General features: G+C 70.8%; 50 protein-coding genes (2 of these 50 only partly in view). 21 read left to right on the top strand and 29 right to left on the bottom strand.

What is annotated here, in order from left to right; all coding sequences use genetic code 11:
• The 3 genes from ACYCO6_RS31690 to ACYCO6_RS31680 form a co-directional block, all read right to left on the bottom strand.
• Positions 1–1,477, bottom strand: partial view of a formate--tetrahydrofolate ligase gene (locus tag ACYCO6_RS31690; protein WP_459766816.1) — the 5' portion only. It extends 197 nt beyond the left edge of the window; only the first 1,477 of its 1,674 coding nucleotides appear in the window; its start codon is at positions 1,475–1,477; its stop codon lies off the left edge, out of view.
• A 402-nt stretch (positions 1,478–1,879) separates the two neighbouring features.
• Positions 1,880–3,748, bottom strand: a complete 1,869-nt coding sequence (locus ACYCO6_RS31685) for a tetratricopeptide repeat protein (RefSeq protein WP_459766815.1) — start codon at positions 3,746–3,748, stop codon at positions 1,880–1,882.
• A 154-nt stretch (positions 3,749–3,902) separates the two neighbouring features.
• Positions 3,903–5,576 (bottom strand): electron transfer flavoprotein-ubiquinone oxidoreductase, encoded by a 1,674-nt coding sequence (locus ACYCO6_RS31680; RefSeq protein WP_459766813.1) that lies wholly within the window; start codon positions 5,574–5,576, stop codon positions 3,903–3,905.
• A 258-nt stretch (positions 5,577–5,834) separates the two neighbouring features.
• On the opposite strand from ACYCO6_RS31680, the gene ACYCO6_RS31675 reads away from it, so the two are divergent.
• Together ACYCO6_RS31675 and ypfJ are read left to right on the top strand one after the other, a co-directional pair.
• Complete coding sequence (locus ACYCO6_RS31675) at positions 5,835–6,725, top strand: uracil-DNA glycosylase (protein WP_459766811.1); 891 nt, start codon at positions 5,835–5,837, stop codon at positions 6,723–6,725.
• Positions 6,726–6,868: 143 nt separating this feature from the next.
• Entirely contained in the window at positions 6,869–7,771 is a 903-nt protein-coding gene (gene ypfJ, locus ACYCO6_RS31670) for a KPN_02809 family neutral zinc metallopeptidase (protein WP_459766809.1), read from the top strand.
• 322 nt (positions 7,772–8,093) lie between these two features.
• Here ypfJ and ACYCO6_RS31665 read toward each other — a convergent pair whose 3' ends face one another.
• Positions 8,094–8,354, bottom strand: a complete 261-nt coding sequence (locus tag ACYCO6_RS31665; protein ID WP_459766807.1) for a hypothetical protein — start codon at positions 8,352–8,354, stop codon at positions 8,094–8,096.
• 255 nt (positions 8,355–8,609) lie between these two features.
• Between ACYCO6_RS31665 and ACYCO6_RS31660 the strand changes: the two genes are divergently transcribed.
• Together ACYCO6_RS31660 and ACYCO6_RS31655 are read left to right on the top strand one after the other, a co-directional pair.
• Positions 8,610–10,232: an ABC-F family ATP-binding cassette domain-containing protein gene (locus ACYCO6_RS31660; RefSeq protein ID WP_459766805.1), complete on the top strand. Its 1,623-nt coding sequence runs from the start codon at positions 8,610–8,612 to the stop codon at positions 10,230–10,232.
• Between the two features lie 225 nt (positions 10,233–10,457).
• The gene (locus tag ACYCO6_RS31655) at positions 10,458–10,946 is read left to right on the top strand and encodes a hypothetical protein (protein ID WP_459773806.1); all 489 of its coding nucleotides are present in this window, start codon (positions 10,458–10,460) and stop codon (positions 10,944–10,946) included.
• 206 nt (positions 10,947–11,152) lie between these two features.
• Here ACYCO6_RS31655 and mnmE read toward each other — a convergent pair whose 3' ends face one another.
• The gene (gene mnmE, locus ACYCO6_RS31650; protein ID WP_459766803.1) at positions 11,153–12,472 is read right to left on the bottom strand and encodes a tRNA uridine-5-carboxymethylaminomethyl(34) synthesis GTPase MnmE; all 1,320 of its coding nucleotides are present in this window, start codon (positions 12,470–12,472) and stop codon (positions 11,153–11,155) included.
• Between the two features lie 148 nt (positions 12,473–12,620).
• Between mnmE and bla the strand changes: the two genes are divergently transcribed.
• The 4 genes from bla to panC all read left to right on the top strand — a co-directional run bounded on the left by bla (position 12,621) and on the right by panC (position 15,376).
• Positions 12,621–13,496, top strand: a complete 876-nt coding sequence (gene bla, locus ACYCO6_RS31645; protein WP_459773805.1) for a class A beta-lactamase — start codon at positions 12,621–12,623, stop codon at positions 13,494–13,496.
• Between the two features lie 26 nt (positions 13,497–13,522).
• The gene (locus ACYCO6_RS31640) at positions 13,523–14,029 is read left to right on the top strand and encodes a YbaK/EbsC family protein (RefSeq protein ID WP_459766801.1); all 507 of its coding nucleotides are present in this window, start codon (positions 13,523–13,525) and stop codon (positions 14,027–14,029) included.
• Between the two features lie 56 nt (positions 14,030–14,085).
• A complete protein-coding gene (locus ACYCO6_RS31635; protein WP_459766799.1) occupies positions 14,086–14,442 on the top strand; it encodes a hypothetical protein in 357 nt (118 codons plus the stop codon).
• Positions 14,443–14,527: 85 nt separating this feature from the next.
• Positions 14,528–15,376: a pantoate--beta-alanine ligase gene (panC, locus tag ACYCO6_RS31630; RefSeq protein ID WP_459766797.1), complete on the top strand. Its 849-nt coding sequence runs from the start codon at positions 14,528–14,530 to the stop codon at positions 15,374–15,376.
• A gap of 31 nt (positions 15,377–15,407) precedes the next feature.
• Here the strand turns inward: panC and ACYCO6_RS31625 are convergent, their stop codons facing one another.
• Positions 15,408–15,785, bottom strand: a complete 378-nt coding sequence (locus ACYCO6_RS31625; RefSeq protein ID WP_459766795.1) for a response regulator — start codon at positions 15,783–15,785, stop codon at positions 15,408–15,410.
• The gene (locus ACYCO6_RS31620; RefSeq protein WP_459766793.1) at positions 15,778–17,754 is read right to left on the bottom strand and encodes a PAS domain-containing protein; all 1,977 of its coding nucleotides are present in this window, start codon (positions 17,752–17,754) and stop codon (positions 15,778–15,780) included. Before ACYCO6_RS31620 ends, ACYCO6_RS31625 begins: the two co-directional genes overlap by 8 nt.
• Positions 17,755–17,926: 172 nt before the next feature.
• On the opposite strand from ACYCO6_RS31620, the gene ACYCO6_RS31615 reads away from it, so the two are divergent.
• Positions 17,927–19,213: an OprO/OprP family phosphate-selective porin gene (locus tag ACYCO6_RS31615; protein ID WP_459766791.1), complete on the top strand. Its 1,287-nt coding sequence runs from the start codon at positions 17,927–17,929 to the stop codon at positions 19,211–19,213.
• A gap of 16 nt (positions 19,214–19,229) precedes the next feature.
• Here the strand turns inward: ACYCO6_RS31615 and ACYCO6_RS31610 are convergent, their stop codons facing one another.
• Positions 19,230–20,657 carry an EAL domain-containing protein gene (locus tag ACYCO6_RS31610; protein WP_459766789.1) on the bottom strand — a complete coding sequence of 476 codons (1,428 nt, stop codon included), beginning with the start codon at positions 20,655–20,657 and terminating at the stop codon, positions 19,230–19,232.
• Positions 20,658–20,936: 279 nt separating this feature from the next.
• Here ACYCO6_RS31610 and ACYCO6_RS31605 point away from each other — a divergent pair, with 279 nt between their 5' ends.
• Together ACYCO6_RS31605 and ACYCO6_RS31600 are read left to right on the top strand one after the other, a co-directional pair.
• Complete coding sequence (locus tag ACYCO6_RS31605) at positions 20,937–21,812, top strand: MipA/OmpV family protein (protein WP_459766787.1); 876 nt, start codon at positions 20,937–20,939, stop codon at positions 21,810–21,812.
• Between the two features lie 70 nt (positions 21,813–21,882).
• Positions 21,883–22,104 (top strand): heavy-metal-associated domain-containing protein, encoded by a 222-nt coding sequence (locus ACYCO6_RS31600; protein WP_459766785.1) that lies wholly within the window; start codon positions 21,883–21,885, stop codon positions 22,102–22,104.
• A gap of 32 nt (positions 22,105–22,136) precedes the next feature.
• On the opposite strand, the gene ACYCO6_RS31595 is transcribed toward ACYCO6_RS31600, so the two are convergent.
• Positions 22,137–22,286: a hypothetical protein gene (locus ACYCO6_RS31595; protein ID WP_459766783.1), complete on the bottom strand. Its 150-nt coding sequence runs from the start codon at positions 22,284–22,286 to the stop codon at positions 22,137–22,139.
• Positions 22,287–22,704: 418 nt separating this feature from the next.
• On the opposite strand from ACYCO6_RS31595, the gene mnmG reads away from it, so the two are divergent.
• The 4 genes from mnmG (at position 22,705) to ACYCO6_RS31575 (ending at position 27,100) form a co-directional block, all read left to right on the top strand.
• Positions 22,705–24,612 carry a tRNA uridine-5-carboxymethylaminomethyl(34) synthesis enzyme MnmG gene (gene mnmG, locus ACYCO6_RS31590; protein ID WP_459766781.1) on the top strand — a complete coding sequence of 636 codons (1,908 nt, stop codon included), beginning with the start codon at positions 22,705–22,707 and terminating at the stop codon, positions 24,610–24,612.
• A complete protein-coding gene (gene rsmG / locus ACYCO6_RS31585) occupies positions 24,609–25,244 on the top strand; it encodes a 16S rRNA (guanine(527)-N(7))-methyltransferase RsmG (protein WP_459766779.1) in 636 nt (211 codons plus the stop codon). Before mnmG ends, rsmG begins: the two co-directional genes overlap by 4 nt.
• A complete protein-coding gene (locus ACYCO6_RS31580; RefSeq protein WP_459766777.1) occupies positions 25,241–26,098 on the top strand; it encodes a ParA family protein in 858 nt (285 codons plus the stop codon). The genes rsmG and ACYCO6_RS31580 overlap by 4 nt, the downstream gene beginning before the upstream one ends.
• Positions 26,099–26,206: 108 nt before the next feature.
• Complete coding sequence (locus ACYCO6_RS31575) at positions 26,207–27,100, top strand: ParB/RepB/Spo0J family partition protein (RefSeq protein ID WP_459766775.1); 894 nt, start codon at positions 26,207–26,209, stop codon at positions 27,098–27,100.
• Between the two features lie 281 nt (positions 27,101–27,381).
• Here ACYCO6_RS31575 and holA read toward each other — a convergent pair whose 3' ends face one another.
• The 10 genes from holA to ACYCO6_RS31525 all read right to left on the bottom strand — a co-directional run bounded on the left by holA (position 27,382) and on the right by ACYCO6_RS31525 (position 38,996).
• On the bottom strand, positions 27,382–28,413 hold the full coding sequence (holA, locus tag ACYCO6_RS31570) for a DNA polymerase III subunit delta (RefSeq protein ID WP_459766773.1): 1,032 nt from the start codon (positions 28,411–28,413) through the stop codon (positions 27,382–27,384).
• 6 nt (positions 28,414–28,419) lie between these two features.
• The gene (lptE, locus tag ACYCO6_RS31565; RefSeq protein ID WP_459766771.1) at positions 28,420–28,965 is read right to left on the bottom strand and encodes an LPS assembly lipoprotein LptE; all 546 of its coding nucleotides are present in this window, start codon (positions 28,963–28,965) and stop codon (positions 28,420–28,422) included.
• 119 nt (positions 28,966–29,084) lie between these two features.
• On the bottom strand, positions 29,085–30,038 hold the full coding sequence (locus ACYCO6_RS31560; protein ID WP_459766769.1) for an AEC family transporter: 954 nt from the start codon (positions 30,036–30,038) through the stop codon (positions 29,085–29,087).
• 108 nt (positions 30,039–30,146) lie between these two features.
• Positions 30,147–32,363 carry a TonB-dependent siderophore receptor gene (locus ACYCO6_RS31555; RefSeq protein ID WP_459766767.1) on the bottom strand — a complete coding sequence of 739 codons (2,217 nt, stop codon included), beginning with the start codon at positions 32,361–32,363 and terminating at the stop codon, positions 30,147–30,149.
• Positions 32,364–32,596: 233 nt separating this feature from the next.
• Positions 32,597–34,831 carry a TonB-dependent siderophore receptor gene (locus ACYCO6_RS31550; protein ID WP_459766765.1) on the bottom strand — a complete coding sequence of 745 codons (2,235 nt, stop codon included), beginning with the start codon at positions 34,829–34,831 and terminating at the stop codon, positions 32,597–32,599.
• Between the two features lie 131 nt (positions 34,832–34,962).
• The gene (locus tag ACYCO6_RS31545) at positions 34,963–35,829 is read right to left on the bottom strand and encodes an acid phosphatase (protein WP_459766763.1); all 867 of its coding nucleotides are present in this window, start codon (positions 35,827–35,829) and stop codon (positions 34,963–34,965) included.
• 136 nt (positions 35,830–35,965) lie between these two features.
• Positions 35,966–36,832 carry an alpha/beta fold hydrolase gene (locus ACYCO6_RS31540; protein WP_459766761.1) on the bottom strand — a complete coding sequence of 289 codons (867 nt, stop codon included), beginning with the start codon at positions 36,830–36,832 and terminating at the stop codon, positions 35,966–35,968.
• A 24-nt stretch (positions 36,833–36,856) separates the two neighbouring features.
• Positions 36,857–37,702: a 2,3,4,5-tetrahydropyridine-2,6-dicarboxylate N-succinyltransferase gene (gene dapD / locus ACYCO6_RS31535; RefSeq protein ID WP_459773804.1), complete on the bottom strand. Its 846-nt coding sequence runs from the start codon at positions 37,700–37,702 to the stop codon at positions 36,857–36,859.
• Positions 37,703–37,752: 50 nt separating this feature from the next.
• Positions 37,753–38,244, bottom strand: a complete 492-nt coding sequence (locus tag ACYCO6_RS31530) for a cyclic nucleotide-binding domain-containing protein (protein WP_459766759.1) — start codon at positions 38,242–38,244, stop codon at positions 37,753–37,755.
• A gap of 65 nt (positions 38,245–38,309) precedes the next feature.
• Complete coding sequence (locus tag ACYCO6_RS31525; RefSeq protein ID WP_459766757.1) at positions 38,310–38,996, bottom strand: response regulator transcription factor; 687 nt, start codon at positions 38,994–38,996, stop codon at positions 38,310–38,312.
• A gap of 405 nt (positions 38,997–39,401) precedes the next feature.
• On the opposite strand from ACYCO6_RS31525, the gene ACYCO6_RS31520 reads away from it, so the two are divergent.
• A complete protein-coding gene (locus ACYCO6_RS31520; RefSeq protein WP_459766755.1) occupies positions 39,402–39,971 on the top strand; it encodes a L,D-transpeptidase family protein in 570 nt (189 codons plus the stop codon).
• A gap of 3 nt (positions 39,972–39,974) precedes the next feature.
• Here ACYCO6_RS31520 and ACYCO6_RS31515 read toward each other — a convergent pair whose 3' ends face one another.
• Positions 39,975–40,730, bottom strand: coding sequence for a YggS family pyridoxal phosphate-dependent enzyme (locus ACYCO6_RS31515; protein WP_459766753.1), 756 nt, complete (start codon positions 40,728–40,730; stop codon positions 39,975–39,977).
• A gap of 182 nt (positions 40,731–40,912) precedes the next feature.
• Here ACYCO6_RS31515 and leuS point away from each other — a divergent pair, with 182 nt between their 5' ends.
• Entirely contained in the window at positions 40,913–43,495 is a 2,583-nt protein-coding gene (leuS, locus tag ACYCO6_RS31510; protein ID WP_459766751.1) for a leucine--tRNA ligase, read from the top strand.
• Between the two features lie 189 nt (positions 43,496–43,684).
• Here leuS and ACYCO6_RS31505 read toward each other — a convergent pair whose 3' ends face one another.
• From ACYCO6_RS31505 to ACYCO6_RS31495, 3 genes are read right to left on the bottom strand one after another with little or no spacing between them, the layout of a single operon-like run.
• Positions 43,685–44,470 (bottom strand): ABC transporter substrate-binding protein, encoded by a 786-nt coding sequence (locus ACYCO6_RS31505; protein ID WP_459766749.1) that lies wholly within the window; start codon positions 44,468–44,470, stop codon positions 43,685–43,687.
• Positions 44,471–44,486: 16 nt separating this feature from the next.
• Entirely contained in the window at positions 44,487–45,254 is a 768-nt protein-coding gene (locus tag ACYCO6_RS31500) for a TerC family protein (RefSeq protein WP_459766747.1), read from the bottom strand.
• A complete protein-coding gene (locus ACYCO6_RS31495) occupies positions 45,251–46,204 on the bottom strand; it encodes a lipid kinase (protein ID WP_459766745.1) in 954 nt (317 codons plus the stop codon). Before ACYCO6_RS31495 ends, ACYCO6_RS31500 begins: the two co-directional genes overlap by 4 nt.
• 328 nt (positions 46,205–46,532) lie before the next feature.
• On the opposite strand from ACYCO6_RS31495, the gene ACYCO6_RS31490 reads away from it, so the two are divergent.
• From ACYCO6_RS31490 to ACYCO6_RS31480, 3 genes are all read left to right on the top strand, one after another.
• Positions 46,533–47,429, top strand: coding sequence for a hypothetical protein (locus ACYCO6_RS31490; RefSeq protein ID WP_459766743.1), 897 nt, complete (start codon positions 46,533–46,535; stop codon positions 47,427–47,429).
• Between the two features lie 121 nt (positions 47,430–47,550).
• Positions 47,551–48,810, top strand: a complete 1,260-nt coding sequence (locus ACYCO6_RS31485; RefSeq protein WP_459766741.1) for a thermonuclease family protein — start codon at positions 47,551–47,553, stop codon at positions 48,808–48,810.
• 29 nt (positions 48,811–48,839) lie between these two features.
• On the top strand, positions 48,840–49,880 hold the full coding sequence (locus ACYCO6_RS31480; protein WP_459766739.1) for an aldose epimerase family protein: 1,041 nt from the start codon (positions 48,840–48,842) through the stop codon (positions 49,878–49,880).
• Positions 49,881–49,894: 14 nt separating this feature from the next.
• Here ACYCO6_RS31480 and ACYCO6_RS31475 read toward each other — a convergent pair whose 3' ends face one another.
• The 6 genes from ACYCO6_RS31475 to ACYCO6_RS31450 form a co-directional block, all read right to left on the bottom strand.
• The gene (locus tag ACYCO6_RS31475; RefSeq protein WP_459766737.1) at positions 49,895–50,647 is read right to left on the bottom strand and encodes an NADH dehydrogenase ubiquinone Fe-S protein 4; all 753 of its coding nucleotides are present in this window, start codon (positions 50,645–50,647) and stop codon (positions 49,895–49,897) included.
• Between the two features lie 24 nt (positions 50,648–50,671).
• Positions 50,672–51,016 (bottom strand): hypothetical protein, encoded by a 345-nt coding sequence (locus ACYCO6_RS31470; RefSeq protein WP_459766735.1) that lies wholly within the window; start codon positions 51,014–51,016, stop codon positions 50,672–50,674.
• 16 nt (positions 51,017–51,032) lie between these two features.
• Positions 51,033–51,443, bottom strand: a complete 411-nt coding sequence (locus tag ACYCO6_RS31465) for a hypothetical protein (protein WP_459766733.1) — start codon at positions 51,441–51,443, stop codon at positions 51,033–51,035.
• A gap of 107 nt (positions 51,444–51,550) precedes the next feature.
• On the bottom strand, positions 51,551–52,072 hold the full coding sequence (locus tag ACYCO6_RS31460; protein ID WP_459766731.1) for an Hsp20/alpha crystallin family protein: 522 nt from the start codon (positions 52,070–52,072) through the stop codon (positions 51,551–51,553).
• Positions 52,073–52,207: 135 nt separating this feature from the next.
• On the bottom strand, positions 52,208–52,690 hold the full coding sequence (locus tag ACYCO6_RS31455) for an Hsp20 family protein (protein WP_459766729.1): 483 nt from the start codon (positions 52,688–52,690) through the stop codon (positions 52,208–52,210).
• 284 nt (positions 52,691–52,974) lie between these two features.
• A complete protein-coding gene (locus tag ACYCO6_RS31450) occupies positions 52,975–55,626 on the bottom strand; it encodes a DNA translocase FtsK (RefSeq protein ID WP_459766727.1) in 2,652 nt (883 codons plus the stop codon).
• 168 nt (positions 55,627–55,794) lie between these two features.
• On the opposite strand from ACYCO6_RS31450, the gene mtnA reads away from it, so the two are divergent.
• Positions 55,795–55,962, top strand: partial view of an S-methyl-5-thioribose-1-phosphate isomerase gene (gene mtnA, locus ACYCO6_RS31445; protein WP_459766725.1) — the beginning only. Its footprint extends 933 nt past the window's final position; only the first 168 of its 1,101 coding nucleotides appear in the window; it begins with the start codon at positions 55,795–55,797; the stop codon falls past the right edge of the window.

The raw sequence follows: 55,962 nt of genomic DNA, 5'->3' as shown, positions 1-55,962 counted from the left end.
AGTACTGGGTCTTGGCCATGCAGATCGGCAGGTGGCCGTAGCCGTCCTTCTCGAAGGTGGCGAGCTTGCCGGCCGCCTTCGTCTCGATCTGGATGTCGGCGGCGCCGTAGAGCTTGGTGGCGATCGCCCGGATCTTGTCGGTGAGCGGCGCCTCCGTCTCGTAGGCGTGGCGGATCGGCGCCGGCTCGGCGGCGGCGAGCTTCACCACGGCGCGGGCCAGATCCTCGGCCCCGGCCCCGCCTTCCGCCCAATGGCGGCAGGTGATCGCCTCGACGTCGAGCCGCTCGCGGCACAGCTCCTTGAGCTTGGCGTGCTCGGCGTCGGTGTCGGCGTGGAAATGGTTGACGCCGACCACCACCGGCATGCCGAAGCCGCGCAGGTTGGTCACGTGCCGGGCGAGATTGGCGAAGCCCTTCTCCAGGGCATCGATGTTCTCGGCCCCGAGGTTCTTCTTGTCGACACCGCCATGCATCTTGAGCGCGCGGATGGTCGCCACCACGACGACCGCCGACGGGGTCAGGCCCGCCTGCCGGCACTTGATGTCCAGGAATTTTTCCGCGCCCAGATCGGCGCCGAACCCGGCCTCCGTCACCGTGTAGTCGGCGAGCCGCAGGCCCGCCCTTGTGGCGATCACCGAGTTGCAGCCATGGGCGATGTTGGCGAAGGGGCCGCCGTGGATCAGCGCCGGGTTGCCCTCGAGCGTCTGGACGAGGTTCGGCTGCAGCGCGTCCTTGAGCAGGACCGTCATGGCGCCGGTGGCCTTCACGTCCTTGAGCGTGACGAGCTTGCGGTCGCGGGTCTCGGCGATGACGATCCGGCCGAGGCGCTCCTCCAGGTCGGCCAGATCCTTGGCGAGGCAGAACACCGCCATCACCTCGGAGGCCACCGTGATGTCGAACCCGTCCTCGCGGGGGAAGCCGTTGGCGACGCCGCCCAGCGACTGGTTGATCTGGCGCAAGGCCCGGTCGTTCATGTCGACGACCCGGCGCCAGTGGATGCGGCGCACGTCGATGTTGAGCTCGTTCGCCCAGTAGACGTGGTTGTCGATCAGCGCGGCCGCGAGGCTGTGGGCCGACGTGATGGCGTGGAAGTCGCCGGTGAAGTGCAGGTTGATCTGCTCCATCGGCACGACCTGCGCCTTGCCGCCGCCGGCCGCGCCACCCTTCATGCCGAAGCACGGCCCGAGCGAGGGCTCGCGCAGGCAGATCATGGTCTTCTCGCCGATGCGGTTCAGGGCGTCGCCCAGGCCCACCGTGGTGGTGGTCTTGCCCTCGCCGGCCGGGGTCGGGGAGATCGCCGTCACCAGCACGAGCTTGCCGGGCTTCCGGCTCTCCAGCCCGGCGATGTAGCCGTGGTCGATCTTGGCGATGTGCTTGCCGTAATTGTGGAGCGCGTCATCCGGGATGCCGAGCTTCTCGGCGACCTGCGCGATCGGCTTCAGGGTCGCGGCGCGGGCGATCTCGATGTCTGACGGCATGGGCCTTCCTCCCTGACTCGCGGGCACCCTGCCCGCCCGCCGGCTCTTGCCGTGCGAATATCCTGCCGTGCGGGCTGCCGGCGCGGCCGGGCCACGGCGCGTCTGCCCCCAAACGGCTGCGCACTGTGCGTCAAACCGACGGGAAATGCGCGTCGATTTTTATGAGGGGGCCGACAAAAACAAGTTTTCGGTTTGCTGACCGCGACGGGGAGCGCGGGATCGCGTGGCAATGTGAGGCGACGCCCACTCATCCTCTCATCCTGAGGTGCCGGAGCGCAGCGGAGACCTCGAACGAGAGCTCCAGGGATCACTGCGTGTTCTGGCGGGCTCCTTCGAGGCGGCTTCGCCGCACCTCAGGATGAGGAGAATGGATGGGACCGATCGTCTTCCGAGCGGTCCGGTTCAGCCCCCCGACTTCTTGGCCTTGTCGGCGGCGCCCGGCGCCTCGTGCGGCTGGGGTGCGCCCTTGGGCAGCTCCGGGTTGTCGGCGTTGTGCGGGGCGGCCACCGGGGCCGGGGTGGTCTCGGCGGTGGCGGTGGGCTTCTCGGTCTCCGGCAGGCCGTCCTTAAGCTTCGCGTTGATCTGCGCGAGGTCGTCCGGCTCGGGGTTCAGGTCCTTGGCGTGCTGCCACTGGAACTTGCCCTCCAGGCGCCGGCCCGACCGCCAGTAGGCGTCGCCCAGGTGGTCGTTGATGGTCGGGTCGCCGGGCTTCAGCTCGACCGCCTTCTCCAGCTCGCGCACCGCGTCGTCCCAGCGGCCGAGGCGGTAATAGGCCCAGCCGAGGCTGTCGACGATCATGCCGTCCCGGGGGCTGGCGTCGGCCGCCTGCTGCAGCAGCTTGAACGCCTCGTCGATGTTGATCTTCTGGTCGACCCAGGAATAGCCGAGGTAGTTCATCACCTGGGCCTTGGCGGCCGGCTGGTTGTCCGGCACCAGGGACAGCGCCTTCTTCAGGTCGGCCTCGGCCTTCGGCCATTGCTTGGCGCGCTCGTAGGCAGTGCCGCGGAAGTAGAAGGTCGTCCAGTAGTTCGACAACGGCCGGTCGCCGATGAGGTCGATGGCGCGGGTGTAGGTGGCCGCCGCTTCCTCGTACTTCTTGCGCGCGCGCTGGACGTTGCCGAGCGCGGTGATCACGTCGATGTCGTCCGGATGGGCCTTCATGGTCGCGTCGAGATGCTCGAGCGCCTCGTCGCCCTTGCCCATCTGCTCTAGGTTCAGGCCGATCTGGATATCGGCGTTGAGCTTGAGCGGGGAATTGGCCGGGATCTGCGCGTAGGCCTCGTTGGCCCGCTCGGGCTGCTTCATCCGGTCCAGCGTGTCGGCAAGCGTCAGCCGGGCGAGCGCGTGGTCGGGGGCGAGATAGAGCGCCAGCCGCAGGTAGATCACGGCGGGCAGCTCGTCGCCCTGCGTCGAGCCCGCGGAGCCGAGCCCGTACAGCACCTCGGCGGCGCCCTCCTGGGCGTTGCCGACCAGCCGCGCGAGCGGCTTGCCCGCCTTGAGCTTGTCGAGAGCGTCGCGCACCAGCGGATGGCGGGGCGAGAGCTGGTCGAAATCGGAATAGGCCTGGATCGCCAGATCGGTACGGCCGAGGCTGGCCTCCATCCGGGCATAGGCATCGACGATGCGCAGGGTGTTGTGGTCGGCCTCGTAGGCGGCCTTGAGGCGGCGCTCGGCCTCGGCGTTGTCGCCGGTGACCGCGGCGATCAGGCCGGCATGGTAGTCGCGGAACGTGTTGTAGTAGCGCTCGCCCCGAAGCTTGTTGACGGTCTCCAGCGCCTTCCTGCCGTCACCCGCGCCCGCGTAGGACCAGGCGGTGAGCAGTGTCGCGGTCAGGTCCGTGGCGGCGCCGCGGCCGCTGCGGGAAAAGTTCTGGCGGGCAGCGGCCCATTGGCCGGCCTTGATCTGGCGAACCCCGAGGGAGAGGTTGGCGAGCCCGTTGGTGGGATCGCGGGCGATCAGCTTCTCCGCCGTGCGGAACGCGTCCGGCAGGGCGCCGTCGGCGAGCAGCGAGATGAAGGCGCGCTCGACCAGCTCGGCGTTGCGCGGATCCGCCTTCACCGCCTCGCGGTAGAAGGTCGCCGCCGCGGCCGTATCCCGGGAGGCGCCCGCGATGTAGGCGGAGAGGAAGTTGCCCTCGAGCGAGTCCGCGGGCTCGTAGTCGAGCACTGGGGTCGATTCCTTCGGCTGGGCGGCGAGCACGCTCTGCGGCAGCCCGGCGGCGAGCAGAAGGGCGAGCGCCGAGACGCTCCGGCGGGCGCGTGTTGTCATCATGAACCGATCGCGGCTCCTGGGCGCCGGCCCGTCAGGGGCCGGGCGCGAGAATGGCGGGGCGTCCCCGAAAAAACGCTGGGGACACTGAACCCATCCCGCCAGCCCTGCAAGGCGAAAGGATGGCGCCGCGCCATTCCTGCCCGGCCCGGGCGCCTCACATGTTCGGGTAGTTCGGCCCGCCCGGTCCCTCCGGGGTGACCCAGTCGATGTTCTGGTTCGGGTCCTTGATGTCACACGTCTTGCAGTGGACGCAGTTCTGCGCGTTGATTTGGTAGCGCACCCCGTCGCTCGCGGAGGCGTCCTCCACCCATTCGTAGACGCCCGCCGGGCAGTAGCGGGCCGAGGGACCGCCGTAGACGTCGTGCTCGGAGCGCTTCTGCAAATCCAGGTCGCGGACCTTCAGGTGGGGCGGCTGGTCCTCCTCGTGGTTGGTGTTCGACAGGTAGACCGAGGAGAGCCGGTCGAAGGTCAGCTTGCCGTCGGGCTTCGGGTAGACGATCGGCGTCACCTCGGAGAGCGGCTTGAGGCAGGCATGATCCGGCTTGCCGTGCTTGAGCGTGCCGAACGGCGAGGCGCCGAAGATGCTCGTCGCCCACATGTCGATCCCGCCGAGGCCCACGCCGACCAGCGTGCCGTATTTGGACCAGAGCGGCTTGACGTTGCGCACGGCCTTCAGGTCCCGCCCGATCGGGCTGTCGCGCCAGCCGGCCTCGTAGGCGGTGAGCTCGTCGCCGGCGCGGCCCGCCTTCAGGGCGTCCGCGATGGCGTCGGCCGCCTGCATCCCGGACAGGATCGCGTTGTGCGAGCCCTTGATCCGCGGCACGTTGACGAAACCCGCCGAGCAGCCGACCAGGCAGCCGCCCGGGAAGACCAGCTTCGGCACCGATTGCCAGCCGCCCTCCATGATGGCGCGCGCGCCGTAGCCGATGCGCTTGGCGCCCTCGAAGGTCTCGGCGATCAGCGGGTGGGTCTTGAAGCGCTGGAACTCCTCGAACGGCGACAGGGTCGGGTTCTCGTAGTTCAGGTGCGTGACGAAGCCGACCGAGAGCAGGTTGTCGTCGAAATGGTAGAGCCAGGAGCCGCCGCCGGCCTTGTTGGGCAGCGGCCAGCCCATCGTGTGGCGCACGAGCCCCGGCTCGAACTTGCCGGGCGCGAGCTGCCAGAGCTCCTTCACGCCGAGCCCGTACTTGAAATGGTCGCTGTGCCGGTTGAGTTCGAAGCGCTGGATCAGGCCCTTGGTCAGGCTGCCCCGGGCGCCCTCGCCGAACACCGTGTACTTGGCGCGCAGCTCCATGCCGCGGGTGTAGTCGTCGCGCGGCTCACCCGACTTGCCGATGCCGAGATCGCCCGTGGCGATGCCCACCACCGCGCCGTTCGCGTCGTAGAGAACCTCGGAGGCCGGGAAGCCCGGGTAGATCTCGACGCCGAGCGCCTCGGCCTGGACGCCCAGGTACTTGCACACGTTCGACAGCGAACCGACGAAGTTGCCGTGGTTCGACATGAGCTTGGGGAAGAACAGGTTCGGCAGGGTGATGCCGCTGTTCTTGGTGAGCATCATGAACTCGTCGCGCTGAACTTCGGTCTTGAGCGGCCGCTCCGGATCGGTGCGCCACTCGGGCAGGAGCCGGTCGAGGCCTACGGGATCGATCACCGCGCCCGACAGGATGTGGGCGCCGACCTCGGAGCCCTTCTCGACGACGACGACGGAGATCTCCTCGCCGATCTCGGCGGCGCGCTGCTTCAGGCGGATCGCGGCGGCGAGTCCCGCCGGGCCGGCGCCGACCACGACCACGTCGAAATCCATGCTCTCGCGTTCGGGCAGCGCCATCCTCGCCTCTCCTTTTCTTGTCCGAGTTCTTGTTTGAGTGCCCGATCTGCCGACCGGCCGGCCTTCCTGCTGCCGTCTCAAGCGATTCCAAGCTAGAAAGGCAAGTTGCCGAAGCCAGCCTTAAGGCAAAGCTGCCTTTGCCGCACGGGTGCTCTTCAGAGCGCGGCCGCGCGGCAGCCGGCACCGCGCTGTTCGGTCACGCAAGTCCTTGCCGACCGGCGCGTTTCGAGAGTTGTCCACAGGCTTCGGCGATCCCACATGCTTGTCCCCATGCCGAGCCCCGACGACGCGCAAGCCGACCTGATCGCCTATCTCGACTTCCACGTGGAGGCCGGGGCCGACGCGGCGCTCGACGAGCAGCCGCATGACCGCTTCGGCGAAACCGAGACGCCCGCGCCGACCCTGCGCTCGCCCCGCCGCGCCGCCCCCCGGGCAGCCGAGCAGCCCGTCAGCTCGGTCGCCAACAGCCTCGTGCCGCCCCCCGGCTCGCCGCCGCCCGCCGCGGCGCCGCGCACCTTCGGCCGCGCCGCCAGCGCCCAGCCGGACGAGGCCGCGAGCGACGCCCGGGCCCGGGCGCGGCAGGCCAAGACGCTGGACGAGCTGGAGCGGATCCTGGCGGACTTCGACGCCTGCCCGCTGCGCTTCACCGCCAAGAATCTCGTCTTCGCCGACGGTAATCCGGAGGCGCGGGTGATGTTTCTCGGCGAGGCGCCGGGCGCCGACGAGGACCGGATCGGCAAGCCGTTCATGGGCCGCTCGGGCCAGCTCCTCGACAAGATGATGAAGGCGATCGGCCTGGACCGGACCAGCGCCTATATCGGCAACATCGTGCCCTGGCGGCCCCCGGGCAACCGCAACCCGACCCCCCAGGAGGTCGCGGTGTGCCGGCCCTTCGTGGAGCGCCAGATCGAGCTGGTGGATCCGGACATCATCGTCTGCCTCGGCGCGCCCGCGACCCAGACCCTCACCGGCACGAAGGACGGGATCCTCCGGACCCGCGGCCGCCTGTTCCCGTACAAATTGCCGAGCCGCGAGGTGAAGGTGCTGGCGACCCTCCACCCGGCCTTCCTGCTGCGCCAGCCGGTGCAGAAGCGCCTCGCCTGGCGGGACTTCCGGGCGTTGCGCGCGCTCCTCGACGGGACAGCTTGACCGCGGCAGCGGAACCGGGTCTCCCCTCCCGCCATTAGAGCTTCGTTCCCGCCGCGGGTGTGCCGACGGCCGGACACAACGACGCACAGCAAATCGTAGGCCGCCTGAGGCGGCCGGCGCAGCATCGATAGCGGGACCCAACCATGCGCTGGGAAGATCTACGCAGCTCCGACAACGTCGAGGACCGTCGGGGTGAAGGCGGTGGCGGCATGGGCTTTCCCGGCGGCGGCGCCGGTGGGCTCGGGATCGGCACCATCGTGGTGCTGCTGATCATCAGCTACTTCACGGGGATCAACCCGGCGATTCTAATCGGGGGCGCGGAGCGGATCGGCGGGCGGAGCGGCCAGCAGGAGCAGGTCGATCCGCAGACCCAGGCCCGGCGGCGCCAGGCGCCCGCCGACGAGAGCGGGCGGTTCGCGTCGAAGATTCTCGGCAATACCGAGGACGTGTGGAGCCAGATCCTGCCGCAGCAGACCGGCAAGGCCTACACGCCGACGACGCTGGTGCTCTACACCGGCGGCACACGCTCGGGTTGCGGCTCGGCGCAAGCTGCGATGGGACCGTTCTACTGCCCGCTCGACAAGAAGGTCTATCTCGACACGAGCTTCTTCAAGGAGATGGCGACGAAGTTCGGCGTGAAGGGTGACTTTGCCTACGCCTACGTCATCGCCCACGAGGTCGGCCACCACGTCCAAGACGTGCTCGGCATCCTCGGCAAGGTCCAGGCCCGCCAGCAGCAGGCTTCGAGCAAGGGCGAGGCGAACGCCCTCTCGGTGCGGATCGAGCTGATGGCCGATTGTCTCGCCGGCGTCTGGGCCAAGAATTCCAACGACAAGTACGCCGAGCTGGAGCAGGGCGACATCGACGAGGCGCTGAACGCCGCCGCGCAGATCGGCGACGACGCCCTGCAGCAGCGCTCGCGGGGCTACGTGGTGCCGGATTCCTTCACCCACGGCTCCTCGGCCCAGCGCCAGCGGTGGTTTGCCGCCGGCTACAAGAGTGGCCAGACCAAGGCCTGCGACACGTTCCGGACGGCCAATAACTGAGGCGTGCGGCGGGCCGGGGAGCCTGAACATCCCGACCTGACACGCGCGTCTCCCCTGCGGGCTGCCGGACACGGATCGGGTCCGGCACGTCCGTCTCACGACGGAGCGCAGGTCCCCTCTCCTGGAGGGAGAGGGACGCGACCTCTACGGAGGAAGCTCGACCGGAACGCGCGTCGATGGCGCGCAATCCTGCGGCTTCCCGACCCTCACCCCAGCCCCCGCCCGCGCGGGAGAGGGCGTTCCTTGCGCCGCGCATAGACCGCTCTGTCAACAGAGCAGCCTCCCCAAGGAGAGCGCGCCGTCACACCTCGGTCCGGGCTCTTCACCGCCGGCTTAACCGGAGTGCGTTGGCTTGGACCTTCCGCCGGTAGCTGCGGATCACCTTGCCGTTCGAGGCCCCCGCGGCGAGCATCAGGACGGCCTCGCCGGCCGCCAGGACCTTCTCGGTCACCATGAGCTGCGCCTCGACCTGCGCGGCCGGGCCCCCGAGGGCGAACATCGCCATCCGCTGGGCGATCACGCCCTGGGCCTCCAGGCCGAGCATGGCCATGTCCAGGCTCGTCGTCCACAAACCGCAAAGCATCGTGTTCCTCGAAGGTGTCGGCAACGGCCAAGCTACCGCACCATAGGCCGGGGCGTCCGACGGCGCGGCAGGAAAAGACCGATGGCGCAGGATTGGGCCGAAAAGCCGCAGGTCAACGGAGCCGCGACGGCCACGGTTGCGCAGGACGCAGGCCCGCCCCGCGCCGGTCCTCCGCGGTCCCGCCCGTCTTTGCGCCGCCACGATCCATGCCGTAAGCGCCCCTGAGCTTTCCCCGACACGGCTGCGCGCTTCCGCATGATACGCCTGGACAAGATCACCAAGCAGAACGGGCGGCAGCTCGTCTTCATCGAAGCCTCGGCCGCCCTGCAGCGGGGCGAGAAGGTCGGGCTGGTCGGCCCGAACGGGGCCGGCAAGACCACCCTGTTCCGGATGATCATCGGCCAGGAGCAGCCCGACGAGGGACAGGTCGCCGCCGACCGGGGCATTACCATCGGCTATTTCAGCCAGGATGTCGGCGAGATGTCCGGGCGCAGCGTCGTCACCGAGGTGATGGACGGCGCCGGCCCGGTGAGCGCGGTGGCGGCCGAGCTCGCGGAACTCGGCGCCGCGCTCGCCGACCCGGAGCGCGCCGACGAGATGGACGCCCTGGTCGAGCGCTACGGCGAGGTCCAGGCGCGCTTCGAGGAGCTCGACGGCTACGCCCTGGAGGGACGGGCCCGCGAGGTGCTCGACGGCTTGAGCTTCAGCCAGGAGATGATGGACGGCGATGTCGGCGCCCTCTCGGGCGGCTGGAAGATGCGCGTGGCGCTGGCCCGCATCCTGCTGATGCGCCCCGACGTGATGCTCCTCGACGAACCGTCCAACCACCTCGACATCGAGAGCCTGATCTGGCTCGAATCCTTCCTGAAGGCCTATGACGGCGCGCTGCTGATGACTTCGCACGACCGCGAGTTCATGAACCGCATCGTCACCAAGATCATCGAGATCGACGCCGGTGCGCTCACCACCTATTCGGGCGACTACGCCTTCTACGAGGGCCAGCGGGCGCTGAACGAGGCGCAGGCCCAGGCGCAGTATGAGCGTCAGCAGGCGATGCTCGCCAAGGAGATCGCCTTCATCGAACGGTTCAAGGCCCGGGCCTCCCACGCCGCCCAGGTGCAGAGCCGGGTGAAGAAGCTCGACAAGATCGAGCGCGTGGAGCCGCCCCGGCGGCGGCAATCGGTGGCCTTCGAGTTCCAGCCGGCGCCCCGTTCGGGCGACGACGTCGTGATGCTCAAGGGCGTGAACAAGCGCTACGGCAGCCGCACGATCTATGAGGGGCTCGACTTCTCGGTGCGGCGCAAGGAGCGCTGGTGCGTGATGGGCATCAACGGCGCCGGCAAGTCGACGCTCCTCAAGCTCGTGACGGGCACCACCGAGCCGGATGACGGCACCGTCACGGTGGGCGGCAGCGTCAAGCTCGGCTACTTCGCCCAGCACGCCATGGACCTGCTCGACGGCGACCGCACGGTCTTCCAGACCCTGGAGGACGCCTTCCCACAGGCCGGCCAGGGGTCGCTGCGGGCGCTGGCCGGCTGTTTCGGCTTCTCGGGCGACGATGTCGAGAAGCGCTGCCGGGTGCTCTCGGGCGGCGAGAAGGCGCGGCTGGTCATGGCGCTGATGCTCTACGACCCGCCGAACTTCCTGGTGCTCGATGAGCCGACAAACCATCTCGACATGGGCACCAAGGAGATGCTGATCAGCGCGCTCGCCGACTACGAGGGCACGATGCTGTTCGTGTCCCACGACCGGCACTTCCTGGCGGCCCTGTCGAACCGGGTGCTGGAGGTGACTCCCGAGGGCGTGCACCAGTACGGTGGCGGTTATACCGAGTACGTGGCCCGCACGGGCCAGGAGGCACCGGGCCTGCGAAGCTGACGCGCGACGGTCGGTGACGCCCGGACCGCCTGGGCCGATCCGCCCCGTCAGCACGCGGGCAGCGAAGCGGCCCAAGGCTGTGTGATGCCGGGGAGCGTGTGGCGCTCCTGGCCTGCTTCGCTCCGCTCGCGGAGACGGTCACAGGAAACCCTGCGACGGGCGCGCCGCTATCGTGCCGGGGCAACCCACGTTAGGCTGCGCCGAAACGGCCGGGTGCCAGACGCCGTGCGACGCCTGCTGAAATTCCTCCACACGATGGGATCCGCCGGAATGCTGGGGGCGATGGCGGCCCTGGTCGTGATCCTGGGCGTCACTCCGGTCCCATCCGCCCTGCCCGGCTACGCCGCCGCCCGCGGGGCGATGGGGGCCATCGCCACCTGGGTGTTCCTGCCGGCGCTCGCCCTGACGTTGATGTCCGGCCTGCTCGCGATGGCGTTGAACCGCGCCTACCTCAACGCGGGCTGGGCGTGGCTGAAGCTCGCCACCGGCGTCCTGATGTTCGAGGGTGGGCTGGTCTACGTGCAGGGACCGATGAAGCAGGAGGCCGAGCTGAGCGCCCGGGCGCTGGCCGGCCTCGGCGATCCCGCGGGCCTCGCCGTCTCGCTTCCGGGCGAGCGCGGCACGCTCTGGGTGCTGCTGGCGGTCGCCACCGCTAACGTGGTGCTCGGGATCTGGCGGCCGCGCCTGCTCAGGATCCCCGATTCGGGACGATGACGGACACCCGGGGCGGCGGCCATCCAACCCATCTCCGCATCCTGGTGCGGCGAAGCCGCCTCAGAGCAGGCCTCAGCCAGGCGCGCGATCCCTGGAGGCCTGCTTCGGAGTCTCCGCTGTGCTCCGGCAGCTCAGGATGCGGGAGGGGTATCATCCGTGAGCCTGAACGGCCGCACCGCTCTCGCGAAAGGGTCCGGCCACGGCCGTCATTTGCCGATACAGAAGCCGGCAAACAATCTATCCAGCACATCCTCGACCCCGACACGGCCAGCGACCTCGCCGAGCGCACGGACGGCCAGCCGCAGGTCCTCGGCAGCCAATTCCGGCAACCCGCCCGTACCTGTGAGCAGGCGGTCGAGATGCCCGACACAGGCTTCGAGTGCCGCGCGGTGGCGAGTGCGGGTTATCAGGGCGTCGCCTTGGCCGAGGCCGGCTTCCGCCGCGACCTGAATGGCATCGATCAGGGCCTCCAGACCGAGGCCCGTCCGCGCCGAGACCGCGAGCGCGCCTGCTCCGCGACCGGATGGTAAGCCGGCAAATAGATCGGCCTTGGTGTAGACCGTCAGGGTCTGGATTCTCTCGTCTCCGAGTTCCGGAGCCGAGCCTTCCGGAGGAACCAGCACCAGAACCAGATCGGCCGCGTCGATGCGCGCGCGGGTTCGCAGGATCCCCTCCGCCTCCACCGGCTCGGCGGTCTCGCGCAGGCCCGCGGTATCGACCAGAAGGATCGGCAGGCCTCCGAGATCGAGGCGCACCTCGATGGCGTCCCGGGTCGTGCCCGGCACGTCCGACACGATGGCCACGTCCCGCCGGCTGAGCGCATTCAGCAGGGTCGACTTTCCGGCGTTGGGCGCGCCGGCCAGCACGACCGTGAACCCGTCGCGCAGACGCTCCCCGCGGCGCCCGTCCCGCAGGGCCGCGGCGATTGCGTCGCGCAGGGCGGCGGTCCGTTGCAGCAGGGCGGCGTCGAGCCCGGCATCGTCCACGTCGCTCTCGTCGGCAAAATCCAGGGCCGCTTCGGCGGAGGCGAGGCAATCGATCGCCTCCATGCGCCAAGCGGCCACTTGTCGACTCAGCGCACCGTCGAGCTGGCGAAGGGCCTGCCGGCGCTGCCCCTCGGTCTCGGCATCGATCAGATCGGCCACCGCCTCGGCTTCGGCGAGATCCATCCGACCGTTCAGCACTGCCCGTCGGGTGAAGGCGCCGGGGCCAGCGGCGCGGCAGCCCGGCATCCGCGCCAGGGCCGCGAGCACGCCCATCCGGACCGCCGATCCGCCATGGAGGTGCAGTTCGGCCATGTCCTCGCCGCTATAGGTGTTCGGACCTGGAAACCATGCCACCAGGGCCCGATCGAGCTCGGTTCCGTCGGCCGGATCGCGCAGGGTTCGGAGCGACAGGCGCCGGGGTTCCGGAAGCGCGCCGCCCAGGGTGACGAGGACGTCCCGGGCGGCCGGCCCGCTGATGCGGACCACCGCGACGGCAGCGCGGCCGAAGCCGCTGGCGGGCGCGAAGAGGGTTTCGGTCATGGTTCGCGGGTTCGCGCAGGCTCTGCTTTTAGATCCCGGGAGCGGGTTTCACGTGAAACACACCGGCCGCCCTATACCATCCCGGCGCCCCGCCGCATCGATCCGGCAGATGCAGGACCGAGCAACCAGGATGCACCCGATCATGCCCATGACGCGCCGCGCACTCAGCCAAAGCCTGCTTGCCGCGCCGTTGATCCTGCCCCTCGGGGCGGCCAAGGCCTGGGCGGAGCCCGACCTCGCGGCGATCGAGCGGCGGCTCGGCGGCCGGCTCGGTGTCGCGGCGCGCTCGACGGATCGCGTTCTGGTGCGTCACCGGGCGGACGAGCGCTTTCCTCTGTGCAGCACCTTCAAGGTCCTGGCCGCCGCGGCGGTGCTGGCGCGGGTCGATGCCGGATCCGAGAGCCTCGACCAGACGGTGACGTACGGTGCGGGTGACCTGCTGAGCTACGCGCCGGTGACCCGGAAGACCTTGGAGGCCGGTGGGGGAACCGCGCGAATGTCCGTCTCGGAGCTCTGCGCCGCCGCGTTCGAATGGAGCGACAACACTGCGGCCAACCTGCTCCTTGCCCGCCTGGGCGGGCCGGAGGGACTGACCACGTGGCTGCGGGCGACCGGCGATCCCCTCACCCGCCTCGACCGCACCGAGCCGACCCTGAACAGCGCGATCCCCGGTGATCCGCGCGACACAACCAGCCCGGAGGCGATGCGCGCAACTCTCGACCGGCTCCTGCTCGGTTCGGTTCTGTCGGCGCCGTCGCGCGAGCGCCTCGAGGGCTGGATGGTGGCGTGCCAGACCGGGGCTAGGCGGCTCCGCGCCGGGCTCCCGAAGGACTGGACCGTCGGTGACAAGACCGGCAGTGGCGATAACGGCTCTGTCAACGACGTCGCGATTCTGCGGCCGCCGGGACGTGCGCCCGTGACCGCGGCCGTGTACGTCACGGGCTCGACGGCACCTGCGGAGGTCTACGATGCGGCCTGGGCCGAGATCGGCCGGCTCATCGCCGCGCGGGCGGCCGGCACCTGAGATCCGACGAGTCCTTGCTCCGAACCATGGCCAAGACAGCCCCGAAGACCACCCGCGCAACCCAAGCCCTCGATAAGGCCGGCATCGCCTACAGCCTCCACGGCTACGAATACGATCCGGACGCCCAGCGTATCGGCCTCCAGGCCGCGGAGGCGCTGGGCGTTGCCCCGAGCCGGGTGCTGAAAACCCTGATGGCGGCGGTGGACGGGCGCTCCGTCTGTCTGCTGGTTGCCTCCGACAAGGAGGTGGCGATGAAGCGGGTCGCGGCGGCTTTCTCGGGGAAGGCGGCCGCCATGCTCAAGCCGGCCGATGCCGAGCGCCTGACCGGCTACCATGTGGGCGGGATCAGCCCGCTGGGACAGAAGAAATCCTTCCCGACGGCGATCGATTCCGGTTCCCTCACCGAGCCGGGCGCCGGGATCCACATCAATGGCGGGGGACGGGGCTTGCAGATCCGTCTGACCGAGGGCGACCTCGTGGCTGCCCTGAAGGCCCTCGTCGTGCCGCTCACGGAACCGCACAGGCCGGGGTAATCACACGTTTACCCTGTTGTCCCACGGTGCGGGTTTCCGGGAGAGGCAGGTTCGGCATGCGGGCGATGGGGCGCGGGACGGTGGCGGCGCTCGGGATCGGCCTGCTGCTCGGCAAGCCCGGCGCGGCCGCGGACCTCGACGTCCGAGGCACCTACGAGACGATCCCGGCGGGCAGCCCGCGCTTCTTCCCGCGCAGCGACGGGATGGAGCGTCGCCCGGTCTACGCCGTCCGGGCCCGGCCGGTGCCGGTGGGTTGCACGCCCCGCCGGGCTCCGGTGCCGACCAACGCGCCGGACGACCCGAGCTATGTCGGTTCCGAATACGGCTTGTCGCATCCGAGCTATTACGGGTTCACGCCGCCGCTCGGCGTGGACGACCCGTTCGGCCGCTCTCTCCTGCCCTATTGCCCGTGAGCGCCGGCACGGGACGCAGGCGGCTGTTTCCCTGAAGCCACCTCATGCACTAGACCGGCGCCCCGACCAACGCGGAGCCTGTCCCGTGCCCGATTCGACTCCCCAGCGCTTCAGCGATCTCGCCGCCCTGCGCGGGTGCGTGGCGGCATGGCGGGATGCGGGCGAGCGCGTCGTCCTGGTGCCGACCATGGGGGCCCTGCACGAGGGCCACCTCGCCCTGGTGGCCGAGGCGCGCCGGATCGGCCGGCATGCGGTGGTGAGCATTTTCGTCAACCCGACCCAGTTCGGGCCCAACGAGGACTTCTCCCGGTATCCGCGCGATCTGGAATCCGATCTCGCGCTGCTCGGGCAGGCCGGGGCCGACGCTGCCTGGACGCCCGACGTGGCGACCATGTACCCGCCGGGCTTCGCCACCCGGATCGAGGTCGCCGGCCTCACCGAGGGGCTGTGCGGCCCGTTCCGGCCCGGCCATTTCGCCGGTGTCGCCACCGTGGTGACCAAGCTCCTGAATCAGGTCCGGCCGGACGTGGCCCTGTTCGGCGAGAAAGATTTCCAGCAATTGCGGGTGATTCAGCAGGCGGTGGCCGACCTCGACCTCGCGGTGGAGATCCGCGGCGTGCCCACCGTGCGCGAGGCGGACGGTCTCGCCCTGTCATCGCGCAACCGCTATCTCGCGCCCGAGGAGCGCGCCATCGCCCCGAAGCTCCATGCCGTGCTGGCCGACGTGGCGGCCGCCACCCGCGACGGGAGCGCGGTGGCGGGGCGGATCGCCGCCGGCAAGGCAGCCCTGGAGGCGGCGGGTTTCCGAGTCCAGTACCTCGCGGTCTGCGATGCCCGGACTCTGCTGCCGGTGGAGCGGGTGGACGGTCCCGCCCGCGTCCTCGCCGCCGCCTTCCTCGGCCGGACCCGCCTGATCGACAATCTCGCGGTCTGAGGGCTCCGAGCCGTAATCCGGCCCAGGGCGCTCAGGCCGCCGCGGGCAGCAGGCGCCGGAGTTCCCGCAGGATTTCCGGAAGTTCGATCGGCTTCTCCAAGCGGCGCACGGCCGCGTAACGCTCGGGCAGAACCGTCTGGTCGTAGCCGGTGGTGAACACGAACGGGACGCCACGGGCCGTAAGGGCGTCGGCGACCGGGTAGACCATCTCGCCGCCCAGGTTCACGTCGAGCACCGCGATCTCCGGCGCGGTCTCACCCTGGAGCAGGTCGAGGGCGGCCCGCACCGAAGGGACGGGGCCGAGCACGGTGGCGCCGGCGGCTCTCAGCGCCTGGTCCAGTTCCTCCGCGATGAAATATTCGTCCTCGACCGCCAGGACGCAGCGGCGGAGGAGCTCACTGTCAGGCATCGATCGTACCGCTTACCGGCTGCCGCTCCGAGACGGGCAGCGCGATGGTACAGTGCACGCCGTCCGCTTCCATCACGTAGGTTGTTCTCGCGCCGAGCTGGTAGGGCAGCGCCCGCTCGATCAGCTCGCGCCCGGACCCCGTCCCCTCCGGAGTGCCGCTCTCCCGCGGCATGGCGACGTCGTGCTCCCGCCAATCCACATGCAGCCAGGGCCGGCCGTCCTCCGCCGCGCGCTCGACCCACCAGCGCACCGCGAGGCGCCCCTGCCTCTGCGAGAAGGCCCCGTACTTGACCGCGTTGGTGGCGAGTTCGTGCAGGGCGAGCGCGAAGGTCTGGACCGTGCTGGAGCGCAGGGCGATGCCGCCCGGACCCGTCAGCGTGACGCGACCGTTCTCGCCGTGGAGCGCCGCCACCTCGCTGCGGATGAGTTCGTCGAAGGTGATGCGCTGCCCCTCGCCGAGACGCGACAGCAGGCCCTGCACGCGGGCCAGGGCGGCCAAGCGGTCACCGAAGCGCGCGCGAAAATCGGCGAGATCCGTCGAGCGGCGGATCGTTCGCTCGGAGAGGGACCGCACGACGCCCAGCAGGTTGCGGGTGCGATGCTGCAATTCGGCCACCAGCACCTTCTGGGTCTCCTCCCAGGTGCGCCGCGCGGTGGTATCGATCATCACGCCGACCATCCGGACCGGCGCGCCGGCCGCGTCGTAGAAGAACTGACCCTGGGCCGAGAGCCACCGCACCGTGCCGTCGGGATGGAGCGTGCGGAACTCGTGGGCGTAATCCCCGCCGCTCTCCTGCGCGTCGTGCACCGCCCGCTCGGTTTCGGCCCGGTCATCCGGGTGAAGCCGCGCCGCCCAGATCTCGTAGCTCGGCGTCACCTCGCCGACCGCGTAGCCTTCCATCCGGAAGTGCTCGTCCGACCAGTGGATCTCACCGGTCCGCATGTTCCAGTCCCAGAGACCGAGCCCACCGACCTGCGCGGCGCGCCGGAGCCGTTCCTCGCTCTGCCGCAGGGCTTCCTCGGCGCGCCGCTTCGCGCTGATATCGCGGAAGTAGACCGACAGGCCGCCCTCGGCGGTCGGGTAGACGCTCATGTCGATCCAGTGGCCGAGAATCGGCGACACGGTCTCGAGGCGGACCACGTTTCCGGTCTCTGCAGCCCGCAGATGCGCCCGGTAGGCCTCCGAACCCACCGCCTGGGGGAACTCCTCCCAGTAGACCTTGCCGAGGAGATCCGTCCGCGAGCGGCTCCACCAATCCTCGGCCCGGCGGTTGACGTAGGTGAAGCGCCAGTCGCGGTCGACCGCGTAGAACGCGTCCGAGATGCTCTCCAGGATCTCGCGGCTGCGCTCGGCCAGCGCGTGGGCCGCGGTCTGGGCGCGGGCCCGCTCCACGGCGGCCCAGGTGCGCTCGGCGACCTCCAGGGCCAGGCGGACCTCCCCGGGCCTGAAGACGTGGGCCGCGGCGAAGTGGACGGCCAGGACGGCCACGAGCCGCCCGGCCTTCACGAGCGGCACGTCCAGGATCGCACCCAGCTGCAGACGCGCATGGGCCGCCTTCTCAGCCTCGCTCAACCGCGGGTCGCTGGCGATGTCGGAGCGGACCACCGGCTGGCCCGCGCGCAGCGCCCTCAACAGGTCCGGCCCGTAGTCTGCGTAGCGGTAGCGCCCCTCCATGCCGGGCACGCCCGCATTGTAGCTGCGGGCGAGGATGATCGTTTCCCCGTCCCCCGCATCCTCCGCATAGGCTACGCGGTTGGCGCCGAGATGCTGCCCCAGCAGGCGCGCGGCCGTCATCTGGATCTCGACCGAGTCGGCGACGGGCCGCAACGCGTCCGAGAGCCTGAGCAGGAAGGCTTGGCGCTCCTCACCCTCGCGCAGGCCTGCCTCGATGTCGGATTTCCGGCGCAGGGCGGCTTCCGCGGTAGCCAGCCTCTCCTTCAAGTCCGCGATGAGGGCGTGGTCGTCCATGGTTTCGTCACACACGCTGTAATCGGAGGAGCCGGTCCGGCGGACAACGCGGTATCGAATGCCGGCGACGACCGCCAGGAAACGTGGCCGCCCGGCCACGCCGCCGACGATTCCACCGTGGGCTGCCTCACAGGGTTGGCGCCGCCCGGCCGAACTGCTCTGTGCTGGCCCCGTGATCGGAACGCGCCCCGCACCGGCCTTCCTGGCCGTGTCCCTCGCCCTCGCGGCGCCTGCCAGCGCCGGGGATGATGCGTTCGAGGGGGTGGCCGGTCCCTACGGCGAGCGCCTGCGCTACGACGCGAAGGGACTGACCCTCACATTCCCCGAGCCGGAGGTAAAGCTCCAAATCGGCGGCCGGCTGCATATCGATGCCGGCGCGGCAGGCTTCAGCCGGCCCGGCCTGCCTGAGGCCTTTCCCGACACGGTCGCCGTGCGCCGCTCCTGGATCGAGCCGACCCTCACGATCGGGCGCGACTGGGTGATCGCCTTCCAGTACGATTTCAGCGATCCGATGCTACCGATCAACGACGCCTTCGTGGCCTGGAAGGGGCTGCCGGACACGATCCTGACCCTCGGCAACATGAAGGTGCCGTTCAGCCTCGAATGGCTGCAGAGCAACAACGACACTCTGTTCGTGGAGCGCTCGGTGGCCAATGCCCTCGTGCCGGATCGTCGCTTCGGCGTCGCGGCCGGGCATCACGGGCAGGCCTGGACCGCGGTGGCCGGCGTGTTCGGCAATGCCGCCAGCAACGGCATCGTGGGTGACGGGGTCGCGGTGGCGGCCCGCGCCACCGTCGCGCCGATCCTGGAGGAGGACGAGACCCTGCATCTCGGGCTCGCCGGGATCTACCGCCGCCGATCCCGGAGCGACGACGCGTTCAGCTTCTCCAGCCCGGCGGGCGCCGCCCTGTTCGAGCGCCCCCTGGTGGATACGGGCGACCTCCCCGATACGGCGCGCGTGTCCCGCATCGGCACCGAATTCGCCTACCGCAAGGGTCCGTTCCTGATCCAGGCCGAGTATATCCGCGCTGCGCTTCAGCCGTTCGGCGGTCCCGGCGCACCGGCCTCGAGCCTGGATTTCCAGGGCGGCTATGTCGAGGCGGCCCTGGTGCTGAACGGGGAGGGCCGCGGCTACGCACTCACGCCCCAGGGGGGCACCACCTACGCGACCTTCAAGCGCGTGACGGTGCCGGAGGGGCAGCGGGTCTCCCGGGGCGGTATCGGCGTGTTCGAGCTGGCGGCTCGCTACAGCGCGGTGGACCTCAACGTGCGGGGGTTTCGCGGGGGCACGGAGCGGGACGTGACCCTCGGCCTGAGCTGGTACCCGGAGCCCAATCTCCGTCTGATCGCGAACGTCATCCGTGGCCGGGTGCAGCCAAGCGAGGCCCAGTCCGACACGCTGGGCACCCGGCCGTTCTCGGTCGATACCGTCGTGGCGCGCCTGCAGATCTACTGGTGAGGGCCGCCGGCTCCGCTCAGACGGCCCGGCGCAGGACCGATCGGAAGGGGCGCCGTTCGGGCTCCGGCGGGGCGGGAGGCGCGGGTGCCTCGGCGGGCGGGGCGGACAGGATCTCGGCGCGGACGGGCCGCGGCGCCGCGAAGGCTGTCCCCTGCGCGAAGGGTACGTCGAGGTCGATCAGGTCGGGCACATCCGCCTCGTCGGCGACGTCCGTGGCGACGAGGCGGATCCCGGCCCGACCCAGAGCCGGTGCGGTATCCTCGACGGCGATGTCGGACAGGCTGCGCCGGTCCGAGCGCGGCCGCAGCAGCATCTCCGCCGGCACCTTGACCTGACCGATCCCGAGCCCCGCCAGTTCAGCGGCGTCGAAGCGCAGGTCGTCGGGCCGGTCGAGGCTGAACCCGATCCGTCCGCGCAGGGAGGCGAGCAGGCCGCGCTGGCCCGCATCAAGGCCGCGCCAGCTCGCCTGCGGCAGGGTGATCGTCAGACCCGCCAGGGCGGGATCGTCCGCCGCCATCCGGGCCAGCTCGCGCAGGAGACCGGGCTCGAACAGCGACAGCGGTGACAGGCCGTAGGTCAGCATCGTGTCGCTGCCCCGGCGGGCGAGGTGGCGTACCACGAGGCTCGCCCGCTGCAGCATGCGGCGATCCAGCTCGGTGGTGCGGCCGTAGCGCTCCAGCACCGGCATGAAGGCCTCGGGCTCCGCCGGCCGGCCGCTGAGGCGCAGCCGGGCCAGCGCTTCGTAGGCCACGACCTTGCGCTGGGGTAGGGAGACGACCGGCTGCAGGTGGATCTCCAGCCCGTCGCCCTCGAAGGCCCGGATGATCTCGGCCTCGCTCTCGGGGGCCCGGGTGAGCGGCGGGGCCGGGCGCGGCGGGATCGGCCGCGCGGCCGCTGCGTGAGCTGCCGCGGGTGGCGTGACCGGGCGCGCCGCCGGCGGGACGGGTTCGGCGGGGGCGGGATGTGGGTACGGCGGGGCTGCGGCTGGTGCTGGGGCAGCCGCGGGCGCCGGTGCGGACGCCGGAGGCTGTGCCGCGGACCGGATCTCCGGCCGGGCTTTGAGGCTCGCGATCTCGGCGTCCTGCGTGCTCACCACCGTGGTGAGGTCGCGCACGATGCCGCTCAGAAGCCCGAGTTCGACGCTCAGTTCCTCGATCTGCACCCGGAGGGCGTCCTCGGCGGCGTCCGGCCGCGGTCGGGTGGCCGCGGCAGTCTCGACCTTGAGCAGGCGTCGGGACAGGAGGTCGAGTTCGCCCGACAGCTTCTCGCAGCGGCTCTTCAGCGTGGCGATGCGGGACAGGGCAAGGCCGGCGACGACGGCGGCAACGGCGCCGAGCGTCAGGGCACTCCAGAGCGGCAGGAACACGGCGAGTGGCCCGAACACGACGAGCCCGAGAAGGCCGACCGTCAACAGCCCCGCGTACCGGCCGAGGACCGGGACCATCGTCTGAACACCTGCCGGGGTCGCGCTCCGGTCACCGGGGGAGGTCCCGGCGAAGCCCCGCCGGGCGCGAACCGAATCGTCCGATCATTGGCGCCGCGCGGCCGGCGCGGCAAGGCTCCGACGCGGCATTCTCGCGCCGCGGGGTGTGAATTCCGGGTGGTGTGACGCCGGCGCCCGCTGGAACGTTGCCGAATCATCACGGCTGGCCCGATTGCGAAGCGCCTCGGGAAGGGTTGTGCGGCACGCGCATGCAGACGGGATGAAAAGGCGCCATAAAGCGTGGCCATGACGTTGTCCCCGCGTACCTCCCTGTTCCGCGCCGTTCTCGGCGCCGGCACGATACTCGCCGGCTGCGGCACGACAGCGTCCCGAGCAGCCGATCTCATGGCGGATCTTCCGCGCGCCACGCCGACCTTCGCGATGGTCGATCCCAATACCTGGATCGTGACGGTGAGCGGCTCGATCCAGGCCGTGCCGCGCTATCCGGGCGCCAGCGACTACACCGCGGTGGGCTACCCCTCGATCGACATCCGCCGCGTGGGCGAGCCGCGTCGCTTCTCGACCCCCGACGACGGCTTCAGCCTGTCCCTCTACGACGACCAGACCTTCCGGATCGGCCCGACCGCGCGCTTCGTGCCCGGGCGCTACTACGGCGATGACCGGCGTCACCTGTTCGGCTTCCGCGACGCGCGCTTCGCCGTCGAGCCGGGCGTGTTTGCGGAGTTCTACCCGGTCTCCTTCATTCGCACCCGTGTGGAGGTGCGGCAGGGCATCTACGGGCATCACGGCACGGTCGGCTCGGTGGCGGCCGATTACCTGATGCCCGCCGACAAGGTCCTGTTCTCGATCGGACCGCGCTTCAACATCGGCGACGCCAGCTTTGCGCGGAAGTATTTCGGCGTGTCCCCGAGCGAGGCGGCGCTCAACGGCCGCGTCACCCCCTACAATCCGGACAGCTTCTACTCGGCGGGCGTCCTCGGCGCCGTGACCTACACGCCGACCGAGACCTGGGCCTACACGGCCTATGCCGGCTACAACCGCATCCTGGGTGCGTCCGGCGACAGTCCCCTGGTGCGCCGCCCCTTCGGCAATCCGAACCAGTACCAGTTCGGCCTGCGGATCGACTACGCGTTCCGGATGCCGGCCCTGTTCTGACCTGCCCTCAGCGCTTGCGCCGGCCCGCCCGGGCTCCAACATTCCGGCCCCAGGAGTCACGGAGGCCAGGATGGACGCGACGCACACGGATCTGCTGATGCGGGTGGAAGGCATGACCTGCGACGGCTGCGCCGCCGCGGTGACCCGCACGGTGAAGCGCATCGATCCCGCGGCCGAGGTCCAGGTCGACCGCGCGGCGGGGCGTGTGGCGATCCGGACCGACGCGCAGGCCCTGGTCATCACCGAAGCCCTGACCAAGGCCGGCTATGCGGCCACCGCCATGACCGGCTGAGCATGACCGGCTGAAGCCGGCCGGGTACCGGCCTACGAGCGGGTCAGGAACATCCCGGTCAGCAGCAGGACGAACGCGGCCAAGCCGAACTGACCTTCCTTGCGCTTGGTGCGGTCGAGGAAATGCGCGACGGCGCCGGCCGCGCAACAGACGGCACCCAAGCCGATCGTCAGCGACGACATCTATCTCTCCCTAATCCGCGCGTCGCGCCGCTACGCTGCGAAACAGCCCCTGTGGCGGGCCTGCCGGACGCCGTTGCCCGCTCAGGATTCTGTCACGGCGCAAGATTTGCACGGGTCCGGACGGGTTGCAAGCTTGCGGCGGCAAGATCTCGCTTTCCGCGTCGAAGTAAAGCTCCGATACGAGATAGAATCGCGCGCGCAATCGGGAATGAATACTGCATTCCAGCATCCCGCTGCTCAGCGAGGATCGGCGCAGTCAGGTCCGGATTGCGGCGGCGAGGGCGCGGCGGGCAAGGGGCCGCGTTGACCGCCGCTGTCGCAGCCGCTTAGAGCAGCCCGTGAGGCGTCCGGACCGTGGACGCCCTCCCCTGCACGAGCGGGTGCAGCGGGCGCAGTCTGAGAGGCTCGTCCTTTACCGATGCTCACTACTTCACCCGACCGGTTCGACGTCGCGGTCGTCGGCGGCGGCCATGCCGGCGTCGAGGCGGCCGCCGCGGCGGCGCGCTGCGGGGCGCGGACCGCCCTGGTCACCCACGATCCGGCCACGATCGGGGCCATGTCCTGCAACCCGGCCATCGGGGGCCTGGGCAAGGGTCACCTCGTGCGCGAAGTCGACGCTCTCGACGGCCTGATGGGCCGGGTGGCGGACGCCGCCGGCATCCAGTTCCGCCTGCTCAACCGCCGCAAGGGGCCTGCGGTGCGCGGCCCCCGGACTCAGGCCGACCGGAAGCTCTACGCGGCCGCCATGCAGGACGCCGTCGCCGGGACCGAGAACCTGACGGTGATCGCCGGCGCCTGCGAGGATCTCGCCTTCGACGCCGACGGCCGCCTCTGCGGCCTCGTTCTCGGGGATGGGCGCACCCTCGCCTGCGGCGCCGTGGTGCTGACCACCGGCACCTTCCTGCGCGGGCTGATCCATATCGGCGAGCGGCAGATCCCGGCGGGGCGGGTCGGCGAAGCGCCGGCGATCGGGCTGGCCCAGACCCTCGACCGTCTCGGCCTGCGCCTCGGGCGCCTGAAGACCGGCACGCCCCCGCGCCTCGACGGACGGACGATCGACTGGTCGGGCCTGGAGATGCAGGACGCGGACGCCGATCCGGTGCCGTTCTCGACACTGACCGAGCGCATTACCACCCCGCAGATCCGCTGCGGCATCACCCGGACCAACCAGGCCGTCCACGACCTGATCCGCGCCAACCTGCACCGCTCCCCGATGTATTCCGGCGGCATCGCCAGCCGGGGCCCGCGCTACTGTCCCTCCATCGAGGACAAGGTCGTGCGCTTCGGGGACCGGGAGGGCCACCAGATCTTCCTGGAGCCTGAAGGTCTCGACGACCCGACCATCTACCCGAACGGCATCTCCACGGCCCTGCCCGAAGAGGTCCAGCAGGCTATCGTCCGGGCGATCCCGGGGCTGGAGCGGGCCGCGATCCTCCGGCCGGGCTACGCCATCGAGTACGATTACGTGGATCCGCGGGAACTCGATACCGGCCTGGAGGTGAAGCGCCTGCCCGGGCTGTTCCTGGCCGGGCAGATCAACGGCACCACCGGCTACGAGGAGGCGGCCGCCCAGGGTCTGGTGGCCGGGCTCAACGCCGCCCGGCACGCGGGCGGGCTCGGCGTCGCGACCTTCGACCGGGCCGAATCCTATCTGGGTGTGATGATCGATGATCTCGTGACCCACGGGGTCAGCGAGCCCTACCGGATGTTCACCTCGCGCTCGGAGTACCGGCTGTCCCTGCGGGTCGACAATGCCGATGCCCGGCTGACCCCGCGCGGTGTGGCTCTCGGCTGCGTCGGCGATCGGCGGGCGGCGCATTTCGAGGTGGCGCAACGCACGCTCGATACGGCCCGGGCCCGGCTCGACACGCTGAGCCTCACCCCGAGCCAGGCCGCCGCCCACGGGATCAGCCTGAACCGGGACGGCATCCGCCGCACGGCGTTCCAGCTGCTCGCCTATCCGGAAATCGAATGGGCCAATCTGACCTCGGTCTGGCCGGACCTCGCCTCCGTCTCTCCACGTGTCGCCGAGCGTCTCAAGACCGATGCGACCTACGCGGTCTATCTCGACCGCCAGAGCGCCGACATCGCGGCCTTCCGGCGCGACGAGGCGGTGCGGCTGCCGACGGGTCTGGATTATGCGGCGATCAGCGGCCTCTCCAACGAGTTGCGCACGAAGCTTGAGACCGTGCGTCCCGGCACCCTCGGGCAGGCGGCGCGGATCGAAGGCGTCACGCCGGCGGCGCTGACGCTGCTGGCCGCCCATGCGCGGCGCGGCGAGCGGACGGGATCGGATCGTCCAACCGCAGATCGTCGACCGGCATGACCGACCCGGATCGCGCGCGCGTCCTCGCCGCCTCCCATGTTTCACGTGAAACAGCCGAGCGGCTCGACCTGTACGTGGCGCAGCTCCGCCGCTGGCAGCCGATCAAAAATCTGGTCGGCCCCGCCACCCTGGCGGAGGTCTGGAGCCGCCACATCGACGACGCATTGCAGCTGCTCGATTTGGCACCGGAAGCCCGGACCTGGCTCGACCTCGGCTCGGGCGCCGGCATACCGGGGCTGATCCTCGCCATCGCCGGAATGGAGCGCGGCATCCAGGTGGATCTCGTGGAAGCCAACGCGCGCAAATGCGCCTTCCTGACCGAGACCGCGCGGCTCACGGGTGCCCCGGTGCGGGTGCGCAACGCGCGCATCGAAGCAGTGATCGGTGAGTACGCGGGAACCGAGATCGTCTGCGCCCGGGCACTGGCGCCCATGGCGCAACTCCTCGCCTGGACGGAGCCGCTGTTGAAAACGGGCACCACCGGTCTGTTTCCGAAGGGGCGGGATGTACAAGCCGAATTGACCCAGGCCGCCGCGCAGTGGACAGTCGTTAACGACCTCGTGCCGAGCCGGACCGATTCCGAAGCCCGGATCGTGCGCGTCACTGCCCTTGCCGCCCCGAGCCACCGATGAGCGAAGCGATCCTCGGCGATTCCGCCGACCGGTCCATGGATTCATCCATGCGACGCCCCCTGCGCGTTCTGGCGCTCGCCAACCAGAAGGGCGGTGTTGGCAAGACAACCACGGCGATCAACCTCGGCACCGCCCTGGCGGCGATCGGCGAGGACGTGCTGGTGATCGACCTCGACCCGCAGGGGAACGCGTCCACGGGACTGGGAATCGACCGCGCCCGGCGCCGGGTCTCGACCTACGAGGTGATGGCCGGCGAGGCCCCGCTGGCCCAGGCGGTGGTCCCCACGGCGGTGCCGCGGCTCTCCATCGCGCCCTCCACCATGGACCTGCTCGGCCTGGAACTGGAACTGGCCACCCTGCCCGACCGGGCCCACCGGCTGCGCGGCATGCTGAACAGCCTGACCCAGGCGCCGAGCCTGTCGAAGATCAGCTACGTCCTGATCGACTGTCCACCGTCGCTCAACCTGCTGACGATCAACGCCCTGGCGGCGGCGGACGCCGTGCTGGTGCCGCTGCAATGCGAGTTCTTCGCCCTTGAGGGTCTCAGCCAGCTGCTGCGGACCGTCGAGCAGGTCCGGGGCGCCCTCAATCCGAAGCTGACGATCCAGGGCATCGTGCTGACGATGTTCGACCCGCGCAACAACCTTTCCGCCCAGGTCGTGGCGGACGTGCGCGGCTTCATGGGCGACAAGGTCTACGAGACCGTGATTCCCCGCAACGTCCGGATTTCCGAGGCGCCCTCGCACGGCAAGCCGGCGCTGCTGTATGACCTGAAATGCGCCGGCAGCCAGGCCTATCTGCGCCTCGCCTCGGAGGTGATCCAGCGCGAGGGCCGGGTACCGGCGGCCGCCTGACGGCATCGGATTTGAGCAGGGCTCTGCCGGCCCGTCGCGGCGGCGGGTCCAGTGAGCCCCCTCACCGGTTCGAGGGGTTGAGTGTGGAGCGTGACACGGGTGGCGATCATGGCTGACGAGGGGGCGAGGCCCCGGCTGGGGCGTGGACTCGCGGCGCTGATCGGAGATTTCGGCGATACCGGTCAGGCCCCGGCCAAGGTCGAGGCACAGCGCAAGGTGCCGGTGGAGTTCCTGCGCCCGAACCCGCGCAACCCGCGCCGGAGCTTCGGTGAGGCGGAGCTCGCGGAACTCGCGGTCTCGATCACCCAGCGCGGCATCATCCAGCCGATCGTGGTGCGGCCGATCGGCGACGTGCCCGGCACGTTCGAGATCGTCGCCGGCGAGCGGCGCTGGCGGGCGGCCCAGCGGGCCGGCCTCGACGAGGTGCCGGTGGTGGTGGTCGAGATCGACGACCGCGCCTCCCTCGAATTCGCCATCCTGGAGAACGTCCAGCGCAGCGACCTCAACCCAATCGAGGAGGCCTCGGGCTACGAGCGCCTGATGCAGGATTTCTCGTATACCCAGAAGGAGCTGGCCGAAATCCTGGGCAAGAGCCGCAGCCATCTCGCCAACACCCTGCGGCTGCTCAACCTGCCGCCTGCCGTGCAGGACCGGGTCTCCGCGGGCGAACTCACCGCCGGCCATGCCCGGGCCCTCCTGTCGGTTCGCGACCCGGAAGCGCTGGCGCGACGGGTGGTGACGGAGGGCCTGTCGGTCCGGGACGTGGAGGCCATCGCGGCCGCCGAGGCTCAGCCGACCGAGGCGCCCCGCCCCGGCCGCCCCCGCCTCTCAGCCGAGCGGTCCGCCCCGGTGCGCGACCTGGAACTGCGGATCCACCGGGCGCTCGGCGTCCCGGTGTCGTACAGGCCGAAGGATGAGTCCTCGGGCGAGATCCGGATCCGCTACGAGACCCAGGACGAGTTGCAGGGGCTGCTCAACCGGTTCCGGGTGTCGGACGGCTGAGGCCCCGCCCGATACGGATCCGATCGGGAGCGGGGCTCCGAGTGGAATGGGCAGCCCGGCCGCGGCGAAGGTCGATCCCGCGCGGGCCAGCGGATACGAGCAGCAGAGCCGCATCGCGCTTGCGAGCAACGCCGCCTGATTCGGCTCGCCGAGCACGGGCTCGGCGACCTCCGGCGGCCTCGGCTGCGCTCCGGCGCCCCAGGATCAGGGCGCAGATGGGTGGGGTCGCGGCGGACGGACGCTCAGTCCGAGACCAACCGGTGCCTTCGACCGGACCTTGCCTACCGCCGACGCCGCGCTCCGGCCTCGGCAACCCGCAGCAGGGCCGCGGAGGCCAGCGCGTGGGCCAGCTCCGGCTCGGCGCGCCGGCACGCCAGGATCGCCTCCTGCAGGGCCGCCACGGCCTGCCGCAGGGTGCCGGGAGGCCAGACGCCGAGCTGGCCCTCGATGCTGGCCTTGCGCTTGAAATGCAGGCCGCGCCACGTCGCCACCATCATGGCGGGCGTCTTGTCGGGATTGTCGAGGCGGGTGGTGAGCAGGGTGAGGGCGTGCCGCAGGGCGGAGCCCAGCACCACGCCGGGGTCCAGCCCCTCGTGCCGGAACCGCCGATAGTCGCGGTCCACCACCTCCCGGCGTCCGTCGAACGCGGCGTCGATCAGGGTGTTGAGCACGCTCGCGGCGACGTCGCTGGTGATGGCCTCGACATGGTCGAGGGTCACGGTCCCCTCCCCGGCCGCGTAGAGGGCGAGTTTCTCGATCTCCATCAGGCTTGCCCGGCGGTCGCCGCCCAGGCTTCGGGCCAGGACCTCCCGGGCGGCGCGGTCGATGCGCAGGCCGCGCTCCTGCAGGGTCCGCTCGATCAGGTCCGAGAGGGTGCGCTCGTCATCCGCGTAGCAGGGGATCGCCAGGGCCCGGGGCGAGCGCTCGCACAGGGTGCGCAGCGGGTTGGACTTGGCGAGGTCGCCAGCCTCCACGACGATGCGGGCCTCGGCCACGGCGGCGCCCAGCACGGCCTCGACGGCCGGCGCGTAGTTGCGGGTGCCAGGCCGGACCCAGATCGACCGGCGGCCTCCGAACAGGCCCATCGTCCCGGCCTCGTCGCAAAGCCGGCCCGGATCGGAGGCGAGCGCGTCACCGTCGATCCGCACCAGGGCGAACGGGTCGGTCGGGTCGGGGACGAAATCTTCGGCGAGCTTCCGGGCGCGCTCAGTCACGAGGCCCGTATCCGGCCCGTAGACGAGGATCACCGGGATGCGCGGATCGGGTCCGCGCCGGATCAGCCCCTCGATCTCGCCGGCCTTGACCGCCGTCACGTCTGCTTACGGCTTTGTTGAGAGCACGGCCGCGAGGCGGCTCTTGATCTGGTCGGAGAGCACGCTCGCCAGCCGGATCTCGGCGTCCCGGGCCGCCCGCTGGCTGGCGAAGCGCTGGATCGACCGATCGTAGGTCGCGGTCGAGGTGGCGACGCCCTCGGTGTAGACCTTGGAACCGGTCATGTCCTCGAGGCTGTACCTGATGTTGGCCACCAGCGTGCCGGCCTCAGCGCGGCCGGTGGTGGAGGAAACGATCGGAGTCTGGACGATCTCGGAGCCCGAGAGCTTCAGCCGGTAGCGCTTGGTCGCCGGCTGGCCCGAACCGTCGAGGTCGAAGACGAGTTCGCTGCGCAGGTAATGCCCGAGCCGCTCCTGCCCCTGAGCCATCGCCACGTCGTCGACCTGCACGGAGGCGAGCAGAGCCTGAACGGATTCGCCGGAGGCCGTCGGCCCGTAGAGCGGGCGGAAGCAGGCCGAGAGGTTCAGCGCCAGGCCGGCCACGCAGGCGAGACGGCCGATCCGACCCGCGATCGATACCTCCGAACCCACCATCAGTCGCCGTTCCGCCCCGCTTCGCCGGATCGTTCTAGCGCGGACACGGCGTGCCGCGCCATGACGCTAGGAGCCAAGCCTTACGATTCCTCTACGGCAAGAGCATGGTCGCCCGGTTTCTAGAGTGTCGCCAGGTAGCCGGAGACCGTCACCACGGCCAGCGTCGTTGAGACCAGCACCACCGTGGAGGTCAGGTCGGCCTCGCGGCGGTAGAATTCCGCCAGCATGAACGGCCCGGTGCCGGTGGGGAGTGCCGCCATGAGCACCGCGACGTGCAGCAGGAGCGGCGGCAGGTCGAACAGGTATCGGCCGAGCCCGTAGGCCAGGACCGGATGGCCGGCGAGCTTCAGCCCGACGAGGAGCGCCGCGGCCCGCCCCTGCCCGCTTCGCGGCCGGCGCTTCTGGGCGAGGAACAGGCCGAGCGCTACCAGGGCACAGGGCGAGGCCGCGCCGCCGAGGAGCTTCAGGAACGTCTCGGCGGGCGCCGGCAGCGCCAGCCCCGCGCTCGGCACCAGGGCGCCCAGAGCCGGGGCCACCAAGAGCGGGTTGCGGACGAGCGACCGGCCGACCGCCAACCAGACCCGGGTGCGGGGCCCGCTCCGGCCCGTCGTCAGCGCCTCCTGCCGCAGTCCGGTCTCGATCAGCACGATCGCCGCCGCGAACACGCCGCAGACCGTGAGGATCACCGCCACCGTGGTGGGGGCCAGCGCCTCCGGCCCGAAGGCCACCAGCGCCAGGGGAAACCCCATGAAGCCGGTATTCGCGTAGCCGGCATTGAGCCCGTCCAATGCGGCATCGGCGAGCGGACGCCCCTCCCCCCGCCGGAGCAGCACCGTGAGAGCGAAGATCGCGAGGCTGCTGAGCCCGAAGGCGCCGATGAAGCCGGGCTTCCAGATGGCGCTCCAGCGGGCGTGAGCGGTGACGTCGAACAGGAGCGCCGGCAACGCCAGGAAGACCACGAAGCGGTTGAGCTCGGTGGTGGCGGCGGCGCCGAGCACGCCGATCCGCCGGGCCAGCCAGCCGGCGAAGATCAGCGCGAAGATCGGCAGCACGACCAGGAGGGTCGAGAGCATGGCGGGTCCGGATCGAAGGACGATGCTCCGGCCTTAGGATGAATTCCGCGCCGATCTCCAGTGTCGGGGGCGAGGGCCAGCCATGCCGGCGCCCGCCGCCTTGGCCGATCACCAGCGGTAGATCAGGCTGCCGATCACCGTGGCCGGGGCGCCGCGGTAGCAGGAGCCGGCCTGGCACGTGTGATAGTCGCGATTGAAGATGTTGAACGCGTTGATCTGTGCCCGGAGGCCTTCGTATTTCGGGCCGAGGGCCGCGAAGTCGTAGGCCACCAGCGCGTCGAACAGGGTGGCGGTCGGGTTGCGCGCGGTGTTGAGGTCGTCGGTGAAGCTCGTGCCGAAGTAACGGACGCCGCCGCCGACCTGGAGGCCGCGCAGCAGCGAGGTGAGCGGGAACCGGTAGGTGCCGAACGCCGCGATCGTGTTCCCCGGAAGTCCCGAGACGAAGTTCCCGCTGATCGACTGATCGGTGCCGGGATAGGTCGCGTTGCGATAGCGTAGATCCAGGTGCGTGTAGGAGACGGTGAGGTTCGTGCCCGGCGCGAAACTGGCCGTCAGCTCCGCCTCGAAGCCCTTGGATTCGACCGATCCGGTCGCGACCTGATTGGCGGGACTGTTCGGGTCGGGCTGCAGGATGCTCGACTGCACGACGTCGAAACCCGTGAAAGCGCCGGTGAGATTGGTGTTGGGGATCGCGTATTTCACGCCGGCTTCGATCTGGTCACCGGTGGCGGGCTTGAACGGGCGGCCGCTGCTGTCCACGCCGAGTTGCGGTGTGAAGGTCGTGGCGTAGCTCGCGTAAGGCACGAGGCTTGGCGCCAGCAGATAGGTGAGCCCGACGCGGCCCGTGAAGGCCGAGTCGTTCTGAGTCTGCGCCGCGCCGAGCCCGTCCGGCGGCCCGCTGCGGGTGGACTGAGCCACGAAGTCCTGGCGGCCCGTGAGCGTCAGGACGAAGCGGTCGAACTTCGCCTGCTCCTGAACGTAGAGGCCGACCTGATCCTGCGACTGCTCGGAAGCCGAGGTGAGGTCCGGGCGGGGCACGAAGGTGCGGTAGCGGACGGTCGAGACGTCGGTGACGGCCGTGAGATCGAGATCCGGGATGGAGCCGAAGCCGGCGTCGCGGTGGAAGTCGTAGTGAAGGTAATCCACGCCGCCGAGCAGCGTGTGACTGACCGGGCCGGTGGCGAGGTGAGCCTCGAGCTGGTTGTCGATCGCGATATAGCCGAGCCGGTCGTGGACGAAGCCATTCTCGCGCTGGGCTGAGACCCCGGTCACGCTGTCGATCTGCGTATAGGCCAGCTTGGCGTCGATGTTCTGGTAGCGAACGTTCTGGCGGACGATCAGGTCGGGTGTGAACGTGTGCTCGAAGGCGTAGCCGATCCGGTAGGAGTCCTGGTTCAGGGCGTTGAAGCCAGCATCACCCTGATAGAGGCGGGTGATGGCGAAGCCCGGCGCGGTGTAGAAGGCCGAGGTGCCGGGCGCCTTGGAGTTCTGGTACTCGGTGAGCAGCGTGACGGTCGTGTCGGCCGAGGGTGTCCAGGTCACGGCCGGGGCGACGGTGGAGCGGTTGTCCTTGCCGCTCGGCAGGAACGTGTTCGCGTCGCGCAAGGCGCCCGTCAGCCGGTAGGCGAGGGTGCCGTCGCTCCCCTCGACGGGGCCGCCGAGATCGAAATTGCCCTGGTAGCGGTTGAAGTTGCCGCCCTGCAACCAGACCTCGCCGAAAGGTGTGAAGACGGGCCGCTTCGACGTGACGTCGACGATGCCGCCCGGCGAACCGAGGCCGTAGAGGCCGGAGGCCGGCCCACGCAGGATGGTGAGCGCCTCGGTGCCGTAGGGCTCGATCCGGGCCACCGCCTGACCGACGCCCGGCTGGCGCAGGCCGTCCCTGTACACGCCGTCATTGGTCGCCTCGAAGCCGCGGATGTAGAAGGCGTCGAAGCGCGGGTCGAAGCCGAAGACGCTGCTCGACACGCCCGGCGTATAGGCGAGCGCTTCGTTGAGGCTCTGGACGTTACGGTCGTTGAGCTGCTCGCGGGTGACGACGGAGACCGATTGCGGCGTCTCGATGAGCGGCGTGTTGGTCTTGGTGGCGGTGGGGCTCACGCGGGCGACGTAGCCGGTGATGCCGGAGGGACCGCCCCCGCCCCCGCTGGTGGCCGAATTGTTGCCGTCGCCGCCGCTGACATTGCCGCCAACCGGCGCATCCGGAAGGATGACCTCCACCGTCAGCACGTTGAGCTGCACGTTGGCGCCTTGCGCCACGGCGGGACCGGCGAGGGCCGTGGAGGCGAGGAGGAACAGGCTGAGACGCGGACGACACACGACCATGAGAGACCCCCAGATGCGCCGTTGATCGACGCCTGGGATTCCTGTCCTGCAGGCGCGGGCCGGTGATCAAGCCGAAAACGTGTTACCGATCACACACTTGGAACGTTTCAAATTGGTCCCGCAGCAGGATCGCCGATCCGATCGCGGGTCTTGGAAGGCTACCCGAAACCGGGCCTTCAACCGTCGGTGCGGGGGCGCAGAGCGGGCCGGCATGGCTCCCGCCCCCGAGGTGCCTACCAGCGGTAGGTGAGGCTGCCGATGACGGTGGCAGGGGCGCCCCGGAAGCAATTCCCGAATGCGCAGGTGTTATAGGTCCGGTCGAAGATGTTGTAGGCGTTGATCTGCGCGCGGAGCCCTCGGTACTTCGGGTCGATCGCGGCGAAATCGTAGGCGACCAGCGCGTCGTAGAGCGTCACGGTGGGGTTGCGCACCGTGTTGTCGTCGTCGGCGAAGCTCGTGCCGATATAGCGGATGCCGCCGCCGATCGTCAGGCCACGCAGGGGTGAATAGGTCGGGAACGCGTAGGTGAGGAACGACGCGTAGGTGTCGCTGGGGATGCCCGAAACACGGTTCCCGTCCTGGCTCTGACCCGTGAACGAGGTCTGGCTCAGGAAGCGGAAATCGAGGTGTGTGTAGGCGATGGTCAGGTTCGTGCCCGGCGCGAGATTGGCCGTGGCCTCGGCCTCGAACCCGCGGGAGCGGACCGAACCCGTCGCGGCCTGGAACGCGATGTTGGTCGGGTCGGTGCGCAGGATGCTCGACTGCACGATGTCGAAACCCGCGAACGCGGTCTGAATATTGGTGCCGGGGATCAGGTACTTCACGCCGGCCTCGATCTGGTCGCCGGTCGCCGGCTTGAAGGCCTGACCGCGCGCGTCCGTGCCCACCTGGGGCGTGAAGGTCGTGGCGTAGCTCGCGTAGGGCACGAGACCGGGCGCCAGGACGTAGCCCAGGCCGACGCGGCCCGTGAAGGCGGTGTTGTCCTGGCGCGTCGCCGCGCTGTCGGGCGTCGTGCGATTCTCCTGGAAGACCCAATCGTGGCGCCCGTTCAGCGTCAGGATGAAGTCGCCGAACTTGGCCTGATCCTGCAGGTAGACGCCGATCTGGTCCTGGGCCTGGCGGGTCGGGCTCGCCAGCGCCGGTGTCGGGATGAACTGCCGGCCGTAATTCTGGGTGATGAGGTTGAGGTCGGGGGCGGGACCCGAGCCGAAGCGGTTGCTCAGGCCGTAATGGGCGTAGTCCACGCCCGCCAGCAGGGTGTGGAAGACCGGGCCGGTGACGAGGTGCGCCTCGAGCTGGTTGTCCAGGGTCTGCTGCACCAGCCCCTCGCGGATGTAGCCGGTCGAGCGGGAGCCCAGTGTGCGCGCCTCATTGATGGAGTCGATGCCCGTGTATTTCGCGTTCAGAAAAATGCCGTAGTGCCGGAAGTTCTGGCGGAAGATCAGGTCGTCCGAGAACCGGTGCTCGAAGGCGTAGCCCACCCGATACTGCGTCTGGTCTAGGCCGGCGAAGCGCGGATCGCCGCTGTAGTACTTGGTCACGCGGAAGCCGGGATCGTTGTAGTAGAAGACGGTCGCCGGCGTGTTCCGGATCTGGAACTCGCTCAGGAAGGTGAAGGTGGTGTCGACCGAGGGCTTCCACGTGAAGGCGGGGGCGATGTTGAGCTGGTCGTCGTTGGTGCCGCGGCCGATGAAGGTGCCGGATTCCCGCCGCACGCCGGTCAGCCGGTAGGCCATGGTGCCGTCCGACCCCTCCACCGGGCCGCCGAGATCGAAATTGCCCTGAAAGCGGTCGAAGCTGCCGCTCTGGAACCAGACCTCACCGAAGGGGGCGAAGACAGGGCGCTTCGACGTCGCGTCGAGGATGCCGCCCGGCGAGCCGAGGCCGTAGAGGCCCGAGGCCGGACCGCGCAGGACCGTAACGGCCTCCAGCCCGTAGGGCTCGATGCGCGGGAAGATGAAGCCGCTGCCGATCTGGCGCAGGCCGTCGCGGTAGGTGCCCTGGTTGGAGAGCACGTCGAAGCCGCGGATGAAGACCTGGTCGAAGCGTGGGTCGAAGCCCGAGACGTTGATGGTGGCGCCCGGCACGTACGCCACGGCGTCGCTGAAGGTCTGGACGTTGCGGTCGTTGAGCTGCTCGCGGGTGACGACGGAGACCGATTGCGGGGTCTCGATGAGCGGGGTGTTGGTCTTGGTGGCGGTGGGGCTCACGCGGGCGACGTAGCCGGTGATGCCGGAGGGACCGCCCCCGCCCCCGCTGGTGGCCGAACTGTTGCCGTCGCCGCCGCTGACGTTGGCGCCCCCGCTCCCGACGCCGGCCGGCACGGCGGGGCCGGGGGCGACAGCCTCCACGGAGATCTCGTTGAGCTGCACGTTCGCCCCCTGCGCGGCGGCGGGGCCGGTGAGACGGGACCCGGTGAGGGCCGTGGAGGCGAGGAGCAGCCCGATTTGAGCAGAACGCATGGACATCGAAGACCCTGTATTCGTGCCGTTGACCGGCACTTGGGGCTCACGATTGGGCGCTCACGCTTTGTTGATCAAGCCGAATACGTGTTGAAAATCACACACTTAGAAGGTCTAAAATCTGTAACGGTTCAAGTCTAGAAGTCCAGCGGCGGCTCCCGCAGGGCCTCGGTCTCCCGGGTGCAGACAGCCTGATCGGGAGCCGTCCCGGCCCCGGCGAGGGCGGCGTGGAGTTCGGTACGGGCTTTCTCCAGGTCGGCCCGGAAGGCCGGATCGCCCATCAGGGCCGCGAAGACCGTCGAGCCGGTCAGGCGCCCGGCGACCACGTCGCTGAGCCAGTGCACCCCGCACACGATCCGGCTCTCGCCGTAGGCGCGTCCCCGGGCCAGGATCGGGGTCGCCTTCTCGGGCACCAGGGCCGCCAGGATCAGAGCGTAGGCCCAGCCCTGCGTCGCGTGGCCGGACGGGTAGCTGAAGCTGTCGGCCAGCGCCTGGGTGCGCTGGACGCAGATCGGTGCCTCGTTGCCCACGAAGGGACGCAGGCGGCGATAATGGATCTTGGGGCCGCGCGTCGCGCGGGCGAGGTCCAGGCGGGCGCGCTCCAGCAGGCCGATCACGGCCGGCACCCGGGCCTGATCGATCCGGGTGCCAAGCACGCAGGCGAAGTTCTCGAGCACCGCGGCGGCGCCCTCCGACACGTCGTTGGCGGCGAGTTCCCAGCGGGCGCTGCCCTTCAGGGCGCGGGTCCCGTTGAAGGCCGCCCGGTCGGCCATGTCGAGGGGCGCGTTGTGGGCCGGCGGCGGCGGCAGGATCTGGACGGAATCCGGGACCGCCGCCTCGGCGAGATAGGGTTTCACGGCCGGGCGGCCGGGCTTCAGCGTGTCGGCACCCACCGAGGGGGCCGCCGGCGCGCCGGACGGGACGGGGCGGGGGGGCTCCTCGGCCCGGGCCGGGATCGCGACCGCGAGGAGGGCGAGGACCGGGAGGGACAGGGTGCGGGGCATCGGATCCGTGGCTCTGTCGGACGGGGTCTGCGGGCCGCTCCCGCTGCCGGACGAGCGGCTCAGCCGGCCCGCCTAGTCCCTGCACAGGCGCGGGACCGTGTCCAGGGGTGGGGTCCCGTGATGGCGTCGGGAATCCTCAGGCCGCCCGGATCGCGGCCGCGACGGCCTCTGGATATTCCTCGTGCGGGCTCAGAGCGCCCGGGATCGCGGCGCCCCTCACCCGGCCGCCGGCGATGAGCGCGTCCATCTCCGCCCCCGAGCGGCGCGGGGCGCCTTCGGGCCGCAGCACCAGGGTCGGGGGCAGGGACTCGCCGAACAGGTCCAGGAAGGCGGCGCGGCTGCCGACCGGGTCCAGGCCACCGGTGACGAAGGCGGCCGTGCCGAAGCGGCCGTTGCGCTGCCGGGTGACCGCGTGCTTGTCCCGGATCACCGCCGGAGTCACGTGCGCCGGGTCGGCGTAGACATGGGCGCGCATCATCCGGCCGATGATCGGCGGGCTGATATTGATCCGGTAAAGCGCCTCGCCGAGGACGGGCGCCTCCACGGCCCGGCGGATGCGAGGGAACCACTGGGCGCGCCCCGGCAGCGCGGTGGGGAGCGGTCCCCGCCAGGTCGGCGCCACCAGGACCAGACGGGCGAAGGCCTTCGGGTGTCTGCGCGCGGCGGCGACCAGATAGCCGGCGGCGTGTCCGGCCGCGATCCCGAGGGCGTAGGGGCCGGGTGCCGCGGCGAGCAGCGCGTCCAGGAAGGCGTGGAACGTCTCGGGGGCGAGCGGCACCCGCGTCCGGGGGCGGGCGCCGAAACCCGGCCAGTCGGGGACGAGGCAGCGGTACTCCGACCCGAGATCGCGGGCGAGGCCCCGCATCTCGGCCCGCGCCGAGATCGTCGACAGGGCCGGGAGCAGGAGCGCTTCCGGCCGGTCTCCGGCCCCTTGCCCGATCACGTCACAGCGGGTCGGCACCGCCCGGCCCGCCACCGTGAGGTTCAGCTCCAGCGTCTCCATCGCGCTCCCGCCGAGTCCCAGGAATCAGGTGCGCAGCAACTCGTTGATGGCGGTCTTGGACCGGGTGCCGGCATCGACGCGCTTCACGATCACCGCGCAGTACAGGCCGGGTCCGGGCGATCCGTCCGGCAGCGCCTTGCCGGGCATCGTGCCCGAGACGACCACCGAGTAGGGCGGCACCCGGCCGTACATCACCTCGCCGGTGGTGCGGTCCACGATCTTGGTGGAGGCGCCGATATAGACGCCCATGGACAGGACGCTGCCCTGGCCGATGATCACGCCCTCCGCCACCTCGGCGCGGGCGCCGATGAAGCAATCGTCCTCGATGATCACCGGGTTGGCCTGGAGCGGCTCCAGGACGCCCGCGATTCCCGCGCCGCCGGAGATGTGGCAGTTCTTGCCCACCTGCGCGCAGGAGCCGATCGTCACCCAGGTGTCGACCATGGTGCCCTCGCCGACATAGGCGCCGAGGTTGACGAAGCTCGGCATCAGCACGGCGCCGGGGGCGATGTAGGAGCCGCGGCGCACGAAGCAGCCGGGCACGGCGCGCAGGCCGGCGGCCCGGAACTCGGCCTCACCCCAGCCGGCGAACTTGGAGGCGACCTTGTCCCACCAGGGCGCGCCGCCGGGACCACCCTCGATCGTGGCCATGTCGTTGAGGCGGAAGGAGAGCAGCACCGCCTTCTTGAGCCACTGGTTGACCACCCAATCCTGGTTGCCGCTCTTCTCGGCGACCCGGGCCTTGCCGGAATCGAGCAGGTTCAGAGCCGTCTCGACCGCCTCGCGCACCGCGCCCTTGGTCGCGGTTGAGATGTTGGCGCGGTCTTCCCAGGCGGCTTCGATGGTCTGGGCGAGATCGGAATGGGGCATGTCGGCCTGGGACATGGATGTCTGGAAACCCTTGCGGCGGGAGCCCGTGCTTACAAGCGGGCACCCGGGCTGTCACCTGAGGCGAGGCCGTCGATCGTATCGAGGAGCATCCGCACCCGGTCGAGATCGGCCACCAGGCCCGCGAGGTCCTCCGCCAGCGTGTCGTGGACGGCCTGCGCGGCCCGGGGAAACTCCTCCAGCACGCGGCGCATCAGCGTCGGGGTGATCCGCATGACCTCGGCCGCGCCCTCCGCCCGGGCCTCGGTGGGCCGCGTGCCGCGCACGAACAGGGAGAGCTGCCCGATCAGCGCGGAGCGTCCGGCCCGCACCGGCTCGGCCGCCGCGACCCGCGGTTCGAGCCGGATCGTGCCCGACATCACCACGAAGCCGCCATCGGCCGGGTCGCCCCGGGAAAACAGAAGGTCGCCATCCGCGAGTTCGCGCCGCTCGGCCGCGAACGTCAGCAAGCGCAGAGCATCCCGGTCGAGGAAGCCGAATAGCGGTGCGGCCGCGAGGATCGCGATATCGTCGTCGAGCCCCAAGAACGCCTCACCACCCTGCGCGTACGCGATCCTACGCGATCGCCTACACGGAAAACTTCATTTCGTCAGGGCAGCAACTTGTATCCACCGCCCTCCGTGACGAGGATCGCGGCGGTGGCGGGGTTGGGCTCGATCTTCTGGCGCAGCCGGTAGATGTGGGTTTCCAGCGTGTGGGTGGTGACGTGGGCGTTGTAGCCCCAGACCTCGGCCAGCAGCGTGTCGCGGTTCACCACGGCCCGGCCCGCCCGGTAGAGGAAGCGCAGGATCGCGGTCTCCTTCTCGGTGAGCTTGAGCTTCGAGCCGCGCTCGCCGACCAGCAGCTTGGCGCCGGGCCGAAACGTGTAGGGGCCGATCTGGAAGACTGCATCCTCGGAGGCCTCGTGGCTGCGCAGGTGGGCGCGGATGCGGGCCAGCAGGATGCCGAATTTGAACGGCTTGGTGACGTAGTCGTTGGCGCCGGCCTCCAGCCCCTCGACGTGGTCTTCCTCGGCATCCTGGGCGGTGAGCATGATCACCGGGCCGCGGAAGCCGCCGGCGCGCATCCGCCGCACGGCCTCGCGCCCGTCGAGATCGGGCAGGCCGACATCCATCACCGCCAGGTCGATGCGCTCCGCCGCCATCCGCCGGATCGCGTCTGTGGCGTTCGCCTCGGTCACCACCGTGAACTCCTCGCAGAGATCGAGCTGCTCGGTGAGGGTGTCGCGCAGGATCGCGTCGTCGTCGCAGATCAGCAGGCGGTAGGTGTTCGGCATCGTCCGGGGCCCCAGAGCAGGCTGCGGGAGGGGGAGGGCTGACTTCCCGGTGCAGCGTGCGTTGACTGTAGGATCTCAGCAGGATCGCGCGCGACGATTCTGCCGAGGCTTTTGTTTCCGCATCATTGTTTCCGCCGCGGCGGCGACCATTCAGGCGAAACCAGCTGTTGCGCCGTCGAGGGCGCGTCGGACCCGGATCCGAAGGCGTCGGTCCCCGCCGCGCGGGCGGTGGGCTGGCTCGCTCCCGAATCCAGGCTCGGCGGCCCGGTTTCCGGCCAAGGATAGGGCAACCTTTGTGGCCGGAAATTGCCTTGTGCGCAATTTTTCATCGGTGTCCTGTGCGGATATCGGGCATAAGCCGCGCCGACCCGGCCGATCCGGCCGTGCGCGCGAGCGGGGAGGGCGATGGTGAAGCGGCGACGGAGCGGGCAATCCGGGTTTGTCCGCTTGACCCTGGGGGAGATCCGCGTGCGGGCGCTGGTCGGCGACCGACGGCGCGGTCAGCTCCTCGTCGGCCCGGCGGTGATTCCCTGCGCCCTCGGGGCCGGCGGCATCGTCTGCGACAAGCGCGAGGGTGACGGCGGCTCGCCGCGGGGACGGTTCCGGCTGCGGGGGGGCGCCTACCGGCCCGACCATCTCGGGATCCGTCCGCGCACCCCGCTGCCCCTGCGGGCCACCCGGCCCGACGACGGCTGGTGCGACGATCGCCGGGACCGCCGCTACAACCGGCCGATCCGCCTGCCGGCCCCCGGCGTCAGCGCCGAATCGATGTGGCGCGGCGACGGGCTCTACGACGTGGTGATCGACCTCGACTACAACCGCGCGCCGATCCGGAAGGGACGGGGCTCGGCGATCTTCCTGCACATCGCCCGGGACGGCTACCGCCCCACGGAGGGCTGCGTCGCCCTCGCCCGGGCCGACCTGCTGCGGCTGCTCCGGCGCCTCGGGCCGCGGACGCATCTGCGGATCGGCTGAGGCTCACGCCTTCCGGGTCCGGGCTCCGAAGATCGCGGTCCCGACCCGGACATGGGTGGCGCCGAGCTGGATCGCCGCCGGGAAATCCGCGCTCATCCCCATGGATAGGATCGGCAGGTTGTGCGCCTTCCCCAGCCGGGCCAGCAGGGCGAAATGGGCCGAGGGCGGATCCTCGGCCGGGGGGATGCACATCAGGCCCTGGATCGCGAGCCCATGGGTCTCGCGGCACTCGGAGAGCAGGGTTTCGAGCTGGTCCGGTAGGACCCCGCCCTTCTGGGGCTCCGCGCCGGTATTGACCTGGATCAGCAGCTTCGGGGTCCGGCCGGAGCGCTCGATCTCCTTGGCGAGCGCCGCCGCCAGCGACAGCCGGTCGAGGGAGTGGATCACGTCGAACAGGGCGACCGCGTCCCGGGCCTTGTTGGATTGCAACGGCCCGACGAGGTGCAGCTCCACATCCGGGTAGCGGGCGCGCAGGTCCGGCCATTTCGCCATGGATTCCTGGACGTAGTTCTCGCCGAAGACCCGCTGTCCCGCCTTCAGCGCCGGCAGGATGCCCTCGGCTGGAACCGTCTTGGAGACCGCCACGAGCTGGACCTCGGCCGGGTCGCGCTCCGAATCCTCGGCGGCCCGGGCGATCGCCGCCCGCACCTCGGCGAGCCCGGCGGCGACATCGGCCTGCCCGACGGGAAGCTTCGCGGTTCTGTGCCCCATCCCGTCCGTCGCGGGGGCGTTCGGGTCTGTGATCGCGTCGTCCGTCATGGGCCTGTCCTGTCGCTGCCGGAGGCCGGTCCGGCTCTCCCGCGGACCTATGCGCTTGCGCGCCCCACGCAAGCCCGAATCGCGCCCTCCGTTGACCGGCTCCGGCGCAGATATGCTACGGGGGCGCAACCGTGCCGCGGCTGTCTCCAGCCGGCCGCCGAGCCTCTCACCCCGCCGGATCCATGACCAGCACCGCCCCCCAACCCGTCGAGCGCTACAACGCCAAGGATGCCGAGCCGCGCTGGCAGGAGGCCTGGGCGGCGCAGCGTCTGTTCGAGACGGACAACAGCGACAGCCGTCCGAAATACTACGTGCTGGAGATGTTCCCCTATCCGTCGGGGCGCATCCACATGGGGCATGTCCGCAACTACGCCATGGGCGACGTGGTGGCCCGCTACAAGCGCGCCCGCGGCTTCAACGTGCTCCACCCGATGGGCTGGGACGCCTTCGGCCTGCCGGCCGAGAACGCCGCCATGGAGCGCAAGGTCAACCCGCGGGACTGGACCTACGCCAATATCGCCTCGATGCGCGACCAGCTGAAGGCCATGGGCCTGTCGCTCGACTGGAGCCGGGAGATCGCGACCTGCGATCCCGACTACTACAAGCACCAGCAGCGCATGTTCCTCGACTTCCTGGCGAAGGGGCTGGTCACCCGCCGCACCGCCAAGGTGAACTGGGACCCGGTGGATCACACGGTGCTGGCCAACGAGCAGGTGATCGATGGCCGCGGCTGGCGCTCCGGCGCCCTGGTGGAGCAGCGCGAGCTGACCCAGTGGTTCTTCAAGATCACCGACTTCGCCGAGGATCTGCTCGAGGCCCTCGATGGGCTGGACCGCTGGCCCGAAAAGGTCCGGCTGATGCAGAAGAACTGGATCGGCCGCTCGGAGGGGCTGGAGGTTCAATTCAGCCTCGCGCGGCCGGTGGCCGGCGCGCCCGATTCGGTGACCGTCTACACGACCCGGCCCGACACGCTGTTCGGCGCGAAGTTCCTGGCCATCGCGGCCGACCATCCCCTGGCCGCCGCGCTCGCGGCGGACCGGCCGGACCTGCAGACCTTCATCGAGGAGTGCCGCCGCACCGGCACCGCGCAAGCCGCGATCGACACCGCCGAGAAGCACGGTTTCGACACCGGCCTCACCGTGCGCCATCCCCTGGACCCGTCCTGGGAGCTGCCGGTCTACGTGGCGAACTTCGTGCTGATGGAATACGGCACCGGCGCGGTGTTCGGCTGCCCGGCGCACGACCAGCGCGACCTCGATTTCTCGAACAAGTACGGGCTCGGAAACACGCCGGTGGTCTGCCCCGAGGGGCAGGACCCGGCGACGTTCGTCATCACCGACACCGCCTATGTCGAGGACGGGCGGATGATCAACTCGCGCTTCCTCGACGGCCTGACCACCGGGGAGGCGTTCGAGGCCGTGGCGCAGCGCCTCGAAGGGGAGGGGATCGCCAAGCGCAAGGTGCAGTTCCGCCTGCGCGACTGGGGCGTCTCCCGCCAGCGCTACTGGGGCTGCCCGATCCCGATCATCCACTGCGAGTCCTGCGGCCCGGTGCCGGTGCCGGTGGCGGACCTGCCGGTGAAGCTGCCGGAGGACGTGTCCTTCGACCAGCCCGGCAACCCGCTGGAGCGCGACCCGGCCTGGCGCGACGTGCCCTGCCCGCATTGCGGCGCGCCTTCCCGGCGCGAGACCGACACGATGGACACGTTCGTCGATTCGTCCTGGTACTACGCCCGCTTCACCGCACCCTGGCTCACCGACGCGCCCACCGACCGGGCCGTTGTCGACCGCTGGCTGGCGGTGGACCAGTATATCGGCGGCATCGAGCACGCGATCCTGCACCTGCTCTACGCCCGGTTCTTCATGCGGGCGATGCGGGAGACCGGCTGGGCGGGCGTCGCCGAACCCTTCGCCGGCCTGTTCACGCAGGGCATGGTCGTCCACGAGACCTACAAGGATGCGGCCGGCGCCTGGGTGCCGCCGGCCGAAATCCGCATCACCTCCGAAGAGGGCGAGCGCCGCGCGTTTCACGTGAAAACTCAGGCGCCGATCACGATCGGCCCGATCGAGAAGATGTCGAAGTCGAAGAAGAACGTGGTCGACCCGGACGACATCATCGCGAGCTATGGAGCCGACACGGCGCGCTGGTTCATGCTCTCCGACTCACCGCCGGAGCGCGACGTGATCTGGACCGAGGAGGGTGTCCAGGGCGCCGCCCGCTTCGTCCAGAAGGTCTGGCGCCTAGTGAACGCCGCCACCCAGGCCAGGGGCGACGGGGCCGCGGACCTGACCCTGCGCAAGGCCGCCCACCGGGCGCTGTCTTCGGTGCAAGAGGATATCGAGCGCCTGCGCTTCAACCGCTGCGTCGCCCACATCTACACCCTGGCCAACGCCCTCGAGGATGGCTTGCGCGGCCCGGTCTCGCCGGCGGCTGCCGCCGAAGCGGCCGGCATCCTGGTGCAGCTCATCGCCCCGATGATGCCCCACCTCGCCGAGGAATGCTGGTCGGCTCTGGGGCGCTCCGGCCTGGTCGCTCAGGCGCGCTGGCCGGAAGCCGAAGCGGGGCTCCTCGTCGAGGACGAGATCACCCTGCCGGTGCAGATCAACGGCAAGAAGCGCGCGGACGTCACCGTGCCGCGGGACGCGGACGCCAAGGCCGTCGAAGCCGCGACCCTGGCGCTGGAGACGGTTCAGAAAGTCCTGGAGGGCAAGGCGCCCCGCAAGGTGATCGTCGTGCCGGGGCGGATCGTGAACCTGGTGGTGTGAGGCGTCGGGCGGCGCAATCCCGCCTAAACCTCATCCCGCCCACGACCTCATCCTGAGGTGACGGAGCGCAGCGAAGGCCTCGAAGGAGCCCTCCAAACGGCCGCGCGATCCCTGGAGCCCTCCTTCGAGGCTGCTGCGCAGCACCTCAGGATGAGGTCGCGACTAGGAGATCGGCTCTCGCTGGCGGCTTCAGGGCGCCGCCAGCCCCGGATCCTGCCCGTTCGCCTCCAGCCGGCTGGCGATGAGTCCGTCCGCTTTCGCCTGCGCCAGGAAGGCCGCGAGATAGGCGGCCCCCGCGTCCCGGCCCACCGGCAGGCCCATCGCCTGGGGTATCTCCATGAAGTGCCCGGGCAGCAGCCGCACCTCCGGATGCGCCGCCGCGTGGGCGGCGAGGGGCTGGTGCACCCCCGCCGCGACGTCGAGCCCGTCCCGGGCGAAGGCCGTCACTGCCTCGGCCGAGGTCGGGGCGCGCACCAGGGTCGCGTTCTTCAGGACGCGGGTCAAATACAGGTCGTAGGCGCTGCCCCGGCCCACCGAGACGCGCACGCCGTCCCGATCCACCCCCTCCAGGGCCCGGATCGGCGAGGCGGCCGGCACGAGATAGCTGCCGGCGATCAGCACGTAGGGATCCGTGAAGGTGATCCACTCCGCCCGTTTCGGGTCGATCGCCAGGAAGCAGATGTCCCAGGTGCCGGATCCCGCGGAGCCCGAGACGGCGCCGGCCCCCGGGAAGGTCACGAACGCCACCGGGACGCCGAGCCGCCGCGCCAGCGCCCGGGCGAGATCCACCGAAACCCCCGTCAGGCCGTCGGCTCCGGCCCGGGCCAGCACCGGGTTGCCGAGATTGATCGCTGCCCGGAGCGTGCCGGTGGGGGCCAGATCGTGCAGGACCGTCGGGTCGGGGGTCGTCGGTGTCGTCTCCGCGCGGGCCGCGGCGGACAGGATGAGCAGGCCGAGAGCCGCGAGAAGGCGCATGCCGGGCCGCCGGGGATCAGGCCCGCCGCGCCTGCCCGGCGGCCGCCGCTGCCTCTCCCTGCGCGGCCCGCCGACGCCGGCGGGCCAGCATGTTGAGGCCCTCCACGCCCGCCGAGAAGGCCATCGCGGTGTAGACGTAGCCCTTCGGCACATGGGCCCCGAACCCTTCGGCGATCAGCGTCATGCCGATCATGATCAGGAAGCCGAGCGCCAGCATCACCACGGTGGGGTTCCGGGCGATGAAGGCCGAGAGTGGCTCGGCAGCGACCAGCATCACCACGACGGCGATCACCACCGCCACCATCATCACCGGCACGTGCTCGGTCATGCCGACCGCCGTGATGATCGAGTCGATGGAGAAGACGAGGTCGAGGAGCAGGATCTGGCCGATCGCCGCGCCGAAGCCGATCGTGCCGCCCGACGCTTCCGCCTCGGGTTCCGGATCGACGCTGTGATGGATCTCCTTGGTGGCCTTCCAGAGCAGGAACAGGCCGCCGCCGATCAGGATCAGGTCGCGCCAGGAGAAGTCCTGGCCGAACACCGCGAAGACCGGCTCGGTCAGGTGGACGATGAACGCCACGGTGCCGAGCAGCCCGAGCCGCAGGATCAGCGCCAGTCCGATCCCGATCCGCCGCGCCCGCGTCTGCTGGTCGGCCGGCAGCTTGTTGGTCAGGATCGAGATGAAGATCAGGTTGTCGACGCCGAGCACCACCTCCATCACCACGAGGGTTGCAAGCGCGGCCCAGACGGTGGGCTGGCTGGCGAGATGGATCAGGTCGGTCACGGGCGGGGCGTCTCGCTGGTCGGAAGAAGGCGGCTGCCGAGGGTCCCGAGATCGAACGAGGCAGGGCCGCGCACCGGCTCCGGTGCGAAGACCCGCAGGATCTTGGGAATGACCTTGAAATGGGCCGGCGTGTGCGTGGTCAGCTCGCCGTCGGTGTTCACCGGCCGGGGCTTGCGGGTGGAGAGCTTGATCTCCTGCGCGTGGAAGGCGCGCACGTCGGCGGCGCGCCCGTGCGTGCCGCGCCGCAGGGCAGGGAGCAGCGCGATCAGCCGCCACCAGTGGTTGATCTCGAGGCTGTAGAAATCCAGCTTGCCGTCATCCACCGCAGCCGTCTCCTCGACGGTCATGCCGCCGCCGTAGTGCCGGCCGTTCCCCACCGAGACCTGGATGGTGGTGACCTTCTCGACCGTGCCGTCATGCTCGATCGTCACCGTGAAGGGCCGCACCCGGCGCAGCACCCGCACGGCCGCCACCGCGTAGCCGAGCACGCCCCAGATCTTCTTCGAATCCGCCGTGAGCTCGCCCGCGAGTTCGGCCGAGAATCCGACGCTCGCCACGTTGAAATAATAGTGGCCGTTGACCCAGCCGAGATCCACCGGCCGCGCCTCGGCGGTCGGGATGAAGCGGGCCGCCGCCAGGGGATCGAGCGGCAGACCGAGGGAGCGGGCGAGGTCGTTGGCGGTGCCCAGCGGCAGGATGGCGAGCGGCAGGCCGCTCTCCACGAGGGCCGGGGCGGCGCGGTTCATGGTGCCGTCGCCGCCGCCCAGGATCACGAGGTCGACGTCCCCGGCCCGGGCGTGGATCACCTCGCGACAATCGGCGTCCTGCGGCGGCTCCACCGGCTCGATGCCGCCCGCCCGCAGGATCGCCCGCACCGCCTCGAGGTCGCACCCGCCGTTGCGGGCCTTGGCGTTGCAGATCAGCAGCGCCCGGCGCTGGGGGGCACTCATCGCAGGCTCCCCTCAGGCGCGGTGTCGGGATACGGCTCCCCCGATGGCGGGCGCGGCGGCACCTTGGTCTCAGATCGGGCCACGGGATCCTCGATGCGCGGCGGCGCGAGACGGGGGCAGGGAAACGGCCAACGGCCAAGACTGTCCCCGACTTGGTACCCAAACGAGCGAGCGCAACCCCGTCATCCCCGCAATTCCAGGCTGGTCGCGGCCGCGCAGTTCGGCAGAGTCTCCTGCGCGCCCGATCGGACCCGTGGAACTCACCGGGCTGGCGGGCGCGTTCTCCAGATAACGCCTGGCCGCCAGGAAGGCACCGATGCCCGCCACCATGCCCACTCGACCCCAGGCCGTCGTGCTCGGCCTGATCCTGCCGCTGGCGCTCGCCGGTGCCGCCTCGGCTCAGCCGCAGGCCGCAACGCCCCAGACGGCCTGGGTCGATCCGCCGCCCCGCACCAGCGCGCCCGTCCAGAGCCCGGGCGCCGCGAAGGAGCCCATGACGGCCTCCAAGGACCCGGCGCGCAGGGACCAGCCTCGGGAGCAGGGCACGGCCGCCGCACGGGCGACGGCCGCGGACCGATCTGGCAAGGGCCGGAACAGGGAGGCGACCCGTCAGGCATCCCGGCCGGAATCCGGGGAGGACACCCTGCCGAAAGCCGCCGCGACGCGGACCCCGGCCCCCAAGCGGGCCGCAGCCCTGGAGCGGCCGTCCGGTCACGAGGCCCTGCGGCGGCGCGCCCATCATCCGCATCGGCTCGCCAACACGCCGGCCGCCAACCCGGTCCCGGCGGCGACCGGCTCGGCCGAGCGCGCCACGGCGGCGCGGGACCTCGCGGCGCGCTATTTTGCCACCGTCTCGGGATCCGGCGACACGATGGTCGGGACGGCGACCTCCTTCTACGCCACGCGGGTCCGCTTCTACGGCCGCCCGGTCACGACGGCCGGCCTCGTCGCCGAGAAGCGCAGCTTCGTCCAGCGCTGGCCCGAGCGCCGCTACGAGCCGCGGACGATCCGCACCGCCTGCGACGCCGAGACCTGCACGGTTCGCACAGTCGTCGACTTCCGCACGGCGAATCCGGACCGGGGCGCCGTCTCCAGCGGGGAGGCCGAGCTGATCCTGGAGGTGGGATTCTCGGGCGCGCGCCCATACATTCTCGGCGAGACCGGGCGGGTCCTGCGCCGGAGCATCCAGGCCGGCACCCTGGCCCCTTCGCCCGGCAAGGCGTAAGAGCCTGCGACACGCCCGTTGCGCGGTCGCGCGCGGGGAGGGAACGCCCGGTGGTCGGGGGTTCGACGAGGTGCTCTGAAGGGGGCTCCGTGCGGCGTGCTGTGAGGCCGGGATCGGACGTATGACGTCTTCAACGGTGGTGGCGGAACAGGAGTCGGGACCGGCGCGTCCGGTGCTCGAGGATCCGGGGCGCGCTGCCCTCCGCGAGGCGATCCGGGCCGAGATCGCCCGCGCTCGCCCGCGTCCGGTGGCGGTGCGGACCCTGGAGCTCCTCGCCGAGGCGGCCGTCATGCCCGACGAGGCCGGGACCGGCTTCCGTGTGCTCGACCGGCACGGTCTCCCTCGCCTGCGGGCCGACACGTCCGAGCCGATGACGCTCGCCGATCTCGTCGCGGAACTCCGGGAGCGGCACCCAGCCCTGTTCCTGCCGGCCGAGCTGGAGCCGGAGCCCGCGCCGCAGGCCGAGGAGGGCCGGGACTCGTCGCTGCTGAGCGGCGCCTACGAGATGCGGGCCGCCACGGCGCGTTTCGTCGAGACTCAGTCCGAGCGCGCCCGGTCCCTCGCCGAGCGCTCGTCCGTTCAGGGCCGGGCGCTGGCGCAGAATGCAGCCGGCCGCTTCGCGACCCTGCGCACGAACCTGCGCGGCCGCTTCGCCCCACCCGAAGCCGCCGAGGCTTCGGCACAGGGTACCGACCCGGCCGCCGCCTGGAACACGGGACCCGGACGCTTCGGCGAGGCCGTGCGCGACGGGCTGGAGCGGGTACGCGAACGGCTCGGTTTCGGCGGCGCGATCCTGGACGATGGGGCCCGGCGGCAGCGGCGGTGGATGGCCGGCGCGAGCGCGGCAGCCCTGGTGGCGGTGGTCGCCGCGGGGCTGGTTCTGGAAGGGCGTCAGCCCGGCCCCCCGCGCGCCACGACCGCCGAGCCGGCCCCCTCCCGCACGCCTGCGCCGGGTGCCACCTCCCAAGCGGCTCCCCAAGCCGCGTCGCCGGCGGCCCCCGACACGGTGACGCCGCCTCCTGAGACCGGAGGCGATCCCGAGGCTGACACGCTCCCGCCCCCGCCGAATGCCGTGCGGGGACCGGTCCAGGTGATCGACACCGCGACCCTCAAGGTCGGCGGCAAGGTGGTGCACCTGTTCGGCGTCGAGTGGGTCCGGGGCGGGCAGGCGGATGAGCTGGCCCGCTACATCGGCGGTCGGCCGGTGACCTGCCAGCCGGCACCGGGCAGCGAGAACATGAACTGCCTGGTGGACGGGCGCGACCTTTCCGAGGTGGTGCTGTTCAATGGCGGTGGTCGGGCCTCGCCGGAGGCGAGCCCTGAGCTGGTCGCGGCCGAGGACCACGCCCGGAGCGAGCGGCTCGGCGTCTGGAAGCGCTAGGGCGTGTCCCCGGCGGGGCGGAGGGCGGCATGCCGGGTGAGGTCTTCGGGCATACGGCGGATGGACGACCGGTCACCCGCCACATCCTGAGCCGGGGGAGCCTGCGCGTCGGCATCATCGATTTCGGCGCGGTCGTCACGGCGATCGAGGTCCCCGACCGCGCCGGGCGCATCGCCAACGTGGTCCTCGGCCTCGACACCCTGGAGGGCTACGAGACCGTGAGCCCGAGCTTCGGCGCGGTGATCGGGCGCTACGCCAACCGCATCGCGGGCGGGCGCTTCACCCTCGACGGGCACACCCATCACCTGCCGGTCAACGAGGGACCCAACACCCTGCATGGCGGCCCGAAAAACTTCGGCCGGCGCCTGTGGCGGGTCGAGGGCTCCGACGCGGCAAGTCTCGCCCTGACCCGCTGCTCCCCGGACGGGGAGGAAGGGTTTCCGGGCACTCTCGACGTGCACGTCCTCTACAGCCTGCCCGAGGACGGCGTACTGCGCATCGACTACGCGGCCGTCACGGACCGTCCGACGGTCCTGAACCTCACCAATCACAGCTACTTCAATCTCGCCGGGGAGGGCTCGGGCAGCGTCCTCGGCCACACGGTGCAGCTCGAAGCCGACGCGTTCACCCCGACGGACGCGACCCAGATCCCCACCGGCGAGATCCGGTCGGTGGCCGGCACCCCCTTCGATTTCCGCACGCCGCACCCGCTGGAGGCGCGCATCCGGGTCGGCGACCCGCAGCTCGCCATCGCGAAGGGCTACGACCACACCTTCGTGCTGCGCGGTGATGCCGGGACGCTGCGCCCGGCCGCCACCTGCCTCGATCCGGGGAGCGGGCGCCGGCTCGACGTCTGGACCACGCAGCCGGCCCTGCAGCTCTACACCGGCAACACCCTCAACGGCACGCTGATCGGACCGTCCGGCCGGATCTACCGCTCGGGCGACGGCGTCTGCTTCGAGACGCAAGGGTTTCCCGACGCCCCGAACCAACCGGCCTTCCCCTCCGCGGTGCTGCGGCCGGGCGAGCGGTTCACGGCGACCACGACGTTGCGCTTCTCGGTGGCATGAGGGGCGCGGGCCGCTCAGGCGGCCGCCATCACCACCCGCTCGTCCCACGCCCACGGCACGGGAACCGCGGCGGCCGGCGCGGCGGGATGCGGGCGCCACCGCTCGCCGAGGGCGAGGAGCGCGGTCTTGACGGCCTCGAGCTGCGACGGCTCCCCTTCGGCCATGCCCTCGGCGGCGGCTACCTCCTTCAGGTACTCGTCCCAGGCCCAGCGCCGGAGGATCTCCCGCTTGCAGGGGCCGAGCAGGCGCGGATGGTCGAGCACGGCGGCCGGCGCGGCGAACACCGCCGCCGGGTTGATCAGCGCCCGCTCCAGATCCGGCAGGCCCGGCGCAGCCCGCTGCTCCGCGTCCCGGATGCGGGACGGGGCAGGGGCCTCCGGGCGGGGCGGCTTCGCGCCTGGCGGCGGGAGCGGGTTCGCCCGCCGGATCCGCAGGGTGGCGGGCCGGATCTCGACCGGGGGCTCCGGCTCCGCAGAATAGGCGAGCCCCTGGCGCTCGGCATAGGCGATGGCCTGGGCCCGCGTCGGGAAGGTGAGCCTCACCTCCGTGGCGAGCGGATCGTCGTCCGCCGTCCAGCCCATCAGGGGCTCGATCTCCGGCGGCGTCTCCCGCTCGAAGGTGAGAACCCAGGTCCCGGCCCGAGCGCGGCCCGCGCTCTCGACCGAGCGCCCAAGGCGACGGATTACCGCCCGGCGGTCGGCGAGCCACGGAGCGGCCGCTCCGGCGGGCGGGTTGTTGTGTCCGATCCCGATCGCACGATCCTGCATGGTTGCCTCCCGAAGACGGCGCGTTCAGGACCCGAACAGCCCGAGGCGCGCCGCCGATTGCACACCGAAGCTCGCCGCGAAGGAGAACAGCGCGGCGTCCCAGGCGGTCAGGTGCGGGGCATCGGCCGGCGGCCCGGCCTGCGTGATCGCCACGCCGAGCCAGGCGAAGCCCAACAGGCTCAGCAGGCCGGCCATCACCCAGGGCAGGGCCGGCGCCGGGCAGGGCGCGGCCAGGGCGACGCACAGCACCGCCGACAGCGTCCAGGCGACCAGCACCGCCTTGTCGGTCCCCTGTACCGGCCCTCCGGTCCGGACGCGGCGCAGCCGGGACAGGAGCCGCCCCCTGCCCTTCAGATCGAACGTTGCCATCGAGCACCCCCTGATCTCAGTTCAGGATGCGCTCCCGCCCGACGGTACCGCCCTGCCAGCGCCGGGTGACGGTCGCGGGGATACGCGACGCGCGCGGCGGGGGCGGTTCCGCGGCCCCGTCGAGAGCGTGCAGGGCGGCCAGGATCGCGTCGAGCGGCACGGGCTCGGCCCGGCAGCCGGGCAGGCAGCGCAGCGTCGGGCAGGACTCCACAGCGCGCGCGTCGGAGGCCCAGGATGCCAGGATCGCCCGCTTCTCGGCCCGCGACAGGCCCGGATAGGCCAGCACCTCGCGCGGATGCCGGAACACGTCTCCCGGCGCCACGAAGGCCTCGAATGGGTCAACCGCCGGCGCCCTCAGAGTAGCCGCCGCCACCGGGCCAAGACGCTCGACGGGGGACTCGATTGGGGTGGTCTCGATCTGCTGCATGCGACCCTCCTCCTCGTGAGCAAAGGCTGGGGCGGCCGGCACGACCTACCGGTCCAGGCCGGCCGCCACGTCATGCGTTCCGTTCAGTCCTGTCTGGCTGGCGGCGATCAGTGCTTGGCCGCCGCCGCGGCGCCGGTGTTGATCGCGATGCGGCGTCGGCGGTCCGGCGCCTCGGCCGCACGCGGCAGCGTCACGGTGAGCACGCCGTTGCGGAACGTCGCCTCGGCCTTGTCCTCCTCCACCGGGATCGGCAGGGCGATCGACCGTTCGAAGCGGCCGTAGCTGCGCTCCGAGTAGCCGCGGGCCTTGTCGGTGGTCTCCGCGCGCTTCTCGCCCTTCAGGGTCAGGACGCCGTCCTCGATGAGAAGCTCCACGTCCTTCTCGTCGAGACCGGGAAGCTCGGCGGAGACCCGCAGCGCGCCGTCCGCCTCAACCACCTCGACATTCGGCCAGCCGAAGGTCCGGCCCGCCGGGCTCGGCATGCCGCCGAACCCGCTGAACACGTCGTCGAAGAGGCGGTTCATCTCACGGTGCAGCGTCAGGAACGGGCTGACCGGCTCGCCCGACAGGGCAGTGGGCGACGGGGTGCCGGTGCTGCGCGTCCAGGGGATCAGGTCTCTCACGCTCATGGTCCAATCTCCATCGCATGCGGTGCAGTCGTGGAAACGGGCCCGCGGGTCCGCGGACCCGGATGTCGCGCGTTCCGCGCGGAGGGGCCCGGGCGCTCCGGCCCGGGCTATCCGCCCTCGGGGAGCGGACGGAGTTCAGGCGGCCTTGGCGTCGCGGGCGATCTGCGCCGGCGCGTTGTCCTGGCCGGACACGGCCGTCGTGCCGCCGATGGCGATCCGGCGGGGCTTCAGGGCCTCCGGCACCTCGCGCTTCAGCTCGACGGTGAGCAGGCCGTTTTCCATGGACGCGTCGACCACCTTCACGTGCTCGGCCAGATTGAATGTCTGCCGGAAGGTGCGCGCCGCGATGCCGCGGTGGAGATAGTGCCGCTCGCCCTCCTGCACGGCCTTCTGGCCCGAGACCAAGAGCGTGGTGTCCTGCTGCGTGAGCTCGATCTCCTCGGGCGTGAAGCCCGCGACCGCCATGGTGATGCGGTACTGGTCCTCGCCGACCTTCTCGATGTTGTAGGGTGGCCAGGCGGCCGATGCCTCGACGCGGTCGGCCTGGTTGAGCAGCTCGAACAGGCGGTCGAACCCGATGGACGACCGGAACAGGGGCGAAACGTCGTAAGTCCTCATAACCACATCCTCCAACGAGCAACGTGACTACAAGCGACGCCGGACACCGTGGCCGGCGCCCTCACTGCGAGCCCGCTAGGAGCCTCGCACGCGCGTAACGTCGGTGCTGGAGCCTAGTTCCATGCCGGACGGATATTTTTGGCGGGCACGCCGAGACGGATCCGACCGGGCGCTCCGACTCCTCCCCTCATCCCGAGGCGCCCGCTCCGCGGCCGCACCCCAGGATGGGGTCGAGAACGGGAAAGGCGGCGGACAGGATCTGGTGGGTTCAACGTCCCGGCGGTTCAGCTGACCGCGTCCTCCACCAGGATCTCGCGCTTGCCAGCGTGGTTGGCCGGGCCGACGATGCCCTCGATCTCCATCCGCTCCATGAGCGAGGCGGCGCGGTTGTAGCCGATCTGCAGGCGGCGCTGGATGTAGCTCGTCGAGGCCTTCTGGTCGCGCAGGACCACCTGCACGGCCTGCTCGTAGAGGTCGCCGCCGGCCTCGCCGAACGAGCCCTGGTCGAACACGGCACCGTCGAGTTCGAGCTCCGCCGCGCCGGCCTTGCCCTTCCCGCCCTTCTCGGGCGCACCCTCCTCGTCGTCCGCCGTGACGGCGTCGAGGTAGCTGGGCCGGCCCTGGCGCTTGAGGTGGGCGACCACGCTCTCGACCTCGCTGTCCGAGCAGAACGGCCCGTGCACGCGCGTGGTGCGCCCGCCGCCGGCCATGAACAGCATGTCGCCCTGACCCAGAAGCTGCTCGGCGCCCATCTCGCCGAGAATGGTGCGCGAGTCGATCTTGCTGGTCACCTGGAAGGAGATCCGGGTCGGGAAGTTGGCCTTGATCGTGCCGGTGATCACGTCCACCGACGGCCGCTGGGTCGCCATGATCAGGTGGATGCCCGCCGCCCGCGCCATCTGCGCCAGCCGCTGGATCGCGCCCTCGATGTCCTTGCCGGCCACCATCATCAGGTCGGCCATCTCGTCCACCACGATCACGATGTACGGCAACGGCGCCAGGTCCATCGCCTCGTCCTCGTAGATCGCCTCGCCCGTCTGACGGTCGAAGCCGGTCTGGACGGTCCGGGTCAGCACCTCGCCGCGGGCAGCCGCCTCGGCGACCCGGGCGTTGTATCCGTCGATGTTGCGCACCGCGATCTTGGCCATCTTCTTGTAGCGCTCCTCCATCTCGCGCACGGCCCATTTGAGGGCGATCACCGCCTTCTTCGGGTCGGTGACCACGGGGGAGAGCAGGTGCGGGATGCCGTCATAGACCGACAGCTCCAGCATCTTCGGGTCGACCATGATCAGGCGGCACTCCTCGGGCTTGAGCCGGTAGAGCAGCGACAGGATCATGGTGTTGATCGCCACCGACTTGCCCGAGCCGGTGGTGCCGGCCACGAGCAGGTGCGGCATGCGCGCGAGGTCGGCGATGATCGGCTCGCCGCCGATGTTCTTGCCCAGGCACAGGGCCAGCTTGTGCTTGCTCTCGGCGAAATCCGTCGAGGCCAGGAGCTCGCGCAGGTAGACCGTCTCGCGCTTGGCGTTCGGCAGCTCGATGCCGATGGCATTCCGTCCGGGTACGACCGCGACGCGGGCCGAGACCGCCGACATCGACCGGGCGATGTCGTCGGCCAGCGCGATCACGCGGCTGGACTTGGTGCCGGGCGCGGGCTCGAGCTCGTAGAGGGTCACCACCGGGCCCGGCCGTACCGCCAGGATGTCGCCGCGCACGCCGAAATCGCCGAGCGTCGCCTCGAGCAGGGTCGCGTTCTGCTCCAGGGCGTCGGCCGAGATCAGGCTCGCCTGCGAGGGGCCGCGCGGCGCGGCCAGCAGGTCGAGGGCCGGCAGGGCGTAATCCTCGGGATGGAGCGGGGGCGCGGGCGCCCGCCGGGCCGGAACGGGCGCGGCGGCCGGAGCCGCGACGCGGGACGCCGTCGCTTCCGGCCGGGGCGGCGCGGGGCGCTGGATGGCCTCGGGCACCTCCGCCTCGTCGTCGTCGTGCAGCGGCACGGCCCGGCGGGCCGGCGCGGCCTGAACGGGGGGCTCGTCGGCCGTGTCGAAGACGGGCTCGCGCCGGGCAGGGCCCGGCCGGACACCCTCGGGCAGATGCTCGGCCCAGGGCAGGTCCGCATCCGTGAAGGCGCGCCGGGCCGCCAGGGCCGGCGAGGCGCCGTCGAGGGGCTCGGCCCGGCCCGACCGCCACGCCGTGATCCGGCTCGACAGGGCGCCGCGGAGCCCCATCAGCCCCTGTGCCAGCGCGCCGACGCCGACGAGGCCGAGGCTCGGCTCGTCGGCGTCCTCGCGCTCGTCGCGGCCGGTTTCACGACCCCGCACGGGCGGACGCCGCACCGGATAGGGCTCATCGTGGAGGGACTCCTCCTCCACGGCGCCGAAGCGGCAGGCCCCGGTCAGGCTGAGGATCGCCACGGCGGCGTAACCGAAGCCGACGAGGTGCGACGCCGCCGACGAGACCGCCCCGACCATCACCCGCGCCATCGACAGCAGACCGTCGCCGGCCACGCCTCCCAGCCCGGTCGGAAGTGGCCAGCGGGCGGTGGGCGGCAGCGCGCTCGCCACCGCGCTCGCCGCACAGAAGCCGATGATCCAGAGCGCGATGCGCAGGCCCCCCTCGGGCAGGTTGCGCTCCCGCATCAGCCGCACGCCCCAGAGGGCCGGCGGCAGCACGAAGGCGAGAGCGCCCAGGCCCAGGATCTGCATGGCGAGGTCCGCGACCACGGCGCCCGGCTGGCCGAGCACGTTGTGGGCGGGATGGTCGGTGGCGTGGTTGAGGCTCGGGTCGTCGATCGACCACGTGGCCAGCGCCACGGTCAGCGCAACCGCGCCGGTGAACAGCACGAACCCGCCGAGTTCCGTCAGGCGCTTGCCCAGGAACGGGCGAACGCTGTCGACGAAAGTGTCGTAGGGCGATGCGGGACGGCGAAGCGAGCGCATGCGGGACCGGACGCAAAACGGGGACTTACCCCCGAGGCTAGGCACGACCGCCTTAACGACCCGCTAAGGTTGAGGAAGGCTGACCGGCCCCCGGCCGCGCGTCCCCAGGCCGGATCCGCCTCGTCGCGGGTGGTGCAAAAGCCGCCCCGCTGTGGCACAGGATCGGCCATGAATATCGACGGCCAGCCCTACCGCACGATCTTCCCCGACCCGGACGGAGTCAGCGTCCAGGTGATCGACCAGACCCGCCTGCCCTTCGCCTTCGAGCTGAAGCGCCTCGCCACGCTGGAGGACGCCGCGGTGGCGATCCGCACCATGATCGTGCGCGGCGCGCCG

The sequence above is a fragment of the Methylobacterium sp. CM6257 genome (assembly GCF_054611515.1).
Note: the sequence above shows the minus strand (reverse complement) of the source record. Positions and strands in the feature narration are given on the sequence as shown.

Bases quoted from the DNA above. Each gene is read 5' to 3' on its own strand.
- ACYCO6_RS31550 (WP_459766765.1), bottom strand. From the start codon at position 34,831: ATGTCCATGCGTTCTGCTCAAATCGGGCTGCTCCTCGCCTCCACGGCC.
- ACYCO6_RS31665 (WP_459766807.1), bottom strand. From the start codon at position 8,354: ATGCTTTGCGGTTTGTGGACGACGAGCCTGGACATGGCCATGCTCGGC.
- ACYCO6_RS31620 (WP_459766793.1), bottom strand. From the start codon at position 17,754: ATGGACGACCACGCCCTCATCGCGGACTTGAAGGAGAGGCTGGCTACC.
- ACYCO6_RS31675 (WP_459766811.1), top strand. From the start codon at position 5,835: ATGCTTGTCCCCATGCCGAGCCCCGACGACGCGCAAGCCGACCTGATC.
- ACYCO6_RS31540 (WP_459766761.1), bottom strand. From the start codon at position 36,832: ATGGAGACGCTGGAGCTGAACCTCACGGTGGCGGGCCGGGCGGTGCCG.
- ACYCO6_RS31470 (WP_459766735.1), bottom strand. From the start codon at position 51,016: ATGGCAACGTTCGATCTGAAGGGCAGGGGGCGGCTCCTGTCCCGGCTG.
- dapD (WP_459773804.1), bottom strand. From the start codon at position 37,702: ATGCCCCATTCCGATCTCGCCCAGACCATCGAAGCCGCCTGGGAAGAC.
- ACYCO6_RS31465 (WP_459766733.1), bottom strand. From the start codon at position 51,443: ATGCAGCAGATCGAGACCACCCCAATCGAGTCCCCCGTCGAGCGTCTT.
- ACYCO6_RS31610 (WP_459766789.1), bottom strand. From the start codon at position 20,657: ATGGTCCCGGTCCTCGGCCGGTACGCGGGGCTGTTGACGGTCGGCCTT.
- ACYCO6_RS31475 (WP_459766737.1), bottom strand. From the start codon at position 50,647: ATGCAGGATCGTGCGATCGGGATCGGACACAACAACCCGCCCGCCGGA.
- leuS (WP_459766751.1), top strand. From the start codon at position 40,913: ATGACCAGCACCGCCCCCCAACCCGTCGAGCGCTACAACGCCAAGGAT.
- ACYCO6_RS31450 (WP_459766727.1), bottom strand. From the start codon at position 55,626: ATGCGCTCGCTTCGCCGTCCCGCATCGCCCTACGACACTTTCGTCGAC.
- ACYCO6_RS31505 (WP_459766749.1), bottom strand. From the start codon at position 44,470: ATGCGCCTTCTCGCGGCTCTCGGCCTGCTCATCCTGTCCGCCGCGGCC.
- ACYCO6_RS31660 (WP_459766805.1), top strand. From the start codon at position 8,610: ATGATACGCCTGGACAAGATCACCAAGCAGAACGGGCGGCAGCTCGTC.
- ACYCO6_RS31520 (WP_459766755.1), top strand. From the start codon at position 39,402: ATGGTGAAGCGGCGACGGAGCGGGCAATCCGGGTTTGTCCGCTTGACC.
- ACYCO6_RS31580 (WP_459766777.1), top strand. From the start codon at position 25,241: ATGAGCGAAGCGATCCTCGGCGATTCCGCCGACCGGTCCATGGATTCA.
- ACYCO6_RS31480 (WP_459766739.1), top strand. From the start codon at position 48,840: ATGCCGGGTGAGGTCTTCGGGCATACGGCGGATGGACGACCGGTCACC.
- ACYCO6_RS31635 (WP_459766799.1), top strand. From the start codon at position 14,086: ATGCGGGCGATGGGGCGCGGGACGGTGGCGGCGCTCGGGATCGGCCTG.
- ACYCO6_RS31515 (WP_459766753.1), bottom strand. From the start codon at position 40,730: ATGACGGACGACGCGATCACAGACCCGAACGCCCCCGCGACGGACGGG.
- ACYCO6_RS31545 (WP_459766763.1), bottom strand. From the start codon at position 35,829: ATGCCCCGCACCCTGTCCCTCCCGGTCCTCGCCCTCCTCGCGGTCGCG.
- ACYCO6_RS31685 (WP_459766815.1), bottom strand. From the start codon at position 3,748: ATGATGACAACACGCGCCCGCCGGAGCGTCTCGGCGCTCGCCCTTCTG.
- ACYCO6_RS31625 (WP_459766795.1), bottom strand. From the start codon at position 15,785: ATGCCTGACAGTGAGCTCCTCCGCCGCTGCGTCCTGGCGGTCGAGGAC.
- ACYCO6_RS31525 (WP_459766757.1), bottom strand. From the start codon at position 38,996: ATGCCGAACACCTACCGCCTGCTGATCTGCGACGACGACGCGATCCTG.
- ACYCO6_RS31595 (WP_459766783.1), bottom strand. From the start codon at position 22,286: ATGTCGTCGCTGACGATCGGCTTGGGTGCCGTCTGTTGCGCGGCCGGC.
- ACYCO6_RS31560 (WP_459766769.1), bottom strand. From the start codon at position 30,038: ATGCTCTCGACCCTCCTGGTCGTGCTGCCGATCTTCGCGCTGATCTTC.
- ypfJ (WP_459766809.1), top strand. From the start codon at position 6,869: ATGCGCTGGGAAGATCTACGCAGCTCCGACAACGTCGAGGACCGTCGG.
- bla (WP_459773805.1), top strand. From the start codon at position 12,621: ATGACGCGCCGCGCACTCAGCCAAAGCCTGCTTGCCGCGCCGTTGATC.
- ACYCO6_RS31485 (WP_459766741.1), top strand. From the start codon at position 47,551: ATGACGTCTTCAACGGTGGTGGCGGAACAGGAGTCGGGACCGGCGCGT.
- ACYCO6_RS31575 (WP_459766775.1), top strand. From the start codon at position 26,207: ATGGCTGACGAGGGGGCGAGGCCCCGGCTGGGGCGTGGACTCGCGGCG.
- ACYCO6_RS31455 (WP_459766729.1), bottom strand. From the start codon at position 52,690: ATGAGGACTTACGACGTTTCGCCCCTGTTCCGGTCGTCCATCGGGTTC.
- mnmG (WP_459766781.1), top strand. From the start codon at position 22,705: ATGCTCACTACTTCACCCGACCGGTTCGACGTCGCGGTCGTCGGCGGC.
- ACYCO6_RS31490 (WP_459766743.1), top strand. From the start codon at position 46,533: ATGCCCACTCGACCCCAGGCCGTCGTGCTCGGCCTGATCCTGCCGCTG.
- ACYCO6_RS31640 (WP_459766801.1), top strand. From the start codon at position 13,523: ATGGCCAAGACAGCCCCGAAGACCACCCGCGCAACCCAAGCCCTCGAT.
- ACYCO6_RS31495 (WP_459766745.1), bottom strand. From the start codon at position 46,204: ATGAGTGCCCCCCAGCGCCGGGCGCTGCTGATCTGCAACGCCAAGGCC.
- ACYCO6_RS31460 (WP_459766731.1), bottom strand. From the start codon at position 52,072: ATGAGCGTGAGAGACCTGATCCCCTGGACGCGCAGCACCGGCACCCCG.
- ACYCO6_RS31555 (WP_459766767.1), bottom strand. From the start codon at position 32,363: ATGGTCGTGTGTCGTCCGCGTCTCAGCCTGTTCCTCCTCGCCTCCACG.
- mnmE (WP_459766803.1), bottom strand. From the start codon at position 12,472: ATGACCGAAACCCTCTTCGCGCCCGCCAGCGGCTTCGGCCGCGCTGCC.
- lptE (WP_459766771.1), bottom strand. From the start codon at position 28,965: ATGGTGGGTTCGGAGGTATCGATCGCGGGTCGGATCGGCCGTCTCGCC.
- ACYCO6_RS31600 (WP_459766785.1), top strand. From the start codon at position 21,883: ATGGACGCGACGCACACGGATCTGCTGATGCGGGTGGAAGGCATGACC.
- ACYCO6_RS31680 (WP_459766813.1), bottom strand. From the start codon at position 5,576: ATGGCGCTGCCCGAACGCGAGAGCATGGATTTCGACGTGGTCGTGGTC.
- rsmG (WP_459766779.1), top strand. From the start codon at position 24,609: ATGACCGACCCGGATCGCGCGCGCGTCCTCGCCGCCTCCCATGTTTCA.